Origin of the sequence: Methanolobus chelungpuianus (assembly GCF_024500045.1) — an archaeon.
Taxonomy (GTDB): domain Archaea; phylum Halobacteriota; class Methanosarcinia; order Methanosarcinales; family Methanosarcinaceae; genus Methanolobus; species Methanolobus chelungpuianus.
The window spans coordinates 1-57,086 of sequence record NZ_JTEO01000004.1; the positions used below are offsets into that span (position 1 = coordinate 1).

Consider the following 57,086-nt stretch of genomic DNA (forward strand, 5'->3'; position numbering starts at 1 on the left):
CACTTACACTTAATACTTCTTTTTTCTTGAATGACCAATGCGCCAGCACCGGAGGGTGTGTGGGGCTGATGAGATTGTTCTTTGTTCTGAATGTGTAGCGCGTGCTGTACATGACTTTTTGCGTGTATACCATTCATGTTTCTAGGCGACCGCTTCTTGATAATAGTTTCACTAATTTAGCTTCACGCTTCTATTGATTTAATTGTATATTTTTATGCGTATATTCAAAAGCATCTTTATACGATCACTCCCTCTATTCACATGCTTCTCTCTCGTTCGAAAGTAAAGGGGTCTACAGGCCCTTTTTACTTTTTTGGCATCTTTCTCTTTTCCGCTTGCTTTACTGTAGTCTAATAAGAACTCTATCCTGCATAAGGAACTAATAAATGCTTGAACAGATAAAAACAAACATACAACTTGTTCGCTTGTGGGGTACCCAAATGAAAGAATACGATCTCATTATCATCGGCACAGGCTCAGGAACCAACTATCTTTATCCTATGCTGGACGCTGACCCTGATATGAGGATTGCCGTCATTGATAAAGATGAACCTGGCGGCATCTGCCTTACCAGAGGCTGTATTCCCTCCAAGCTGCTCCTTTATCCGGCAGAGCTTGTAAGGGATATCGGGACTGCCGCAAACTTCGGCATCAGTGCACATATCGAAAACATAGACTTCGGGGCCGTAATGCACAGGATGAGGAGCATCATATCCCAGGATATTGACAATGTACGGCACAGTCTTACCCATAACAAAAGAATAGATTACTATAACGCGACAGCCAGCTTTGTTTCACCCTACACCCTGGAGGTCGGCTATGAGGTCATAAAGTCAGAAATGATTTTCCTGAGCACAGGCTCAAAACCTTCGATACCTCCGGTCAAAGGTCTTGAGGAAACGGGCTACCTTACCAGCGACACAGTTCTCTCAATGGAAGAACTTCCCGCAAGCCTCGCAATAATAGGAGGTGGCTACATCGCCGCCGAATACGGCCACTTTTTTTCGGCCATGGGTGCAAAGGTCACGATAATAGGAAGGAACCCTTACTTCATTCCTGACGAGGAACCCGAGATATCAGTTCTTGCAAAGCGCATGATGTCTGAGCATATGGAGATACTCACAAATCATGAAGTGCTTGAAGTCTCTGCCTCTCCCGAGGGTAAAAAGGTCCTTGCCAGGGATCGCAGGACAGGTGAGGAGAAGACCATCGTAGCCGCCGAGATTCTGGTAGCCACAGGCCGCTCTCCCAATAACGCTCTCCTGAAACCCGGTCTCGGGGGAATAGAGACAGATGCCCTTGGCTGGATAAAGGTCAATGAGAACCTGGGAAGTTCACAGAAGAACGTGTGGGCCTTTGGGGATGCCACCGGAAAGTATCTCTTCAAGCATGTCGCAAACCATGAGTCCACAGTAGTCTACTACAATGCGATCCTGGGCAGGCAAGCCAAAGCTGATTATCACGCTGTTCCCCATGCAGTCTTCAGTTATCCTGAAATAGCCGGTGTGGGAATGAGCGAACTTGCAGCCGCAGAAATGTACGGGAAGGATAACATCGTCATCGGCTTCTACCGTTTTGAGGACACGGGCAAAGGAAAGGCAATGGACCTGAAGGATGAGTTCGTGAAGGTCATCCTTGAAGCGCCAACTCAAAAGATCCTGGGTGCCCACATAATAGGCCCTCACGCCTCCGTGCTCATTCATGAGATAATTCCTCTCATGTACACCTCGAAGCAGGATGCAGCCCCGCTAATGTATGCAATGGACATCCACCCCTCTCTCAGCGAGGTTATCAAGAGAGCCTTTTACTCAAGGATGCCGGTGGATGAATATCATATGGTCATGCAGGCACTGGGGCTGGAATAGATCCGTCAGATTTTACCTTAAGCTGCATGGAGGTACTCTGAATCCTATTCCCCGTCATACACAAAGGCCATTCTATTGCTTCTTTTTTGCATAGCTTGCACGGGCCTTGCATTTCTCCTTTTTCCTTGCTCTCATGATTCACTGTCAGCTCCATACTTTCTCTAGCAGGAGACCAATTTCTATGAAGCCTCTCAAATAAAAACTAATTTTCCATAGTATTTTTCTTTTTGTATCCGTTTTCTCCTTTTCTTGAAATGATATCGAAAGTCAGAATGTCCTCATCATTATCATCATACTCACTTACTAAAATATATCAGAATGATTAAATAGATAGAATTGCATGTATTGTATGGGGTTATTAGTTAAGAAACATTACTAATAAGTTTTCTTCCCGTACTACCCAGAAATGCGGAATGTGCGTTTTTGGTTGCCTGGTATTAACTTTGTCGTTGCTTAGCTGAAAGCAACTTCTAGTGGTCAAGGAGAGGTAATTTATGATCAAATTAAAAAAAGAATATTTTATCACAATACTGATAGCTGCCGCTGTAGTATTTTCCATGGCTCCTGCTGCAGTAGCCGCCACCGAATATTCGCATTCGGTGAATTGGACAGGCCATGGATCAGATTCTCAGCGCTGCGGAACACCGGATGAAGACGATCCACGCTATGAAATTTACACTGAAACCGGTGGTTGGATGCACTGGGTATTTGCTAACAAAGGTGAATCAACAAATGCAACACTGGTTGTAAATGGTGTAGTGTATTATGCAGGAGAGCCATTGAATGCTAATGTATGGCATTTCTACACTCCATTCTATAACCTGACCGGACTCACGGCCACCATCTATCTGAACGGAGAGCCAGAAAAGCCAGCCAGGCTTGTTATTTCCGACTATTGTCCGGGCGATGGTAATGGTAACATCTCGGAAATATTAACAGTCCTAAAAACCGTTAATACATCCTACAACCTTACTCACAGTTGGTCTATAAACAAGTCTGTTGATACAGATAATGGACATGAGCACAATGGCTTCCCCAAGATCTGGCTCTTTGCTGATGGCAGCGGCAATGAGAATGCCACCTGGACCGTGAATGTGAACTATACTGGCTCTGATGAAAGCGACCACATGATCTGGGGCGAAATTACAATTATAAATGGAGGTAATGTAGCTGCTAATATCACCAGTGTAGTGGATGAACTTGCCGGCACACCGATCTTTATAGACTGTAATGTGACTTTCCCCTACACCCTTCCCGCAGGTGAGAGCCTTACATGCACTTACAGCAACAGTACTTATGCAACGGGCTTCAATAATGCTACTGTAACGACTTTCAATGAGACAAGGGAAGTGCAGAATTTAACATATACCTCCTTGCCGGAGCCTATTACATGGGGCGATCCGGATAACGAGTTCTTTAAAACCATCAACGTCTCTGATCTAAGCGATCTCTTTGGTGAAGTGGCTTTGGGCAATGTTACTGCTCCGAACAACATGACATTCACCTACGACAAGGAGTTTGCTTGGGATGATTACGGCAAGGACAGCTGCGGTGACTTTGTTTATAACAACACAGCCACCATAGTCGAGACAGGCCAGTCTGCAGATGCCACGCTCAAGGTCAATGTCCAGCCTCTGATCACGGTTGAAAAGACAGTGGATACTTCATACAACCGTACGCACAACTGGTCTATTGACAAATCCGTTGACACGGAGAAGGGATATGAGCACGAGGGCTTCCCCAAGATCTGGCTCTTTGCTGATGGCAGCGGCGATGAGAATGCCACCTGGAACGTTAATGTGACCTACGAGGGCTACCAGGACAGCGGCCATAAAGTCTCAGGAACGATAACCATAATCAACGACAATAATGTCAGCGTAGAAATCACTAGTGCTGTGGACGAACTTAATAATAGCAGCCCAATCAACGTGAGTTGGGATATAGATGGCACCCCTGTCACTATCCCGTGTACCCTCCCCGCTTATAAGAACCTTACCGGAACTTACAGCGAAAACGGCTATGTAGAGGGCTACAATAATGTGACTGTCACAACCTTCTATGGATGGGATGAGTTCAACTCAACAGCTACCGATTCAGCAGAGATTGTATGGGGCGATCCGAACAATGAGTTCTTTGAAACCATCAATGTCTCTGATCTAAGCGAGCTTTTTGATGAAGTGGCTCTGGGCAACGTTACTGCTCCAGCGAACGCGACATTCACCTACGACAAGTTCTTTGCATGGGCTAACTATACTTGTGGTGATCACTCTTTTAATAATACCGCCACTATAGTTGAAACAAACCAGTCTGCAGATGCAACACTCAAGGTCAATGTCCAGTGCTATGATTACGAAACAGCTTTCGCTAAGCTCGATAATGAGAAAGCGATTTGCTTCCTTGATGAAGGCTTCGACAGATGGGGCTGGACCAACAACATAACGCCCGGCAATTACACGATGGAGCTGTGGGCCGCTGCAGGACAGTGCGATACCAGCAAAGGCACTCTGGTAGGTAATGTGACAGTGATTTACACTCCAGGTTCTGTGAACGTGACATATAATGTGACTCCGGGATATCTCCTGGAGGAAACTCACGTCTATGCAGGTACCAGTATGTTCCCGCAGGTTAAAGTAGGTAAGAAAACAGTTGATACAATTGCGCCAGGACAGTACTACATTAGTATTCCATCCGGTTATGACGGGGAACTCTATGTCATCGCACATGCTGTAGTGGGAATTCCTGACCCGACCTTTGGACCATAAGCATAGTCAACGGATACCTGGCACTCTTTCAGAGAGCTGAATTAGAAATGAAGGCCCGGGGTGCCTCCCGGGCGGCTTTTTTTATTCATTATTCCCTATGGAGATATAAGGGTCTGAATGATACAGAAAAATTATAGTGATTCTCTATTTGATGTTGAATAATGAAAAATTGCGCTTGCAATGCGAACTTCTGTCCTCTGCTTATCCTGGTGTTAGCTTATCTTAAGTAAGCTCAGGGGAGCAATCTTGGCTGTTGTTGGTGCAATGGCTTTAACTCCTGAATACATGGCATTATACAATATGCAAGGAGTGGAATTGGAAGTTGTGCGGCTGTGAAAATATCTAAAGGCCGATGGCCTTGCTTTTGAGCTGGCAATTCCTGCAAACAATGTTCAAATTCAGGCTTGAACCGCTGACCATAGAGCCCGTATCCCTGGAGATCATGTCTACAAGTTCAGGGATGATAGGGTCCATCCAGTCTGATACTTCTCCACACTGCAGGCAGATCAAATGAGCGTGCGGGTTCATGTTTGGATCGAATCTGTTCTGCTGCGGCATGTTCAGTTCATGCACAAGCCCTATCTCCTTGAGTATCTTGAGGGTCGTATAAACAGTCGCAAGGCTGACCGTCGGGTGGGTCTTTATGATCTCCCTGTAAATCCTGTCGGCCGTGGGGTGCTGGTCAGTGTTGAGCGCATATTTAGAGATAGCTATTCTTTGAGGCGTGGCCTTGTAGCCCCGTTCACGCAATGCCCGCGCAATATTCTTTTCGGCATTTTCAGATTGTATCATAATCTTATCACTTGATAAATGTTCTTATTTATAAAATCTTTCCATATTACATTGTTAGGAACAAAGAACACATATCTAACAAACACTGATCCTATATGGGCGTAAATATGTGTCCGGGAATCAGGGGTATGCTGATAACTATGGGTAGTTCCGGGAGAATGAAAAATATTGTGGAATGCGTTAGAGGACTTGCAAAGATTTACAATGCAGGAATCAGTGCGATCTATGTGGTCTCTCCGTCAGGTATTGCTCTTGCTATGCATGGTGAGATGTGGTCAAAAGTTCTGGACAGCCATCTGCGGGATGAAGGCAGAAAGGCTATTGAGTATGTGGTCGCTGCAGGCGAGAAAGAAGGAGTTGAAGTGGAACCCTTGATAGTTGAAGACAAAAACCCCATTGACGGGATAGTGGACTTTGCAAAGCAAAATGATGTCGATCTCATAGTGATGGGCACCCTGGGGAGGACCGGGCTTAGCCATCTCCTGCTGGGAAGTGTTGCAGAGGATATTGTCATGTATTCAAAGAGACAGGTGCTCAATATTCCGTGAGTTTCCTTCATTTCAGGAAGTTTGGCGCCGGAAGTGAGATCGCTTTGGGACAGGAGGATTATATCTCTGTGAACTCAAAGGGTAAGTGTGCCCCATGGGCAGCTTTACCAAAAAGATATCCCGGGAGAAGATGCATCCCGGGTTTCCTTCCTCACTTAATTCTAAGACAAAGTCAAAGATTCGTGAGTTATGCCTGAGGACCGAAGTCGGGGTCAGGAATGCCTACAACCGCGTGTGCGATAACATAGACCTCACTGCCGTCAAACGGACCATTATTGGTGTACTGGCCAGGTGCAACTGTCGGATTACCTCTGCGGTCTGTCGGGAACTGGTCGTAACCTGCATAGACGTGAGTTTCCTCCAGGATATAAGGCTCCTCCACATTGTAAGTTACGGACACTACACCGTTTGCATCATAAACCACAGTTACTGTACCTACCAGTGTACCTTTGCTGGTGTCGCACTGTCCTGCAGCTGCCCACAGATCCCACTCATAGGTACCGGGCTCGATTGGATTGGTCCACCCCCAGTTAGTGAATGTGGGAATGAAGCAGATAGCATCATCGCCCTTGGCATAGGCTGTCTCGTAATCATAGCACTGGACGTTAACTTTGAGCGTGGCATCTGCAGACTGTCCCGTTTCAACTATAGTGGCAGTGTTGTTGTAAACGAAGTCACCGCAGTTATCTGCACCATAGTCCGTCCAGGCAAACTCCTTGTCGTAGGTGAATGTCGCGTTGTCAGGAGCTGTAACTGTGCCGAGCTCTACTTCACCAAAGAGGTCGCTTAAATCAGTGACTGTGACTACGTCATTTATCTCATTGGTTGGATCACCCCAGACAATATCAGCCTGCGCGGGGAACTCAAATCCATTCGCAGTCGTCACTATGACTTCATTTATCCCCTCTACATAGCCATCTTCACTGTAGGTACATGTCAACGTCTCTCCTGCAGGAAGGGTGTAGGGGAAGGTCACATTACAGTCTATGGAGATAGGAGTGCCACTTAATTCATCATTGATACTTTCAATCTCAACGTCCTGCGCACCGGTGTTGGTGATTGTGATAACACCCGAAACACTATAGTTGCTGTCTTCGTAGCCCTCATAGTTTACATCCACGGTCCAGGTAGCGTTCTCATCACCGCTGCCATTGGTGTAGAGCCAGATCTTATCGTATCCATCTTCGGTATATCCATTTTCAGTATCAACGGACTTGTTAATTGACCAGTTGTGGATGCGATCGTAGGATGTAACGGCTGTCTTATTAACTTCTAGTGTCTCTTCTATTTGACCATTACCATCATCACTGTAGCAGAACTCAATGTGACTAATGTTATATGGCTGCCCATTGGCAGGGTTAGTCGGAGTAACAAGTCCGGTATCGCCCATGACACCACCGAAATCTTCATAGCAATAGACATTGGCATTAGGGCCACCCTTTACAATAACTGCGCATACTGGGTAGTTTGAGCTCCAGTCAAAGTAAGATCCACTCTTGTTACTGATTGTAATATTACCATTATCGTAAGAACCCTCATCAGGGTCACTATCTATTTTAAAGCTTGTAATATTAGTTCCATTACAACATTCAATATCTCCGCAATCCGGATTGCCAGCAATTAGAACTGGGTCCACACTTGCTGCTGTTGCTGTGCCCAATGTGCAGGCGAAGGCCACAACCAGAACAATTAAAACCCATCTGCTTTGTTTCAGTTTAATCATTAATCCACTCTCCTTGAATTGGGGTAAATCCCTTTAATTGTCTCCTACCTTTACATGTGCCATTCTCAAATGTCAATATCATTAACTGAAGTCCAAGTATACCCTACTTTGCTAATGATGTCAGGAAGAAACATTAGCGGTTACCCACCGATAATTCCCAGTGGATACTAAAACTTATTATTATATGCTATTAGTGAAACTATCGTACTGATAATGAGGCGAGGGCTTCATATTTTACTGCGAGTGCCAATATATTTTACATAAAAATGGTTCTTACTTACGAGGTCACTGGAGGCGGCTGACATCTGGCGCAGAATCGAATTTTTTGATGGGACTGCCTGAAGTACCCAATATCAGCCTGAATTAAGTGGTTTGTTTATATGGGCAACCGGGCGACCTGCATAAAACACAGTCTAAGTGCAACTACTCTCAAGAAAAATGAACATTTTGTCAGATCCGGGGTGACTATGTGCTGAAGATTAATTTGTTTTGAAAAGTGAGAACAGCCTTTTCTCATCTCACGCTTTCCTGATATTGCTGTAATACATGCACTCATCCCTGCTGAACAGGGGCATTTCCATATCAGTATCTACTACCCGCGCAGGCGAGCCTCTTATCAGTACTGCGGGCACGCTCTCTCCTGCCTCTCCCATGAGCAGCTGGGCGGCGGAGACAAGGTTGTCTGCAACGGCCTTGCGTGTGATCTTGAGCTCCTTGCCGAAAAGGTCAAATGTGCCCCTGGCATCTTCCACGGGTACGATGCCTGAGGTACCGATGGCGATACCCACGCAGCCGAGCCTGAGAGGCTGGGTGCGGCTGTCGCCTATGATAACTCCGATCTTGCAATTGCACCTGTCCTGTATGTACCTGCGTATCCCCGCGGCGCTCTCCTGTGGATTCTTTGGGAGCAGCACCACGTAACCATCAGGGGCGTTGGAGCTGTCTATTCCTGCGTTAGGTGCGAGCGTTCCTCTTGTGATGGTCAGTGCAGCGCCGGGCACGCCGCCGAATATCTCATCGCACTCCTGCAGGATGAGCTCCATCTCCCGGGGATCGAGCTGGTACTTTTCGGCAAGATGAACAGCTTTCTCTGAAGGTCTCACATCATCAAGCAGGACCAGCCTGTGCTCAGAAGTGGCAACGGGGGATTCGGCGATAACAAGGACATCATTGTCCTGTAACTGGAGGCCCTGCTTCTCGAGGGAGTTTGCTATGATTTCTGCAATATTGTCTCCCGGCTTTATAAGTGGGGTTTTTATGCCAAACATCTGCAAGAATGGGTGATCAGTCTTCATTTAGCTCGTCCCCGAAAGGTAATCTTTCATGATCTTGATCGCGCAGTAATCTCCGCACATGGAGCAGGGTCCTTCCTGCGGGCACATCTGGCCGGGGCGGTCGGGATCCAGGGCAAGCTCGGCCTGGCCTTTCCAGTCAAAATCCGCTCTCTTCCTGGCAAGCATCAGATCCCGGTCATCCAGTCCGTACTTCATGGAATCGCCAATATGGGCCGCGATCCTGAATGCAATGAGGCCCTCCTTTACCTGTTCAGGGTTTGGGAGTGAAAGGTGCTCCGCAGGTGTGATGTAGCAGAGATAATCCGCCCCTGCACCGCTTGCAAGGCTTGCTCCCACAGCTCCTGCTATGTGGTCGTAGCCCACGGCAATATCCGTCGGAAGCGGTCCTGCAACGAAGAGGGGAAAATCTCCCATCTCCTTGTAGAACCTGACACTTGCAGGGATACCTGAGGCTGGTATGTGCCCCCCCATGCCGTTGACGATTACCTGCAGGCCTCTTTCGTTCGCCATTCTGGCAATATCAGCGTTCCTTCTGGCTTCCATCACCTGCGCTTCATCCTGCAGGTCATGAATGCAGCCGCTTCTCATTGTGTTTCCCAGGGAAAGGACAACGTCGTTCCTTCTCAGGATATCGGCGATTTCATCAAAATGCTCGATGAAGGGGTTTTCGCAATTGTTGAGCAGCATGAAAGTGCTTGTAAAGGATCCTCCTTTTGATACCATGCCCATGACCCTGCCGGAACCCCTGAGCCTTTCAAGCATGCCCCTGTCAACGCAATGAAGCAGCACGGAGCTGACGCCTTCCTGCACATGCTTCCTGAGATAAGAGAGTATATCATCAGTTGTTGTGTCTTCCATCCTGCATTCCACGATTGTCTGGTAGATGGGTACCGTAGTCACGGGGAGTCGGGTGTTCTCGAACACCATTCTTCTGATTGCTGAGATGTCCCCTCCCATGGAGAGGTCTGTAATGGTGTCTGCCCCATATTTACCGGCAACCACTACCTTTTCAAGCTCTGAGGCCGGGTCGATCGAGGCGGAGGAAGTTCCCAGGTTCACATTTATCTTTGTACGTGCACCCTTGCCAATGGCAACAGGAGGGCACCCCTTCCTGGTCATTATCACAAGGCTGCCGCTGGCAACCCTTTCAAGCACAAGTCGCTCGTCAAGGCATTCAGCCTGTGCGACATGCAGCATCTCGGGGGTCAGGACACTGTCCTTCGCGTGCTCTACCTGCGTCTTTAGCATCAATATCCCTTCCTGATACCTGCGATTCTTAGCAATTTTGGTGTCCTGTCGTGCGTTCCTATAGGCATTACATGAACACCCCTGCAGAGCTTCTTGATCTCAATAATAGTCTGCGCGCATATGGAAATTCCTTCGTCAGCCGGATTCTCGGCTTTCTCCATGCGCTCGATCATCTCCGGCGGCACCCTGATTCCCGGTATGTTCCCGTTCATGAACCTTGCCATCTTTGCAGACTTTAATGGTATCACTCCCGCAATGACAGGAACGTCCAGATCGCCTATCTGCTCCATGAATACCTCGAACTGTCCTGCATCGTATACTGCCTGGGTCTGAATAAACTCAGCTCCCATCTTAATCTTTTTCCTCAGTTTCAGCATCTGCATAGGCTGGCCTGGATCGGCATTGGACACCGCTCCCACTGTCAGTCCTTCCAGATGGCCGATGGCATTTCCAGACAGGTCGAAGCCTTCCTTCATTTTCCTGATAGCTCCCAGCAGCTGCACGGAATCAATATCAAACACCGGCCTTGCCTTAGGATGATCCCCTCTGGTGGTATGGTCTCCTGACATCACGCAGATGTTCCTCACACCCAGTGAATAGGCTGCCAGCACATCTGACTGGAGCGCCAGACGATTGCGGTCCCTGCAGGTCAGCTGCATGATGACCTCATGGCCCTTGTCCAGCAGCGCCTTGCTGACCGCAAGAGGGCTCATTCTCATGACCGCCCGCTGGTTGTCTGTGACATTGAGAGCATCCGCCAGCCCCCTGAGCTTCTCTGCATCTGCAAGAGCTTCGCTCAGGTCTGTTCCTTTTGGAGGAGTGATCTCCGCTGTAACAAGAAAATCATCAGACAGGAGTTTTTCTTTAAAGGTTCCGGGCATCGTGGGACTATATGCGGGTCTGGCTTTTAAAATCATCGCAATACAAGAATATCCAGTCTCTCTTTTAAAAGCCTGTATTCCTCCTCATTTTTGGGATAAAGCGTAATCTTCCTGTCAGTTGTATCTATTTTTATAGTCGTGTGATAGCGTGATGTTTGGTATGCTCTGTAAAGCAGGAATATAAGAATCAATATTGTAAAGGACGGCAGTCCGATATTTGTCGCATTTTGCAGGCCATAGGTATTGACTGCCCTGTATCCGCCATGGATCTGCATTAAGGCAACTGTCAGGATCAGCAAACAAAGCATTCCGTTATACGGGACCCTGTATTTGTACATGCTGTTACTGGCTGCGGTTACTTTAGTGATATTATCCTTTGGGAATTCCTCATCAATAAAAAGAGAGTCCTGTATCCGTATATTCTCGTGGTTGACAGATATTCTGTAGCTACCCATTAAAAAGAACACTACCGGTATTGCAGTGGCCAGTAGTGCAACACCAAAGTAAGTCCATGTGGTTTTGCAGAGGTGATCGATCAACGATAGTATCATCAGTAAGGAAAACAGTCCTAAGATCACTGCCGGTGTACGCAGTTCCACCATTCGCAGAGCTATGCGCATCCTGTTTATGGTTTGAGTACTGGTTCCGGTAGTGCTGGCGTCGCTGTGGGAATCCAGGGCTTGCTTTTCTTTTTGCAGACTCAGGTCAATCAGTCCCCATTTTACTGTCAGTGATTATTCTTTCGAATTCATCAGGTCTGTCTAGATAAAAAATGAACTTACTCGCATTCGTTTCCACTCGAAGGGAAAACGGGAGACTCAATCGTGTTCTGATATTAAAAAATAACACCAGGAACAGGAATAATATCAAAAAAGCTGAAAATGTATGATTTATTATTACTTCTGCTGGGATTGTCCGCATCTGATATTGGATGAGAATGTCATAAAAAGCATCATAGGCAAGATATCCCAAAGAAAGCAACATCAGAAGATACATAAATCTTCGATATGCATACAGTTTGTTCTTCCTGATAAAGGTCCTGATTATGTCCTTCCGGTTAAGAACCACAGGGCCTAAAAAGTGTCTGTGCACTATGATTATACCATGAGTGAATTCTACTTCTGTACGGTCCTGCAGGAAAAGCGCCAGTATGCCCGCATACCACACTACGGTGATCAGTATTTCACAGGCCGGGCAGTGGAAGCTTAAAACAAGAAGGATCAAGTTTGCTGCTAGTACAGGGACGATGATTGCCAGCATGCTGATGTCAAAGGCAATATCCACAGGGATTCTTGTTTTAGCATAGTTCTGATCATTCATTCAACATCCCTGGTTTGGTTAATTCCTTTGTGCTATCCAATTGCCAATGAGTCAGTAATTTAAACAAGTAAATCTGGAGGTGCATAAAAAAATCTATATGCTTAGTATAGAATTTCAAGCAAAATATTAAAAGATTGTGGCTTTATCTTCCAACTATAAAATCATTCATGACAGAATAGCAGCATAATAATGCCAGTTAATGGCAAAACAAAAAATTCTATTCCAGGCCTTTAGATAACTTGAACTCCTGCAGAATGGCCAGCAGGAAGAACAGGATCGCAAGTAGTGCTATGTGTGGATTGCCTGCGGAACAGTACGATGAAATCCCTGCCGCAGAAATGAAAAAGACAGGCATGAACCTGGAGGACCTTACATATTTGGGTCCAAGCATTCCGATTGATGCAAGCAGTGCTGCTGTACTCGTAAATAGAATTGCCAAGTCCAGGCGGACGAAGAAACTGTATAGTCCCATATATCGAGGGATCTGGCTATTAAAAGAGGCAAGATAAAGGGTATTTTCCGCCAGCCGTTCCCAGTCAACTGAGCAGAACATGCTGTGCCTCCACCTGAGGGGTGATACCCTCAAGACCGTCCTTGATGTGGTCAGGGAACCGGGTGTCACGGGACAGGATTATCCTCCAGGCTCGGATTGGATAAAAGCACAATACACTGGCACATCAGTGAACTCCTGGATGATGAGATTGTCAACATTGAAAAAGACGGGCGCTCACACAGGTATTATCCGCGGGGAGACCTGAAAATGCATTCCGGACACAAAAACCCGGCTTTTTCAGGCTAATTATTTTCCAGTCTCTTCCATGGTCCATATCCTTTCCAGCATATCGAGTCTTCCTATCCTTTCCAGCCGCTGGTAGATCAGCCTCCACACACAGTCCTTCTGCGGATCAACTTCACATTTCCCCTCCATGGACCCCCCACAGGGACCGTTGAGAAGCTGCTTGGGGCACTGGCCTTTGGGACATATCCCGCCGAAGTAATAGACTGTGCAGTTCCCGCACATGGCACAGAGTTCCGGCAGCACCTCTCCCTGTGAGCGTCCTCCCAGGGAATCCGTGTTGTTCGAAGGGTAGACCGGCAGGTCCGCAACCCTGGATATGGTGGAAACCCCGCTACCGCATGCCATGACAAGAATAGCTTTTGCTTCATTTATGGCGGGGTTCTTTTCAATGAGCGAATCAAAGGATACCACGCTGCAGGCAGCGCTTGGGACCAGATATCCCGCTACGCGCTTCCCCTGCTCTTCAAGGCGCTGTTGCATGATGATAACTTCAGGCTCGCCGCCAACGTGTATCTTTGCAGCGCAGGCATTGCAGCCGATGATAAAGATGTCATCCTCGTCCTTCAGGAGTTCCAGTATCTCTTCAAAAGGCTTTGCGGACGAGATTATCATAGCTCCCTCGAATAACGGTATTCTACTTCCATATCTTGCTCCAGGGCCTGTGCTATCATTTCTGCGATGAGTGGAAGCTTGCGTGCCTGGTATGAGAGCTTGCGGACAAGCTTCTGAAACTGCAGGAGCGTGCCTATGATGAGCACATCCGTCCTCTCGGTCTCATGGGACACTGCATCGCGCTCAAGGGCTGCATCCCCTCCCCTGGCCAGCATCTCCTGCTTGATTATCAGGGCTTCGGTGGTTGTGATATTGTTCACACGTATAAGCTTGCTCACGGTCTTGTTCTTCATGACCTTCGCACCGGTGCCGGTGACCCCTATCCCCTTCATCAGATATTCCGCATCGTCGGGATGGGTTACATCCAGGACGGATACCTCGAAATCCCCTGTTCTCACATGGGACTGCCTGCTCCTCATAGCTGCTGCGACCTCCACCACATCCCTGGTCTCACGGATGTCATGTGTCCTTATGATATGGGCTCCCTTGTGCACAACAATGGCCGTGGCCGCAAGGCTTCCATAGAGCCTTTCGCTTGCGGGCTTGTGCAGTACCGCATCAATGCAGGATTTCCTGGATATGGCGGCAAGCAATGGTTTCCCGAATACTTTCAGGCTCCCGAACTGGTCGATCGTCTCAAAATCGTATATCGGATCCTTCTCCGGTACCCACTTTCCAATGGCAGGGTCCAGTATGAGCCTGTCGGTATCTATTCCTTTTGAGCGGGCCCGGTCAATGATGGATGCGAGAGATCCCATAATGGCATCCATGCCAATAGGGTCGCCAGGCACTTTCTCCGATGCCATTACAATTGCAGGGCAGGCGTGGTCTGCCACGATATCTATCATGCGTTCGTCGGCAGTAAACCCGGAAACATCGTTAACAATATCCGCACCATGTTTCAGAGAACCCTCAGCTACGTCGGCATAGATGGTATCCACGGAAATAAGTGCATCCACGTTATCCCGGAGCATGTCCAGTGCAGGAAGCATGCGTTGCAGCTCTTCCTCCCTGCTGACGGGAGGTTTTGCAAGGGGCCATGTTGAGCGTGCTCCTATATCTATTATTGTTGCACCGTCATCAACCATCTTCCGGGCAACCTCAAGAACGGAGTCTGTACTTACCACGGAACCCTTATAGAAGGACTCCTTGCTCAGGTTGATAACACCCATGAGTCTCACGGGATGCCCGTCACCTATTTTCAAGCCGCATATATCGACATCAATAACCATAGTTCAACCCGGCATGACCAATTCAAGATCAGATAAAAGAACATTGCCTGTTAAAATATAAAAGCATGTGAGAGTGCTCATCATGCATTCTTTGCTGCCGTAAGCACGTGCTCCATGAGTATGGCTATTGTCATGGGGCCGACACCACCGGGAACCGGGGTGATGAGTGAGGCTTTCCTGACCACGTTGTCAAAATCAACATCCCCGTAGACCTTGCCATTCTCCTCGGTAATGCCCACATCGAAAATGACCGCGCCTTCCTTGACCATGTCCTCTCTGATGAGGTGTTTCACGCCTGTGCCCACAACAAGGATGTCGGCGTCCAGCGTGTATTTCTTCAGGTCGTCGGTGAAGACATGGCAGACCGAGACGGTAGCGTTGCGGTTTATCAGCATCGCAGCCATGGGCTTCCCCACGACGTTGCTGTGACCGACCACCACGGCATGCTTTCCCTGTACCTCTACATTGTACTCCTCCAGCGCCCTGATGACCCCCTTGGGTGTACAGGGCACGAGCCCCTCCTCGCCTATCAGGAGCTTTCCCATATTGTAAGGATGGAACCCGTCAGCATCCTTTGCGGGATCTATGGCCAGCATGGCAGCCTTTGAATCAAGGTGCTTTGGAAGGGGTAGCTGCAGCAGTATGCCATGGACATCGTTTCTTGAGTTAAGTTCCCTGATAACTCCCAGGAGCTCTTCCTGCGTGGTGGATTCCGGCAGGTTCCGGTCCTCCGCATGAATACCGACCCTTTCACATGCCTTGTGTTTCAGGCGGACGTACATCCTGGAGGCGGGGTCCTCTCCCACAAGTATCGTTGCAAGGCCCGGAGTCACATTCTTCTCGCCTTTAAGCTTCTCCACTCCCTGCCTGACCTGCGCTTCTATCTTGCCTGCCAGGCTTTTACCATCGATCCTTCTGGAATCATAGTTCTCCTGAGCCATAACTCACCTCGTTGATGTTTTCAGATCAAGTTCATTTGTATATGGGGAAATTGCTGCAGAGCTGCTCTACATCGGAATTGACGCTGTTGAGCACAGTCTCGTTGCCAAGGTTATCGATAACGGTCCTGATATAGCCGGCAATCTCTTTCATTTCCTTTTCCTTCATGCCCCTTGTGGTGGCTGCAGGAGTACCGATCCTGATGCCGCTTGTGATGAACGGGCTCCTTGTCTCGAAGGGAATGGTGTTCTTGTTCAGTATGATGCCTGCCTTGCTCATCCCGGCCTCTACTTCCTTTCCGGTCACATTGAACCCGTTAAGGTTCACTAGCATGACATGGTTGTCAGTGCCGCCTGAAACTATGTTGCAGCCGTTCTGCTTCAGCTCTTCGGAAAGCACCTTTGCGTTGGCGACGGTCTGGAACTGGTCCTTCTTGAACTGCTCGCCCATAGCCTCCTTGAATGCCACAGCCTTTGCTGCAATCACATGCATGAGCGGCCCGCCCTGAAGTCCGGGGAACACTGCCTTGGCGACATCCTTTGCGTATTCCTCCCTGCACATGACCATGCCGCCCCTGGGTCCCCTGAGGGTCTTGTGGGTGGTGGTTGTCACGAAATCACAGTGCTCGACAGGGCTTGGGTGTGCTCCTGCTGCCACAAGACCGGCAATGTGGGCAATATCCGCAAGCAGGTAAGCATCCACTTCATCAGCGATCTCCCTGAACCTCTTGAAATCAAGGGTCCTGGAATATGCGGATGCGCCGCAAACGATCATCTTTGGTCTGTTGGCCTTTGCCATGGCAAGGAGGGCATCGTAATCGAGGGCCTCGGTCTCCTTGTCAACCCCGTATGGAACTATCTTGTAGAGCTGTCCTGCGAAGTTCACGGGGCTCCCGTGTGATAGGTGACCGCCGTGTGATAGGTCCATGGACATGATGGTGTCGCCGACCTTCAGGACCGAGAAATAGACTGCCATATTGGCGCCGGAACCTGAATGAGGCTGGACGTTAATATACTCTGCACCGAAGATCTTCTTTGCTCTCTGGACTGCAAGGTCCTCGGCTATGTCAACATAGTCGCATCCGCCGTAATAGCGTTTGCCTGAGTAGCCCTCAGCGTACTTGTTAGTCATTACGGAGCCCTGCGCTTCCATGACTGCACGGCTTGCATAGTTCTCCGAGGCAATAAGGTTCAATTTGTAATCCTGGCGGTTCGCTTCAAGCCTGAGGGCTTCCGCGATCTCTGGGTCAACTTCCGAGATATATGACATTGTTATCAACCGTTAGATCCGTAATAGTGATAGATATGAATGTGACTTATGTGCGTATTACAATCCTGCCTTCCACTTTAAGTTTACCCTCAACGAAAAGCTTCACGGCCTCCGGGAATATCTGATGTTCCTGTTCCAGGATCCTTGCGGCAAGAGTATCTGCATTATCCCCTTCCAGGACAGGGACAGCCCTCTGCAGTATTATGGGGCCTGTATCCATGCCTTCGTCCACAAAATGGACGGTGCATCCTGATACTTTCACACCGTAATCAAAAGCCTGCTTCTGGGCATGCAGTCCCATAAAGGAAGGCAGCAGTGCGGGATGAATATTGATTATCCTGTTGCGATAGGCCTCGATGACCTCCCTGCCAACTATACGCATGTAGCCTGCAAGGAGTATCAGTCCTATATCGTATTGTCCGAGGACCCGGAGTAATTCCTGCTCGTATGCCTTTTTATCCACAAAAGTCCTGGGATCAATGAAAACGGCATCGATACCATGATTACGGGCACGCTCAAGTGCAAAGGCATTTTTTACATCGCTGATGACCACAGACACCCTGGCATCCGGGATGTTCCCGCTTTCGATGCTATCGATAATGGACTGCAGGTTAGAACCCCTTCCGGAAACAAGTACTGCGATGTTCGTAGTCATTGCTACTCTTAAAGGGATTTCTGTATATTAGGGTTTTGGAATATGCCTTTTCGTCCTTTCGTCTATCAGTTCCGAGAGCTCATCCCTTCCTGATAATTTATCCAGCTCTCTCTTTTCTATGAGGACGGTGTTCTCAACGTTCTGGGATTTTGTCTCCCCGTTGATAATGAACACCGATTTTGTCATGGTAACGCAGGAGATGCTGCTCATAAGGTCTGCACGCTTGATCATTGCGGTGCTGTAGCTGCTGATGCCAGTTAGGAGGGTATCGGAAGTATCCTTGGATATGGCCTTGAAAGGTGCCTGGGAGGTGGACATCACCTGGTATCCCAGGGCATGCAGCATATCCAGTATCCCGTCATCAGGAGTATGCTTCTCAACCTTCGGCTCTGCTTCTGCAGGTATCTCTATCATTCCCTTATGTTTCTCGAAGCACTGGAGCAGGTCGATGGACCTGGCAAGGGCAACATCCAGCAGTTCCTCAAGCTGGAGGACTATATCTATAGATGCATCCATTCCTCCATCCTCATACTTGCTTATGGTCCTGCGTGAGACGCCAAGCTGGGAGGCCAGGGATCCAAGGGACATTGCTGTGCGCTGCCGGGCTTCCTTCAGCACATCTCCGTCTATCGAAACATAGAGCCCTCCCGGCGATGCTGATACGAGCGGCGGCACGTTCTCAACAAAATAATCATAAAGTGTCTGGACATTCACCGCGGGTATGTCGTAGCGCATGTAAACCACACTGTCCTCCAGAAGCTGGTCCCTGGTCTTTGCTCCCACGAGCAGTGCAGACCCTCCCAGGCACCTGGCAAGATCCCTCATCTCCTTTGCTGTTTCCTCATTGAGGCCGTCAATATTATACAGTACCTTGCAGAAAAGGAGGGTTTCGCCCTTCCTGGCGGCGAGATCAAAACTTCGCGGCCTGATGTTGCAGCGCTTTGAGACTACAAAACCTGCCTGCTTCAATACATCGACTATCTGATGTATTAAAATCTCTTTTGTCATTACGGGTTAGCCTTTGTTTGCAGGTCTATATATATGTATCTCTTATCCGTGGCCTGCTCCGTGTGCGGACCATGCGGAACAGTTTAATTACAGGTATGAGTATGGGTTACCGATCCAATGAACTCAGACCGTAAAAGGATCATCATCGGAATTGATGATACCGATTCAAGGGAAGGGATGTGCACTACGTATCTGGGAGCCCTGCTCATGGAAGAGCTATGTGCTTTTGGCAGCCCCCTTGGCGAGCCCCTGCTGATCCGCCTCAATCCCACAATTCCCTATAAGACCAGAGGAAATGCTGCAGTGGCCTTGTGCTTTGAGTCAGACGAGCCTGAAAAGATTATCGGGCATGTGGTCTCCAGGGTATCTTCAATGTCAAGGATGGAATGCGAGAACACCAACCCGGGTGTCGTCTTTATCAGGGAAGTTGATTTTAAGGAAGCAAAGCCCCAGCTATCTGAGTTTTTCATTCGGGCTGTAAAGGATGTCATATCCATAGACGAAGCGAGAGCACTTGCAGAAAGCCTGGGCCTGGCCTTCAGGGCCTTCAAGAACGGACGCGGACTGATCGGAGCGCTTGCTGCCTGTGGTGCAATGCTTAATCAGGATTGGGAACACACTTATGAGTTCCTCACTTACAGGAAGGATGAGGCGTGCGGAACGAAACGCCTTGTGGACAATGAATCCCTCTTTGGGGCTGATTCGGAAACATATCCTGAAACATGGGATTCCGTGGACCGGTTCAACGAACTGGTCGTCTGTGTGCCCAGGTCTCCCGACCCGGTGCTATACGGCATCAGGGGAGATACCAGGGAGGCAGTTGAGAAAGCCGTGGCAATGGTCCGCTCTGAGGAGATCGAACGCTCTTGCATTTACAGAACAAACCAGGGAACGGACATGCACCTTATTCGTGCAGGTGGTGTGGACGATATCCTGGAAATGCACTCCTATATGCTGGAGGGAACAGTCGTGTCCCCTGCAGTCACGATAAGGGGTGGCCATTCCATATTCATACTTGAGGATGATGCTGGCAGGACTATTGACTGCGCGGCCTTTGAGCCCACCAAGAACTTCAGGGAGGTGGTCCGCAGGCTCGTCCCCGGCGACCGGGTAGTCGTGTACGGCAGTGTCACCGAGGACACGCTGAATATAGAGAAGATATGTATCCTCTCTCTTGCAGATGTTTCTGAGGAGAGGAATCCCGCCTGTCCTTCCTGCGGTAAGAGAATGAAGTCAGCAGGATCGGGTCAGGGATACAGGTGTCGGAGATGCGCCACCTCAGCCGCCGAGACCGAGCTGGTGCCGCTTGAAAGGGACCTGGGGCCGGGATTCTACGAGGTCCCGCCATGTGCCAGGAGGCATCTCGCAAAGCCACTTGTAAGGTTCAGATGCCCGGAGTTCCCTGTTTTCCCCGGCAGATGATCAGACAGTAATATACGAGACCCTCAGCTCATCCAGCTCCGGCATTGGAGGGGCTTTCCTTTTATGGAGGTTCCCATGGATGCGCGCAAGTACGGAATCTCTCTGCTGCGGCGTCATGCCAAGTGTGTTCTGCGCCACCTGCGGTCTCTCTCCCTCCAGCAGCATTTCCAGGAACCTGTCCACAGTCTCGTATGTGATCCCAAGATCGGCCTCATCTGTCTGTCCTGCCCAGAGTCCGGCTGAAGGTGCTTTTTCAATGATTCCCTGCGGAACTCCGATAACGCGTGACATCTCCCTGACCTCGGTCTTGTACAGATCCCCGATGGGCTCAAGATCCACCCCGCCATCACCATATTTTGTGAAATATCCCAGCAGCAGTTCGGTCTTATTGCCTGTACCCACCACCAGTCTCTGCATCGTATTGGCATAATAGTACAGTATCGACATGCGTACCCTGGCTTTCAGGTTGCCGTTCGCATGACGGAAGTCCTGTCCGCTTTCCGGGACAGCCTCCATGAAAGCTCTCAGAGGACCGGATATGTCTATTGTCCTGAACTCGATCCCAAGACGCTCAGCCACCTCCGTGGCATCCAGGACATCTTCTGCAGGAGTGAGGTTGATCTCCGGAAGATGGACCCCCAGCACATTCTCCTTCCCGAGCGCCTCCACGCAGAGATATGCTGTCAGCGCAGAATCAATGCCTCCGCTGATCCCTACGACAGCCCCTTTGCATCCTGCCTCCTTCACGCTTTCCCTGATGAACTTCACGATAGTCTCTTTAGCTTTGCCAATATCCATATTATCATGACCGGATCTTTTTAAGGGACTATCAGCGGTCAGGTTTATCTTTTTTGCCCTGGCATCCAAAGAATTAATCTGCTCAGGCCCTCTATACTGAGCGATGATCTACATCGCTGATTCGGCAGTCTTTATAATGGGAAAGGATATCGACCCTTCCACGCTGGTAACTGTAAGCTCGGTGGCGGGAGAGCTCAGGAGCCATGAGGCTTCCATGAGGTTCGAGCTCGCTCTTGAGGGTGGGGCACGCGTGGAGGCTGTTGACCCCGTCCTGAGGCAACAGGTGGTCTGTGCTGCTGGCAGCACAAAGGACTCTGAGGAGCTGTCCTCAACTGACATCGATGTGCTCGCAAAGGCACTTGAATATGGGGAGAGCGCTGTCCTCCTGACAGACGATTATGCCGTGCAGAACACAGCAAGCGTGCTTGGCATCAGATTCCTGCCCGTGGTGCAGAAGAAGATAAAGGACGTGCTGGTGTGGGAAAAGGAGTGTTTTGGGTGTCGCAGGCGTTTCCCGTCAGGCGATGTCTGTCCGGTGTGCGGTTCGGAGCTGAGAAAGAAGCGTAAAAGAAAAATATAACATGTCTGACATACATAAGGAAGAAATGAATCATCCAGAATAGCGGGGTTCACATGAAGAATATTGATAAATTGATCCAGAAGGCTGTGGAGTTGCAGGCAAACGGGCTCGTTACAAGGCAGATAGCAGACGAACTTAATGTTTCCAGGGACACGGTGACCTGGCTGTTAACACGTTCCAAGAAGGAGGAAACTTCCCCTGCTCCCAAGGATATCTCCGTGAACTGGAGCGGAATAGGCAAGAGTGCTTTCAGACTACGCCACATAGGTATCGCCCTCTGCGACATGGTCATCGAGACGCTGGAACATGCAGACACCGAGGCAGATGTGATAGTGGGTATAGGACTGAGTGGTGTTCCTCTCGCAAGCCTCATGGCCGACGAGCTGGAGCTCGAACTTTCCGTATATCACTCGTACAATGAACAGAGCGATCAGTCCCAGGTCAGGGGTGCCTTCAGCAGGAACTTTGCAAGCATCAAGGACAAGAGATGCATCATCGTTGACGATGTCATCACAAGCGGAAGCACTGTGAGCGATGTAGTGGCTCACCTGCGCAGCGCCGGTGCAAAGCCCATAGCCATCGCAGTGCTCGTGGACAAGAGCGGCTCTGAAACGATATCTGAAGTACCTGTAAGCTCTCTTGTGCGTATTGTCCGCGTGGACTGACCCTCTAAGCGGAACGGTCCGGGGACTTAAAATAAGCGAGATTTAAACTAAAAGGGCGTAGAAGTATCATTCCACTTCTACCGCACCTATCTTTTCAGCGAGTTTCGAGAGCACTTCGGTGCGCATCCCTTCTACGAATTTGATGCTGCCTACAACAAGGTGCCCTCCTCCGTTAACGCCCCCGCCCCTTACCTCTTCGTGGAGTTCCCTGACCATGCGCGGGATGTTCATCTTGACACCCCTTGACCTTATTACGGCAAAGTCCGGCCCGTAACCCAGTGTAATGACAGGCTTTCCTTCATACTTACGGCACAGCTGGTCGTGCACTTCCCCGGATGTCTTTCCGGGAGGCGGGAAGGTAAACGTGTGGGCATAGTTCTCCACATCAAGGACATTGAGCAGCGCTCCGTTGGGAAGTGTCTGTGTTTTGACATGTGACATGCATACATCTATCTGCTCGTCTATCATCTCGTTGGCCTGCTCGCAAAGCACCTTTACAAGCTTCCTGTGTATCTTTTCGTCTCCAAAATTGAGGATATCGTCAATTATGCCTTTTCCGTTGTTGAACTTTAACCAGTAAGCTTCAAAGTCCAGTGCAAGGGCCATGTCCTTCAGGTCCTGCAGGCTGTACTTATCGGACACCATCCGGATGTACTCTTTCGCTTCAGGCGCTTCCGAACGGTCGCCCACGGCAGCCACAGCTGGCAGGTGCCTGATGTCTTTCTCCACATCCATGTTGATCATGCGTGCCAGTTCGGTACAGAGCATCCCGGCCGTTATGCCAAAGTCCCCGCCCACATGCGCCGGGTTGACGTGTGCTACCAGGAACTCGTCAACCTCGTCATCCGGGTGGTGGTGATCCACAACTATCATCCTGATGCCATAAACGCCGGCCTGTCTCATTGCAGGTATGTTCTCTATCGAAGAGCCGTTGTCGACACTGACCACAAGCGGCATCTTCTGTCCGTGGCGCATCGTATCCTCAAGCGCGAAGCTGATATCACGCACAACATCGGCCATCTCATAGAAAGGCGCCTTTGAGGGAGCCCTCTTGTAGAAGTAATACTCGCCGTCCTGTCCGTTCACCTCCTTGATCAGGGGAACTACGGCTTTTTCAATCGCCATGGCTGCTGTCATGCCGTCAGCATCTGCATGGTGGCGGAGCAATATAGGTACGGAAGTGATTATTGCCTTACGGATCTCCTTTGCAACCCTGCGCATGGCCGGCCTTAGCCTCTCAAGCACCTCACTCTCGACCATATACTGGATATCATGCGGCTCCGCCCTTCTGTCAAGGGCTGCCTCGATGCGCCTGCGTATATCTCCCTCTTTAGGGCCGCTGAGTTTCTTGAGGCTCTTGATCTCCAGCTGCACGCTGTCCCCGCGGGCTGTGATCTCTCCTGTGGCGGAGACTATCATATCTGAGTTGATGTGCGGGTATGCCCTCTCGCCGGCGCTCTCAAAAGCAGCTGCGGATATCTGGCCCGTTTCGTCTGCGATGGTGAATATGGTAGGACCTGCTGTCTGCTTGACCTGTATGACCTCGCCTTCCACCCTCACGCTAGTCCCGACGAGCTTCTGGACCTCCGAGGCAAGCTTTACGGGCAGGTCCTTTTCAAGCTCCACGGTCTGGTACTCCTTGAGCTTACGTGGCACAAGGTCCATCTTCCCTTTGGGCTTGATCTCCTTGACAGAAACTATGACATCTTCGCCAACTTTAAGCTCTTCTTTCATATTGCTTGAGTGAATGAGTCCTCTGAGGTTGGAATTAAGATCCACGAAGACCCCGAAATCTGCAATGTTCCTCACAACGGCATGGTAGAGCTTTCCAACTTCCAGCTCTTCAATATTACATGAATCGTCCAGCTTGTACACGATCTGTTTTTTCGCACATGAGGGACAGACCTCTTCCCCGTTGTACAGGCCCTCGGTAGCCACTCCGCAGATCCTGCACTTGTAAAAAGCACCCTTTCCGGAACAGACAGTGCACTGCTCTGTCAACTCTATCTCGCCTGCACCACTGCACTTACTGCAGTTGGAGCCGTTCCTGAGAAAACTTCCCATATCTTTTTCCGAAAGCTTCATCAGGTCGACTGACTTGGACTTCCCTGCTCCCTTGCAATCAGGGCATTTCTTTGAGCCGACGACCTTGTATCCTTTTCCGCCGCACTCCTTACATTTTTCGCTCATTGTATCAAATCCTAAAAGGCATATATCTGATTTATGTCTTTGCTTCAGATAAGGGTCATTTATATATCTTTCATTACTATCCAAGTTATCTGATGTCGTTTTTTCACGCAACTGTTTGAAATTGTTAACGGCAAAATCAATCACATTAATAAGCCATAAGTTAGATTATTGTTATCGGGTCTGAACTTTATTGTCAAAATAACAATTCGTATCATGCTTTCGTGTACATCCCCTCAAACAAGGTTCAGGCCCATCTCCTATCAGATCCTTCAAAGCTGCCGTAAAAGGTAAGCGATGTCTTTTTAATACCCTGGCTCGTTTTAGTTATTGTGCTAGCAAGCTTTTTCTAATCTCCACAGGAGCATCGATAAAATGGTATTGGAACAAATCACAATCATTACAGCAGTCTTTATTATCTTTATCCTTTCAAAGGCAATACAGATTGTCAAGGAATACGAACGTGTAGTTATTTTCCGTCTTGGAAGACTAAGCGGAGTGAAAGGTCCCGGCCTGTTCTTCATTATCCCTATTATAGATACTGTGGTAAAAGTGGATCTGCGTGTGGTCACCATTGATGTTCCCAAGCAGGCTGTCATCACCAGGGATAACGTTACAGTTGCCGTTGATGCAGTCGTGTACTATAAGGTTATCGATCCCTCAAGGGCTGTAAACGAAGTTGAGAATTACAAGTATGCAACATCCACCCTCTCACAGACGACACTGCGTGACGTTATAGGCCAGATCGACCTTGACGATGTCCTGTCCAAGAGAGACGAGATCAACCTGAGCATTCAGGAATCGCTGGATATCTCCACGGACCCATGGGGTATCAAGGTAACAGGTGTGACCCTCAGGGATGTCAGCATTGACGATACGATGCTGCGTGCTATTGCAAAGCAGGCAGAGGCAGAGCGTGAGAAGCGTGCCCGTATCATCCTTGCAGACGGTGAGTTCATCGCAGCCGAGAAGATGAGGCAGGCTGCCAGCCTATACGAGGAAGTGCCTGTCACTATCAAGCTCAGGGAACTCCAGACACTGGCAGAGATAGCAAGGGAGCGCAACATGATAGTTGTGGCGAACTCCATCGAGATGGGGGAGATCGCAGCCATGTCCAAGGCTCTCCAGAACAAGCCCAAATAAGACCGCATGAAATAAGGGAAGACCATGAATTTCCAAAACAGGCTTCCTGTAAGCCTTCTTTTTCTTTTTATCCTGAGTGCGGTCCTTATCTCCCCGGCAATGTCCCAGGAAAGCGGGAGCGTGCTGGTGCTTGAGATATCGGGAGCCATAACCCCGGTCACGGATGACATAGTCGCTGACGCTATATCGATAGCAGAGGCTGAAGGCCACCAGGCGCTTATCATCACCCTCAACACGCCGGGCGGGGGACTGGATGAAACGCTCAGGATAACCGAGATGATACCGCAGACAAGCGTGCCTGTGATAGGATATGTATACCCTGAAGGTACACAGGCCTGGTCGGCAGGAACCCTCATACTTATAAGCACTGATGTCGCCGCAATGGCCCCTTTTACAGTAATAGGCTCGGCCCAGCCTGTAAGCATGACTCCCAGCGGCTCGGAACCTGTCACTGATACCAAGATAGTCAACGCTCTTGTGGAAAGGGCGACCGAGAATGCCAGGATGCACGGCAGGAACGAGACCGCAGCCAGGGAGTTCATCACCGAGAACCTCAACCTCAATGCCCAAACAGCTCTTGATTATGAGGTGATAGAGTACGTTGCACCATCCATGGAGGACCTGCTTGTGCAGGTGAACGGACTGGATGTGAAGGGCAGTACTCTCCAGACCGCCGGTTCTGATATTGTTTACTACGAGGCCCCTATCAGGCTCGCTTTTATGAACATCATATCAAATCCCGTTGTATCTTCCCTGCTGCTGCTGCTCGGAGTCTATGCTGTTATCTTCGGGATATCAAACCCCGGCTTCGGTGCAGAGATATTCGGGGTCGTTGCCATTGTAATGGCACTGATAGGCACAGGCTTTGACGTGAACATAGGCGCAGTCTTCCTGATACTGGTAGGCGTGGCTCTCCTTGCCCTGGAACTGCAGTCGCCGGGCATAGGGGTCTTTGGCATAGCAGGAATGGTATGCATAGTGGCAGGGAGCATACTGCTTGCTCCGACCGAATTCCCGCGTAACTATTCACCTGCGGAGTTCCAGAGGACAGTTGTTGTCACGGTGGTGGTCCCCACAATACTCGTGGGCCTGTTCCTGCTGTTCGCAATGTACAAGGTACTTGAGGTAAGGAAGCGCAAGCCGCAGTTCGGCGGGCTGCTGGGGGAGACCGCAGTCGTCCATAAGCCTATATCCCCGGAACAGGCGGGCTACGTTATCCACAGGGGAGAATACTGGAAGGCGCGCTCCCCGGAGGCGCTGGAAAAAGGTGAAAAGGTCGTCATCCTGGAAAAGGATGGCGTGATGCTGACGGTGGAAAGACTGAGAAGTGAGGCCGGGCAAGCCGGAAAGGAGTAGCTTAGCTGCCCCTTACCTTCTCTACTATTCTTTTTTTCTTTGAGACGGCCTCGCTTGCAGCCCTGTCAACCGCCTTCTGCATTTCCTCAAAGTTGCGTGGCTGCTCTTCTCCAATCATCTTCTTGATAGGCGTGTATGCGGACTCCCTGAAGCGCGGGGTGAAATCCCTCATCTCGCCGTCGATCATTATCATGGCACCGCCGCCCTGCTCGACCCTGCCGATGATCCCGATCTGCACTCCTGCAGACCTTACGGTCTCCATGATATCCTCAGCCACCTCATGCGGGGCAATGATAAGCAGGGCGTCCAGTGACACTCCGAGATAGTCTATCTGCAGGGACTCCAGCATCCTGAGCACGACCGGATTCACGAGTTTCCTCATCTCTTTTTCTTCAAAGACAAGCCTGACCCCGGCAGTTCTTGATATCTCCTTTGCGTCCCCGCGTATGCCGCCGTTTGTCACGTCCGTCATGGCGTGTATATGCTTCACCAGGCCCGAGTCAAGCAGCTTCTCACAGGCTTCGAGGAACTTGATATTGATGGTCTCGTCCACGACCTCATGCATGCCGTAATATAGCGCGGCTGTGGATATTGTGCCGCCACCTGCTCCTTCTGTCATGAGTATGACGTCCCCCACCTGTGTCTGCTGCCTTGCTGTCAGGTCGGATGAGACTCCCACCGCGCCGACGCCGCCTGTCATGCGCTCCCCGATGACCATGTCGCCACCGATCCTCAGGGTGCTGCCTGTAATAAGGGGTATGCCCGAGAGTTCGGCAACAGCGGTTATGCCTGCAATGTGGTCGAATATCTTCGCAACGTCGCCGTCATCAGCCACATGGATATCCGAGAGCATTGCCACAGGCCGGGCTCCCATGACATAGACGTCCCTCAGGGCTGCGCGGGCTACATGGAAGCCTGCAAGGAAGGGAAAATCGCTGAGCCTTGAGTGTATGCCGTCGATGGTGACTATGACATACTCGCCGGCATCCTTCGCCCTGACAACGCCCGAATCATCCAGATGGGTGGTGTCCACCACCGCACCGGTCTTGCCGATGACCTCGGCTATCTTCTCGTGGGTGTAGAAATCGCCGATACCCCTTGAGCCGACACCGAACTCTCCCATCGTCACGCCTGAGATGGTGGGCTCCAGTGCATCCCCTTTTACATGAAGGGTAGCCTTTGCCTCGACAATGGCGGCTTTCGCCAGTTTGCGGGCGTGCTCAGAGTTTGTTCTTTTCACTTCCAGTATCCTGGACGTGAGCTTGTCCTCCAGGTCGGGATCACTGTTCATGAGCCCTCTTTTTGCGTAGCCTTCGATATCCATGTAAGCCTCAGATCAGCACATATTGACAAAATTCCTGAGCATTCTCAGTCCCATATCCCCGCTCTTCTCGGGATGGAACTGCGTGCCTATGACGTTGCCTGCGTCATTGATAACAGACGCGGCGAACTTAGTACCATACTCACTGGACGCAAGCGTGTTGCCGGCGGCAGTGTCCACATAGTAGGAGTGCACGAAATACACATAGGTGTTGTCCGGTATGCCCTCAAAGAAGGGGTGCTTCCGGCTTATCCCGATGGAGTTCCAGCCCATGTGGGGCACTTTCAGTTCCGTGTGGGGAAAGCGCAGGACGCTGCCTTTTATGAGGTCAAGTCCCTGCGTGTGCCCCCCTTCCTCGGACTCGCTCATGAGTATCTGCTGTCCCAGGCAGATGCCAAGCATGGGCTTCCCGGAAGATACATAGCTGCTGATCGTGTCAAGTAAAGCCTGGATGTTCCTCATGGCATCCCTGAAGGCTCCGACCCCCGGCAGGATCACACCGTCAGCGTCCAGTATCGCCGCAGGATCGCTGGATATGATGACATCGGCGCCGGCATGCTCCAGTCCCTTGCGGACGCTCCTGAGGTTGCCGAGCCCGTAATCGATGATAACTATCTTTTTCATGTGTGATTTAAAGCAGGGTTTTGGTACATGAATGTGACGATTATTTATTATCCGGAGCTCCTTATAAAAATCAGGGACAAATCAATGAATCTATGAGAGGCTGTCCTTCTTTCCACCAGGAACAGGTTTTTGTTACGATTCCTTGATCACTCAGATAATTGGAGGGTAATATTCTCATTAGTGACATTGTGGACGTAGAACTTCTGCCTGTCGATCATGATGTATGTGGCCTTCCCGGGGAAGAACAGGTTGAGGCCGTGCCCCTGATATCCTTTTGACAGGAGAAGTCCGATGGAGAATGTGTTCTCCCCGGATATCCCGCAGTAGATGATGTCCACGGTGCCATTCCAAAAGCTGCTCTTGATCGTTTTCCTTTCTCCTGTGTTGATGGTGAACCTTTCGGCCATGCTCATGCCTCCGTGAGATGTGTGAGTACGCTTCCCGCCTTTCCCTTCTCACCAGCAGATGCCTTCGTAATCGATCCTTGCGGTGAGTTTCTCCGGCTTCAGGAGATGGCGGCCGTCGATGACTATCTTTTCTTTCATGCCCTCGAACTCACGGTCCAGTTTACCGAACTCTTCCCACTCTGTCATTACCAGGCATCCGTCGGCCCCTGACAGGGCCTCGGATGAGGTGCTGCAATAAGTGATATTGCCGAAGATCCTCTTCATGTTCCCGGCGGCCATGGGGTCGTAGGCTGTAACAATGGCTTCGAGGCGCAGGAGTTCGGCTATCACGGGGATGGAGCGTGACTCCCGGATGTCGTCGGTGTCGTTCTTGAAGGCCAGCCCCAGGACGGCTATCCTTTTGCCGTTGATGTGCCCGAGCTTGCGCTGGAGCAGCTCCACCATCCTGAGGGGCTGGCGCTCGTTCACGGCTACCACGGAGTCAAGGAGCTGAGGCTCGTAGCCCATCCCCTTTGCCTTGCCGATGAGCGCCCGCACATCCTTGGGGAAGCAGGACCCCCCGAAGCCGGCGCCGCAGTTGAGGAACCTGCGCTCGATCCTGAAGTCTGTGCCCACGGCGTCCATGACCTCGTAGGTGTCGATGCCAAGCTGCTTGCAGATGTTGCCCACCTCGTTTGCAAAGGAGATCTTGGTGGCAAGGAAGGAGTTGTTGACGTACTTGATCATCTCCGCTGTCCTCGGGTTGGTGCGCGTGACCGTACAGTCCAGTCCCCTGTAAAGCTCCGCCACGGCAAAGCCCGACCTCTCGTCGATGGCTCCCACCACTATCTTGTCCGGGTGCATGAAATCGTACACTGCCTTGCCTTCTCTCAAAAACTCCGGGTTCATGGCCACGCCGAAGTCCCTGCCGGCCTTCTTCCCGGAGAACTCCTCGACTATCGGCAGCACCACCTTCTCGGTGGTCTCCGGCACCACGGTGCTCTTGACCACGACCACATGATACCCTTCCTTCTTTCCGATTGCCGCTCCCAGGCTGGCGCTGGCCGCCTTAACTATGGAAAGGTCGATGCCCCCGTCCTCTCCCGACGGCGTCCCCACACATATGAAGGACAGGTCCGAGTTCGCCACTGCATATTCATAGTCCGATGTGGCGATGAGAGTCTTCTGCGAGTGCTTCTGCAGCAGCCCGTCCAGCCCCTCCTCCCAAATGGGCGCCTTGCCTGCATTTATCATTTTCACTTTCTCTTCATCCACATCTATACAGATGACTTCGTGGCCGAGCTCTGCAAAGCAGGCGGCAGAGACCGAGCCAACGTAACCGGAACCTATTATTGAGACTTTCATGTGTGGGATTCTCCTGTGTGAGGATTGTTGTTCTATATTAGGATGGCTAGTTTAAATCAGTTTTAGTTCTCAAGACATACTATTTGTTCTTCCTTCACTGGAGTTTGTTCTACAAATTCATTCCATATGTCTCTCATTTCCTGATCAGCATCAAGTAACTCAGCTAAGTTCTTTGGTGGTTCCACTGGCTTAACTGACCATTTATCTCTATTTTGGGGGTGCGTAACTTTAGAAGGAATCCACAAGTCAGGCAAAAATTTTGCAGCTCTTCCAAAACTCACTAGTTTCAATCTGTTATAATGCTCTTTTGTAAAGTGCTTTTTATGTTCCAGCAATTTGCTATGAAACGCTAAGTTCTGCCTACTGCAAATGTTCTGTCGTCTGACATTCTGCCTGAACTGTTTTATTTCGGCATCTGTCCAGTTTGGATTGATATAGTAATCATTGCCATGATTCTGATCTTTTAGAGGCTTATAATGATCATGCAACTGCTCTAAAGGTCTATTTCTGCAGTCTGAAATCTGCACCTTCCATTCCCAACACTTGATTCTTTTCTGTTCCATCTCTTCAAAATCTAATTTCCAGTTGTAGATCATGAATACCGTAATGTTTTTCGGATTATACCCAGAATCGACCAAAATTCTGATTTGTTTTTCTATTTCTGGCCACTGATCGTATCCCCAATCCCATGCAATTCTTGGATATCTAAACCCCGCTTTCTTAAGCAATGGAACTAAGTGTGGCTTTTGCAAGAGTACTCTTCCATCAAAGCCGCTTTGCGATTCACACCAGCCTATTTTCCTTTCTTTTCTGAGGATGGCTAACTCTTTCAATATGCTTTCTATAAAAGGATTATAAAATAGATTGTTATCGTAGAATACTAAGTTTTTAAGCCCCATCTGAAGCCCAGACTCAATTGTAGACGTGATTTCTTTTTTACCTTTAAACTCAGGTTCAATTTTCCAAGTCCCACAAAATGAACATTTTCGGAAGCATCCACGCGATGAATGGATAATTTGGTAATCTACATGATTATCGCTATTTTTCACAATGTCATACGCTGGGAAAAAGTTTTCTACCTCTTCCTGAACACCTTTTACAGGGGTTACATGATATTTTTTACACTTATATCTGAAATCTTGGTTCTCAAAGTGAAGACTTGCATATATACCACCAACTCTAATTTCAGTTACATCAGGGTCAGGAAAGTGTTCTCTATAGAATTTTACGGCATCCCATACATAATCTGACCAATAAGTAAAAAGGCTTGTAATTTCTATCAAAGAAGGAGTTATAAATTTATCTGATAACTTTTTCCCTCTAATTAAGTCTACTTCAAAATTTTGATTTCTATAATAAGAAGCAAGTTTCAATAGACCTATAGGTAGAAAATTTTTATGATTCTTGCTTTTAGTAGGTATGGGAAAATCGGGCTCTACTAGGAGTATGTTTTTCTGATACATGTTGGGTGTGTTTTTGTAGTAAATACGATTTTACATTTTAGTATCTATCAAAAATCTAATTCTATATTTCGACATAGATTCTTCAGGTGCTTTGCCAAGTTTTTGATTTTATGTTTTTTGTGATTATCTTCCTCTACTTCTAACCTGATTTGCTCTGGGCTTGCATCCCTTAATAAATTGGCAACTTCATCAATTTTCCTGTAAAATGTATCGTCAATTGAAGGATTTCTTGATTTTGCTATTCCTAAAGCAATGTCAAAATCCTCACCGCTTTTTTCAAATTTGGCCCTTGCTTTTTTGTCACTATATATTATGTGTACTTTTCTCATGGCTTGCGCATCAGGAATTCTATCTTCTTGGATCATTAGAGAAATTTTCTTCTTTATATCAGGTTCACTTTTCTTAATGCTGCTTAAGTTTTGATTTTTTTCCAATTCCAAGTAATAACTGAATTTCTTAATGTCAGGTACTCCTTCGGATTTCATAAACTCATATGCACTGATATGCTTTTTAACATCATTTTTGCTTATGTTTGTTAGTTCTGCAATCTCTTCAAATGAATATCCATCTTTTTCTTTCATTCGAAACATATAGGCAGCTTTCTCAAATGGATCCCAATTTTTCTTCCCTTTTATATGTTGTTGGCACAAAAGAGTATTGATCTCTTTATCATTCAAATCTGATTTAATTACTTTGCAACGTATTTTCTGCCATTTTGTAACTTCTGGTTCATTTTTGCTCAAGTAACGATATGCACATAGTCTACAATTTCCTTCCAATACCTGTTGATTATAAACTATTATCTCTTCTTGTAGACCTCCATTTTTCTTAATATCTTGATACAGATCGTGCGTTATATATTCTAAATTTTCCCACATTGCTTTTTGTATTTCCTCTTGTGAAGCATTTCCATACTGCTCTAATAATGAATTAATCCTTGGATTTTGAGGATAATATTCAAGATCTGAAATTTTAACTGATTCGATCTCAAAAACAATGTTTCTTCCGGCTACTGTCAAATAACTGTCTTCAACCACCGTTATTCACCTCTTTTTTCGCAGCTCCTAAAATATATAATAGTTCTGTTTTAGTAAAGTATTCTTTCCCATTAGATAAGTCTTTTGTGTCTCCCTGAAGAAATTGGGCAATCTTTTGTTTTTTATACAGAATTTCATCTATATATTCATCGATTGTATCTTTGGCAAGAAGCTTTATTATCTTGCAAGCTTTTACCTGTGATATCCTATGAATCCTATCCTGAGATTGCAAATAATCAACTAAGTTAAAATTTCTATCTAAATAAATAGCATTATTTGCAGCCGTAAGCGTTAATCCTTCTTTAGCTGCAGCTGGATTCGCTACAAGCACACGGTATTGGAAGTTATTCTGAAACAATGATACAATTCGGCTTCTTTCATCAAGAGGTACTTCTCCATAAATCATTAAAGATCCATATTTTCGATATCTATCCCTCAAACTGTTGATGTTGCCGTTAAAACTGCTCCAGATGATAACTTTTTCATCAGAAGCAATAATTTTCTCTACCATTTTATCAATATGGGTAAACTTTGAAGGTGTGCCAGAAAATGTTGGTACAACAAGTTTCGGATTGCTTGATATTTGCGTCAAACGCAATAGTTTCTTAAGTATGTTTGAAGACTCATCGATTAATGTGTCCCCATTTAAGCTAGATATTTCAAGTATTAACTCATCTCTTAGTTTGATATATACTTGTGATTCTTCAGCACTTAAATTTACATATACATTTTCATATATTTTTTCAGGCAACTCTAGTACTTTTGATTTCAATCTTCTTATCGAAACATGTTCAATTATATCTGACAAATGTTTTAACTGATCTCTGACTGTTTCTAAACTACCGCTATCATTTAATTTCACTTCATATTTTCTTTTAAAGGTGATGTAGTCATCTTGCAATAAGTTCGGATTGAGGAAATAAAACTGTGGCCAAATGTCCATAGGTTTGTTTGCAATTGGAGTTCCAGATATGATAATTCTTTTTTTTGCATAGTCTTTGAGGTCAAGAACTGCATCTGTTATTTTTGCGTCAGGGTTTTTTATTTTTTGCGATTCATCCAAGATCATTGCCAATCGCCGGATTTTCATAAAATCCTTCAGTCTCTGCTTTTCTGAAAAAAGAGCCTCATAGTTTATTATATAAAAATGAGAATACGTCATAAACTTAAACCCTAAATCCTTAGAGGTTCCCTTCAAAATAATAGGTTTTAAGTAAGTATGTTTTAAAATTTCATCTTCCCACATGGGGATTAAATATTTTTTGCATACAATTATTGCTCCGTCTATAAATTCATTATTAATGTCCTCTAACAGCGAATCAATCACTATCTTAGTTTTTCCAAGTCCTTGTTCGTCAAACAAAGGTACATACTCTTTTCCAATCATAAATTGGATAGCTTCTAATTGGTGAGGAAATGGCTTTGTTTTAGGAGACAAGTTAAATACAAATTTAGACATTTGACAATAGAGCCTCCGGAACAAACAAATATTGTATGTTTTTATTTGAGCTCAAGTTCAAGTTTTCAATAACTTTGAACAATACTTTTTTTGAAGACAGAGGAGCACCTATGATCAAGTTGACTTCTTTATATACATGATCTCCTATCAAGGCAAAATCTATAAACTCTTCTTTTGTACGCGTTGAACGTAGGTCACTGCTTGTTTTTGCTTCCCCGATACATAACTTAGACATATCCCGCGTAATCCCAATTACATCTGGCCGATGTCTTAATACCTTAAAGGGTATGTTCACAGGTATTTTTTCAAGAGTGGTATAATCACCATCAAAAGCCACAATTTCATACCCCTCATGTATCATTTTTTTTACAATCAATGATAATATGCGTTGATGGGTATGTGATGCCATTATGTATTTTCCTCCATTAGATAGCGATCTACAAACCTGTTCACTTCGTCTCTCAGTTTCAGAATTAGTTCCTTTTTAGATTGTTGTTGTCCCTCTCTCATCTCACTAATTTGGTAACTCGGTATATTTTTTATATCTTCTATTACATTCTCTATATTTTGGTATAAGGGATCTACTAAGCAAGGCTTTATAGTGCCTAGTATTTCTTTTGCTTCTTCAAATCCCTCTTTAATGAATATTTCTCTCACTTGATCGCTTTCTAATAAGTGATATATTTCACGAACATCTTGTGCCTTGCTGATTTTATTGTTTCCTACCCAATCGCAAAAATCCGAAGTTACTAATCCGATTTTATTCATTTGATCTTTGAGTTTGTTATTCTTTTCATACTCTACAAAGTAACTGAACTTTAAAACTTCACTTGGATCGTTCCCATATTTTGGTAAGTATTGATCTTCCATATCTCTAAATGCCTGGATAGATTGAACGATTTCTTTTTCAGTTAATTTTGTTTGATTTGCTAATTGGCTATATGTATAACCTTCTTTATTCCATAAAAAGAACAAATATCTAGCTTTTTCATATGCATCCCATGGAGTTGTTCCCCTTAAATGTGCCTCTAATCTAATAAAATTCCTTTGTTCTTCAGTTATTTTCGCAGGCAGTATTCTACATGGGATTGTTTTAAAAAAATCTTTATAAGGGTATTTTTCACGTAAATCTCTATAAATAAGTAATCTAGTGTTTCCTTCTATTACTCGATATATCTCGTGGTCTATTGGTTCAATCCATATGGGATTTACAATTCCCTCATTGACTTCTATATTTTCCTTCAGTTTCGCATAAGCATCTCTATTTTTGTTGGATAAGGCAAAAATTATTTGGTTTTGACTCAAATTTGTAAATGGTTGGGTATCTTTATGAAAGCCGATTCTTGGGTTTCCTTCATCAAAAATAATTTGATCAATCTCAATCTCACCCATTTTTATTTCAGTTGAGATCCCACCAATTTTCACTAAAATTGAATCTGAAGCCATTATTTCTAGTTCCTAAATATTATATAAGATGTTCTATCTCATCTCTCATATATAAAAGTCTTCAGGCATAATAAAATGTCTTTAATTCATTTCTTAAAATGAAAATATATCTTATAATGTATCCTTCCTTACAGGATTTTATACATAACCCTTGATAAAGATATGGTCATAAGCATTTTCAACTGATAACCAGACCCACAACCTAGTAGCAAGCACAATTTATCCCCAGACCATCACATTTCTTCTAGTAATGTATTTACTATAATGCCCCCAAAAAGAGAATTTGACAGTGTCCTCCGAAAACACCCGCGTATTCCCCGTAGAAAAATCCGGCAAGCTTGACAGCAGGTTTCGCAGATGGCTGCATAACCCGCAGAAGATACTCCGCCCCTATGTAAAGGAAGGGATGAGCGTTCTTGAAGTCGGGTGCGGGCCGGGCTTCTTTACTCTCGACATTGCACGGATGGCCGGGAAGAGCGGGCGGGTGGTGGCCGTTGATCTGCAGGAAGGCATGCTTGAGATAGTGCGGGAGAAGATCAGGGGGTCGGGGCTTGAGGGCAACATAGTGCTGCACAAATGCGAGGTGGACCGGCTGGGCGTGTCCGGGAGCTTTGACCTGGTGTTCCTGTTCTACGTGGTCCACGAGGTGCCGGACAGGAGGGCGCTCTTCAGGGAGCTGGTGGCGCTGCTCAGGGACGGCGGGCTTGTGTATGTTGAAGAGCCGCCCTTTGAAGTGTCAAAGAAGGCTTTTGAGGAAACGCTGAGAATCGCCGGCAGTGCGGGACTTGTGGTTACGGAGAGGCCGAAGCGCTTTCCTGATAAGGTGGCGGTATTGAAAAAGCCGTAGGATAAGTATCTATCTGTTTTAGATGGGTGACCATATCCTGAATCCATTGGTGTGGTCACCTTTCTGTCAAAAACTCTTCAAGTGATACATTTGCTTGCTTGAGGACATTATTCAATGTACCCTTTTTCAGAGGGTCATGCAAAGGTACGGTCACGGTGTCGTGTCCGCGTTGAAGGAGCACGTGGCTGCCCTTCTGTCTTACGACTACAAAACCAAGTTTCACCAGAATCTTGATAATCTTCTGGCCGGAGAGATTACTGGCAGTTCAGGCACTTGCGACATCAACCTTTGCAATCTCACCAAGTACCCTGGCCTGTTCCTGAGTGACCTCAAGCACGAGTTCAATAGCTTCCTTGATGTTTTCAAGCGCTTCTTCTCTGGTATCTCCTTCACTTATCGCTGCCGGAAGTTCAAGGCAACGTGCTGTGTATCCGCCCTCTTCTGCTATTTCAAGAACGATTGTGTATTCCATGCTCATTCATCAGTGGTCCTGGTATAAATTTATTTGTTGAGCAAAGCTCCTCTTAGAGTGATAGCAATTTTGAATATTCTCAAGCCGGATATTCCGATAAGCAGCCGGAGGACAGTTTATTTCTGCGGCGTCTGTTGTATCTGTATCAGGTTGCCGCAGCTATCGTCCAGGACTGCTATGATCACATGGGGCATCACTTCTGTCGGCTCCATCGTGAACTTCACGCCCCGCTCTTTCAGCTTTTCATACTCTGCGCGGACATCCTTAACACCAAAGGATGCAGCAGGGATGCCCTGCTCGAATATCCCTTTCTGATAGGCCTGAGCTACCGGATTGTTGCCGGGCTCAAGCAAAAGCTCGGTCCCGTTCTGGTCTTCAGGGGAAACGACGGTAAGCCACCTGTAATCTCCGGCAGCAACATCGTTCTTTTTCACGAAGCCAAGCTTTTCGGTGTAGAATTTCAGGGCCCTGTTCTGATCGTTTACGAATACTGAGGTTAGTATGATTCTCATAGTTATCAGTTTAGGGTTAGGTGCTTATAAATGGTCGTTTTATGAGGTGAAAAGCTGGAACCACTCTAATATATCCTCAAATAGAGATTGGCTCTGTAAAAATCCTGCAATTGCAACTCTGAGTTTTGCCGGTTGCCTTGTTTAATTAATCTTACCGAAGTCATGTATCACTTGAACAATCCCGAAGGGCCCGGCGCAGCCGGCGTTCTCCGATAAGACAAACAAAACAGATCAGAAGGCCGCCTTTAAAAATACTTATTCTGCACGACTTCGGTCTATATCGCTCTGTGGGGCTGCAGTTTGACTACGTGGGTCCATTCAATAGTTTTCAGTACGACAGCGAGGGAACGTGCCACCTTCGGCGGATTTTCCTCTTCTCTCACCTCAACCCTTTCCTGTACTGCTCCACCAGGAACTCCAGCGTATCCTCGAGCTTGTCCTCGCTGGAGTACCTCTGCAGGCAATGGTAGTACCTGCCCCTGTCCGTGAACAGTATGTTGATTGGCGGGTAGCCGTGGCGGAGCAGCACGTAGTTCAGCAGCAGCCGTCCCACCCTGCCGTTGCCGTCCTCGAAGGGGTGGATGAACTCGAACTGGTTGTGGACCAGGGCGGCCAGCACCAGGGGCTTCAGTCCCTCTGCATTGTCATTGTACCAGTGTGCAAGTTCCTCAAGTTCGTTCACGATTTCCTCCTTCGGGATACCCCGGTGCACCACCTCGCCGTAGGCGTTGCGTATCACTACCTCAACATTCCTGAAGTTGCCGGCAAATTTCTTGGAGCCTTCAAAGCACAGCCTGTGCAGCTTCCTGATAAGCTCCGGTGACAGTTTCTCGTCAGTGTTCTTTACGAACTCCACGGCCTTTGCCACGTTGAGCGCCTCGAGCTCATCAGAACTGGTGGCTTCCTCGTCATGACGGAGCAGGCCGTGAACCTCCTCCGGTGTCACCTGTGAACCCTCGATGGCGTTGGTGTTGAACACGAACTTCTCGGTGAAGACCTTCCAGTCATCCGCATCAAGGTGGACTATCTCTATCTCCCTGTCGTACTCGTTGAGCTTCTCGATCTCTTTTCTCGTGAGCGAGAACTTCAGCAGGTCGGTCCTGGCCTGTATCTGCTCCCCGATCTCCTTCTCAGCTTCGGCCCTGCGCTCCCCGATCTCCTGATCGGTCAGGTTGAGGCCCAGGTAATGCCGTATCTTCCTGGTCTTTTTTCCGACGCGGTAGGAATGGGACAGGTAATACTTGGTGTTATTTCCCTGTTTCCTTTTTTCAATATGCATATATAAATGGGTGACCACATTCTATATAGCATTTTTGTGGTCACCTGCAGATCTCAAGGCATGTGACTCTGGGCAATGGCAGCATGAATATTTAAACAAGGATGACAGGTTCTATCACAAGAGAATATGGAGATCAGATACCCTGAGATTGGAATATGCGGCCTTTCCTGCAGGCTTTGCCCGAACTATCACATGACCACGGGAAGCCGGTGCTCAGGCTGTAAAAGCGAAGGCAGGATGGCAGTAGGCTGTCCTTTCATCACCTGTGCATTAAAGAAGAAGGGAATTGAGTTCTGCTGGGATTGCGTGGAGAGCGAAACCTGTGAAAAGTGGAAAAAGCACAGGGATGCAGGGAAAAAGAACGATTCCTTCAAGTGCTATCAGAAACTTGAAGACGATATCGCCTTCATCCAAGCAAATGGTGTCGTCGAATTTGAAAAGTCTCAAATGGTAAGGGAAAGATTACTGAAGGGAATGCTGCAGCAGTTCAACGAGGGGCGTTCGAAAAGCTATTACTGTATCGCAGCCACGGTCATGGAGGTGGGGGAATTGAGCGAGGCGTTGGATAAAGCAGCGAAGGGGTCCGAAGGATTGGCCCTTAAGGAAAGGTCCAGATTGCTCCATTCCATATTGGATGATATCGCCGCCAGGAAACATTACTGTCTGAAATTGAGGAAATGACCGGCAAGGTGACCACATCCTGAATGAGATTTTGTGGTCACCTCTGGGAATCGTCCGGTCCTGGCCTGTTCCGCTCCTTCAGACTATCTTGACCCACACTGCTTCGCCTGTCTCCACGGCATCCATGACGCTGTCGGCAACATCGGAGTCCGTCCTTACCTTGATATCGCCGTGCCTGCCCACAGTTGCCGAGAACAGGAATGTCTCTCCCGCGTATACCTCCACGTCCTGGGCTGCGAGTTCCGGGACGTTCAGGATAACGTGCCTGCTGGTGTGCTCTATGATGGGGCGGTGGGGCCTGGTATCCTTTGCGACTGCCTTCTTCTCCTCCTTGCCGGAATCGAACTTGCGCACATCTATATGAATACCAAGCAGCTTCTCGATATCGTCGATGGTGCTGCCACCCTTGCCTATGATGCGGGGTACGTCCTTCTCCCTGACCTTCACAAGCGCACGGCTATCTGAGACCATCTCCACGCTCACCGGGCCGCTGGCATAGTCCTGCAGCACGGACTGCACTTCACCCTCGGCCAGCGCCCAGGCAGGCTTCCTGCCCTCCTCGCCTCCGATGGGCATCACCACGACCTGCTCGCCGTAGGTATATATCTCGAACTCGTTCTTACCGCTCTCGAAATCGGATATGAGTATGACCGGCCTTGCAAGGTCTTCCTCGGTCATGCCTGAGGGCACCTTCACAGTGAACTGCAGGGTCTGTACCTTGGCGACCTCTCCCTTGTCAATGAAAATGACCGTGTCCACGACCTGCGGGATCACACCCAGCTCCACCCTGCCGATGAGCCTCTGGATAGCATCCACGGCACGGTTTGCGTGCACCACGCCGATCATGCCCACGCCTGCCAGCCTCATGTCCGCGAAGATCTCGAAATCCCTGGTCTTGCGCACCTCATCATAGATGGTATAGTCCGGACGGACCAGCAGCAGCACATCAGCTGTGTTCTCCATGCTGCCGTCAAGGGGTGCATACTGGGTGATCTCTGGCGGCACCTGCAGGTCGCGCGGTGATTCCATGGTCTTTACCACGAAGCCCTTGTCCTTCAGGAAAGTGGCGACCCCCGCTGCAAAAGTGGATTTGCCTGCCCCGGGCGGGCCTGATATGAGTATTCCTCTCTGGGCGCGTATCCTCTCCTTGAGCATATCGCTCATGCGGTACTGGTCAAGCGACACAGATGCCACCGGGCGCACGATTGTGATCTCCACATCGTCAGAGAAAGGCGGGTTGGCGATGGCTATCCTCATATTACCGATCTGCAGCACCGAGGCTCCTGTAAAGGAGAGTTCGAAGAAGGAGTTCGGGTCCGAGCGCGCCCTGTCCATGAGCTCCCTTGATATCTCCTTGAGCTCATGGTAGGTGCAGGGCTCATCCCTTATCCGGGTATATATCACCTGTCCGATGGAGCCTTTCTTAGCCATGGGCGGCACCTTATGTTTCAGGTGCACGGACATGGTATCGGATGTGAAGAACTTATCAACAATGAGTGGTCCCAGTTCCCTGTACTCGGGTTTGACGAAACTCACATCCAACCCCTTGGCCTTTGCGACCATGGACTGGATGCGGTCCCCTGTAATGAACCTGCCTCCTATATCGCTGGCAGTGTCCCTTATAAGGGCATCTATCTCTCCGCCTCCGGCCAGCTTCACCTGGTCCAGCTTGGGCCTCTTCCCGCAGAAGAAAAGCCTGATGCTGCCCTCGGCGGCCATCTCCTGCAGCTTCTGCAGCTCCTCAAGCCCCTTGAAGCCTATCTCCAGCCCCCTGTTGGCCTGGGCCTCCAGCTCTGCCACAACTGCCTCCGGTATGCAGATATCATGATCCCTGTAATCGCCCCTCTCCACACCGGCTGAAACAATCCCGTCTATCACGGAACTTGTATCAGGCACTATCCTCTGTGCACTCTTCTTATCTTCTTTCATATAGAAGGATTATGAATTGGATTATATAACATGATTGCGACCGAATATATCCGGGAAGTCTGTCCCATGATCTTCCCGGCCTGAAAAAGAGCGCTCAGTAAACGTCCTCCGGGTCAAAGACCTTCCTGCCGGTCACTTCCCCTTCCATGTTACGATAGAAACATGACCTGTATCCCGTGTGGCATGCTCCTCCTTCCTGCTCCACCATGATAAGGACTGCGTCCATGTCACAGTCTATGAATATCTCCTTTACCTGCTGCATATGGCCTGAGCTCTCTCCTTTTTTCCAGAGCTTGCCCCTGCTCCTGCTCCAGTAGTGCACGATCCCCGTCTCCAGCGTCTTCCGGAGTGCTTCCTTGTTCATGAAAGCGCACATGAGCACTTCCTTGGTGATATGATCCTGTGCGATTGCCTGAATGAGCCTGTTCTCGTATTTTAGGTCGTCTATGTTTATCATATAGGTCACTTATATCCTGGAATAATGCAATAGTAGGAATCACTAATTGATATATACTATAAAAGCCTATTATTCCTCGTTGTAAATATAATTTCCAGAAGAAAATACAGATCACTGCTGTTTATTACTGATTAATAATACGTATTTTAAAAGGGTGAAAAAATGGATTTCAGTTTTGAAGGCAATGGTGGCTATCGTGTCCCTACAGGCATAGGGGGCCTGGACATTCAGCTGGGAGGAGGTGTGCCTACCGGGACGACAATCCTTGTGCTTGCCGAGCCGGGAGCCAATGCCGATCTCTTTGCCAGGCAGTTCGTCCAGGGAGGGCTCTTCAATGACGAAGATGTTTATTATTTCTCATCGGAACACCCGGTACAGGAGATAATTTCCGATATGCAGGACATGAAACTGGACGTCCGGAAGTACATCGACAGCGGCTCACTGGAATTGATTGATGCCTACGGTCCCCGCTTCTACAATGTCCTTCCAAAGGAGTTCACAAGTACGATCTCGGCAAAGGATTTCTTAAAAAAGGGCACGGACTCCATGAACATGCTCAAGGGCACTGTGGTGCAGAAAAGAGCCAATAAGTACCGCGGAGTGATCGACTCCATATCCTACTTCCTGCGCTCGTATCCGCTGAACAACGTAGTTGAAGCCATAGAGGTGATGTCATCAGTGGGAAAGGCAACGGGAGCCATCCAGCTGATACTGATGACCAGCGGCATGCACGATCCTATCACTGAGAACAACCTGAGGCATATATGCGACGGTGTCATAGAACTCCGGCTGAGGGAGCATGGCAGCGAGATCGAGCGTACGATCATGATAAGGAAGATGCGTGGCATGCTGGTTCCCAACAGGACAATTCCTTATGTGGTTACAGCAAGAGGAATTGAGCTTGAAACTACCACAAGAGTACTTTGAGCGAGCGCCTCCCGGACTTCCATATTTGTGATGCGCAATTGCTTATCTTTTTATTTAATGAATCCTATTTTAGTTTTTAACAACGGACGCTGATTTTCATGAAACAGGACCTAGTGAGGATTTTAAAGGACATATTCACATCGGCGGGCTATTCTGCTGTCGATTCCTACCAGCATGACCTGGTCGCCGAAAAGAACGGACAGAAGACCTATATCAAGTTCGCCAACCATTCTGATATTGCTGAAGTGAACAGCTTCATCAATATGCTTACCGACGGTGAGGGCCTGTACGTCATTACGGGCAGGGCTGATAGGGACCTTCTCCAGCACGCCCAGAACGCAGGCCTGAGGGTATGGGGCCGGGACGATGTGGCACTGCAGATAGGAAAGGCAGTACTGGCCGATATTGAAGGAAGTGCTGGTGAACTTGACCTGCTGGGCGATCCGGTGAAAAAGACCGTATCCAAGGTCGATGAGGTTGCCCAGATGGCTATAAATGCGATATTCGGAGGCGGCTCTGTAAAGGAAGAGTTCCTTGAGCCGGAAAGCTCTCTGATGGCCCGCATGTCACAGCGCAGTGAAAGGACCATGGAAAGGGCTCCTGAGAGAATGCCCGAAAGGGAGCCTGAAAGGGAACCTGAATGGATGCAGGAAAGGTTCATGCAGAGAGCACCTGAAAGAGTGAATGGGAGATATGCTGAAAGGGTGCCTGAGAGAGTCCCTGTCGAATCCCCTGCAGTCATGCAGGAGCCTCCTGCTCCGGCCCTGTCTCCTGACAGCATTGTGCTCAATCTGAGGGGAACCCCCCTTAAAGTAAGCAAGGATCACGCTATCTCTATTGCAAAGCCGCACATCCTTACCTACCAGGATGCTATCCTGAAACTCGTTCCTTTCTGGCAGTATGATTACCAGTTAAAGAGCGAGCAGAGGTACAGGTCAAAGATAGTGGACATAAGCGGTGAAGGTTCAGGCTGCCTGAACGCCCTTAACGGGCATGGTGAGGATCTTGTGCTCCATGATGTGCGAGACAGTATAGCTATTCCTGACGTGCCCTACGAGCTGAGGCAGTCCATGAGCACGAAGGATGAAGCCAGGAAGAACATGCTTGCCAGGATAATCGACGAGCACACAAAGGACCTGCGTTTTGACAATACCCAGGGTGATGCGATAATCTCCGAGCACAAGCGCTTCAAACCCTCGCTCTCTGATATCCATCTGAACATCGACCTTGTCTATGTACCGATCTGGGAGGTAAAGGGACCGCGCAATTCCGTCGAGATTAACGGCTACACTGCTGAGATCCTGCGTAATCCCGTTGATGATGATGCCGAGTTTGTGTGAGGGTGCGAAGGAAATATCCGTAAAATTGTTCGCACAGGCACGAATATTTTATATAGCAATAACCCATATATGTGATTACCCAGTAAATCACCTTGTAGTCAGTTAAACAAAGAGGACTTAATATGGTAGAAGTAAGCGAGAAGGCAGCATCAGAATTGAAATCCCTGCTTCAGGAGCAGGACAAACAGGATTATTCTTTGAGGATATTCATCGCAGGCATGAGCTGTTGCGGTGTCCAGTACGGAATGTCACTGGACAATGATATCAGCGAGGATGAAGACATTGTGGAAGAGAAGAACGGGCTGAAGATCGTTATTAACAAGAACGATGTAGAGGGCCTTTCCGCAGCAACCATTGACTACGTTGAAGGACCCCAGGGTAAAGGTTTTATCATTGATAATGCCTCTTCAGCAGGTTCATGTGGTCCGTGCGGCGGTGGCTGCCACTAAAGTCAGGAACATTGGTAAGAATATTTAAATAGATACAATCGGGTATTGCTATAAGGTGATTTAATGCTTCCGGGAATTGGCGGCAGGGGAATGAACCCTGCAAAAGTCAAACAGATGATGAAACAGATGGGTATAAACGTTAATGAGATCAACGATGTACAGCAAGTGATAATCAGGACTCCTGATAAGGATATCGTGTTCAATGATGCAAGCGTTTCTGTGATGACCGCCCAGGGTGTTGACACCTACCAGATAGTGGGCACCCCGGAAGAGATCGCCAGAGAAGTTGAGATTCCCGAAGATGATGTGAGGCTGGTGGCGGAGCAGACCGGAGTTCCGGCTGAGAAGGCAAGGCAGGCACTTAAGGATGCCAATGGCGATCTTGCAGAAGCTATACTGGCTCTCTCATCTTAACCATTCTTTTTTTCAGGCTCTTTTAGTTTCTTTCCAGCATTTTGATCACTACATTATACGGTAATGTCTGTTGTTTGTCCCGGCGGATTATAATTTGTCCTTAACGCTGTCAATTTTATCAGACCACAATAGACTTATAGTTTATCATGATTATTCATGCTATAAGGTAAAACCTTCTCTTAGATTGGGTTCCACGATCCGCCGGTCGCTGATCCGTAGTTTCGCCTAGTTTGTCCGGCTTGCATATCAGATATTCCCTGGCGCAGGTTTGTCTCCGGCTGGTATGAAACCCATGTCAGTTCAAGGAGATATACAGTCTTTAATATTGCATTCGGGGTGAACATGTCTGAAAATTTTGATGTAAAGCTGGACGGCAAGAGTTACCTTCCGGACCCTTCCGTAAAAGAGAGCTCATGGATACAGGATTATGAGACCGCTTATAACGATTTCCTGAAAGATCCTGAAGGACACTGGGCAAATATCGCTGAGGAACTTGACTGGTTCAGGAAATGGGACCGCGTGAAGGAGTGGGAGCACCCTTACGCTAAATGGTTCACCAATGCAAAAACAAATATCACCTACAATTGCCTCGACCGACATATCTTCAATGGCAAGAGGAACAAGGTAGCGATAATATGGGTCGGTGATGACGGCAAGGAAGAAGTGATCACATATCGCCAGCTTTACCGCGAAGTTATGAGATTTGCCAACGGCCTCAAGTCACTTGGTGTCGTTAAAGGTGACAGGGTATGCATCTACATGCCCCTTGTACCCGAGCAGATAATTGCCATGCTTGCATGCGCCCGTATTGGTGCTGTCCACAGCGTCGTATTCGGGGGCTTCGGATCCAATGCCCTGCATTCCAGGATCAAGGATGCCCAGGCAAAGATAGTGGTTACTGCGGATGCAGCCATCAGGCGCGGCAAGCGGCTCGACCTGAAGACCCTTGTTGACAAGGCTGTCGTAAATGCTTCATGTGTCGAGAAGATAGTTGTGCTCAGGAGGATGTCCCCTCCCATGGAACTTTTCTCTGAGATCGAGGTGGATTTCAACGAGATCCTGGACAAGGAGGATAAGGAGTGCGAGCCCGAGGTAATGGACTCGGAGGACCCGCTCTTCATCCTTTACACCAGCGGCACGACGGGGCCTGCCAAAGGTATTGTCCATACCTGCGGCGGCTATATGGTAGGGACCTACTACACCTCCAAGTACATGCTGGACTTAAAGGAGAGCGATGTCATGTGGTGCACGGCGGACCCCGGATGGATAACCGGACACAGCTACATCGTTTATGGCCCGCTCTCGGTGGGCGCTACCATACTGATAACGGAGGCAACCCCGGATTATCCGAACCCCGGCATCTGGTGGAGCATGATCGAGGAGTTCGATGTGACCGTGTTCTACACCGCTCCCACTGCCATCCGCATGTTCATGAGGCAGGGGGAGGAATGGCCGCAGAAGTATAATCTGGACTGTCTCAGGATACTGGGTTCGGTGGGCGAGCCCCTGAACCCCGAGGCTTTCGAATGGTACTACCGCGTCATAGGTAAGGGCAAGTGCCCCATCCTGGATACCTGGTGGCAGACGGAGACAGGCATGCATATGATAACCACCGCTGTGGGCGAGCCCATGAAGCCCGGGTTTGCAGGCCGCCCTGTCCCGGGCATTATTGCCGATGTGGTGGATGAGAACGGCCAGCCCGTGCCTCCCGGTACAGGCGGCCTCCTTGTTATCAAGGAACCCTGGCCTTCAATGATGAGGACGGTCTACGGCAACGACGAGCGATACAGGCAGTACTGGAGCACCATCGGTAACTACTACACGGCAGGCGACCTTGCAGTAAAGGACGAGGACGGCTATATCATGATACTTGGCCGCTCCGACGATGTGCTCATAGTTGCAGGCCACAATATAGGCAGTGCTGAAGTGGAAAGCGCCCTTGTGTCCCATGAGGCCGTGGCCGAGGCTGCGGTGATCGGCAAGCCCGACCCTCTCAAGGGAGATTCCATAAAAGCCTTCATCATACTGCGCGTTGGCTACAAGGCCAGCGATAAGCTCAAACTGGACCTTGTGTACCACGTCAGGATGAACCTGGGGCCTATTGCCATTCCCTCTGAGATCGAGTTCGTGGAATCCCTGCCCAAGACACGCAGCGGAAAGATCATGAGGAGGGTGCTCAAGGCCAGGGAGCTCGGGAAGGACCCGGGAGACCTCTCCACCTTGGAGGAGTGAGCCTCCCATTTACTTTTCTCCACAGGGGCATGAGCCCCTGTCCTCCGTAAAAGATTGTCATGACCTGGGATCCTTATCTTCCTCTCGTCTTCCTGCTGGCTATCTCGATATCGGTCTTAACTTTCCGGATTGCAAGGTCAACAGCAAGTCCCCGGAGCATCCATCTTAAGGCGGAGGCCTGGTGCCGCCCATCCTCCCTGAACTCTTTCACGGCAAGAGCACTTGCATCTTTACCTGCCTGCTCTCTAAGCTCGTCCAGTCCCGTCCTGGAAAAGCGGTCAAATCCTCCCACTTTCAATCCTGCGAAGGACTTGAATCCGGGAGAAGGGTGTGCATTCAGTTCCCGTATCTGTGTCTCCAGGGGTGACGTACCGGATTTCTCCGGGCATGCTATGAATTGCCTTTCGGCTGCTCTGGCTTGCACTCCTGCCGGCATTGCCAGCCTGTCGGCTATGCTGTTCTGCTCCCTTGGAACCCACCTGAATGTTACCTTAAGCCCGCAGCTTTGAATTAAGGAATCTGTCTGCTCTTTGATGAGCGCAAGGTTCCGGTTGTTCACTTTCCATTTGCCCGACATCTGGCTGATGACAAGCTTGCTGTCCCCGCAGACCCGGAGAGGGCCCTTACCGCCCAGCTCAAGATAATGTGCTATCCCCTCCCTGAGTGCAGTGTACTCGGCTACATTGTTAGTGTTTGAGGGAGAGCCCTGCTTCTCTTTTCTTCCTTCGGTGGGTTTCCTCTCTCCCTCCCAGCTGATCACCCATCCAAATCCCATCCTTCCTCCTGGATTCGGGTCGCAGGAGCCATCAAAGTTCAGTTGGTCCATGGAACATCTGAACCGGCTCTTTATTCTTTTAATTATCTGTCGTCCCCGGGCTGGTCACCTCAGTTCCCCGTTTGCCATACTGACGGGGTCGCAGCGGCACATGCTCAGAGTGTAGCAACAGTTATGAAGTATGTAAACCAAGTTAGTGTAATTGGTGATAGCATGGTTGACTTTTTTGATCTCTATTTATCGGAGGATTGTCCATACGGCGACGAGACAACAGAGCTCCTGGGCATAAGCGGCAAGGGGAGGCTGCGTATCATGTCGCGGGAGCATGGTGTGGCTGCCTGCATGGACGATCTTGGCGATGTATACCGGAGGAACGGGCTGGAAATCGTCAGCAGCCTCAGCAATGGTGCCGAGTTCAATGCACACGATGTCATATTCGAGGCCCAGGGCGACCTGCCTGCGCTTTTCAGGTTATGGAGGGTCTCACAGACATTCCTTTCACTGGTCTGCGCCATTGCTTCAAGCACCCGCTTCAGTGTCGAGCTGGCACATAAGGTCAATCCGGACCTGATAATAGCAACCAGCAGGAAAACTCATCCGGGTTTTCGTAAGTACGAGCTCAAGGCCGTAAAGACGGGAGGCGGCCAGCATCACCGCAACTCCCTGAGCGATTCAGTCCTTATCAGCCCGAACCATCTCAACATAGTGGAGGATATCGGCAGGCTGAGGTCCACCAGGAAGATAGAGATAGAACCGCGCACCAGGGAGGAGGCGTTCAGGTACGCACAGCTTGCGGATGTGCTGCTGCTTGACCATTTCGGCCCGGAGGAGCTGGGATCCCTTGTGCCTGAACTGCGCAGCCTCAATCCGGGGCTGGAGGTAGCTGCAGGCGGCATCGATCTTAAGCTGGTTGCGGAATATGCAAAGTATGTGGATATTATTGTGACAAGCGAGCTGTATTACTCAAAACCCCTGGATATTACCGCGAAGATAAAGAAATTATGATCCTGTTTTTCCCGAAGTAGTCCGGAAATTATATATGCTATTATCGCAGAGGTTGTGTGTATACTTCACATGACCATTGTATATTGGCTTTATGGATTGGCTGACGGACTGATATGTTCCTCCGGTCCGGAAGCCGTCGGTAAAGCAGTTATATCAACAGGTCATTCTTGATTTAGCAGTTCTTAATCAAAGCAAGGTGTTAACATGAGCAAACCTGAACTATTGGATTTTAGTGCAACATGGTGCGGACCCTGTAAGATGCAGAAGCCCTTCCTTGAAAAAGTGAAGGAGGAGCTGGGGGATAAGGTTGATGTCAAAGTCATCGATGTGGATCAGAACCAGGCACTTGCGTCAAAGTATGGGATCCAGGCAGTTCCCACCCTTATCATTCTCAAGGACGGCAATCCTGTGAAGCGCTTCACTGGCGTTACCACTGCAGGTGTCCTTATCGAAGAACTGAAGAAAGTGCTTTAAGCACTTCCATTCATTGTTCACCACTTTTTTACATCCCCTTCACTTTATTTCTTACTAGAGTATCCGTTCTCGAAAAAGCGTAAATACTATGAGTTTAATCCCTGTTTCGAGGAATACGGACCGTGCAGGAAATTGTGGATCTAGGGGTAATGGTCTTCAGGCAGAAGAACACGAAAGGTACCTTGAAACCCCATCTTTCCGTAAAGTTCAGGTCCGATGAGGGAAAACTTGTCACTTTTTCCATAGACACCACCAGGACACCTGCAAAGTACCCGCAGCCGGATGCCTATCTTATTACCCATGCCCATTCTGACCACCATGGAATGTCTGCCATGCTCTCGGACCGCGCCGTATGTTCCGACAAGACCGCCCGCGCTCTGGAGATAAGGCACGACAGGATATATAAGGGCAGGACCATGAAGGTCGGCGGCTCCATTGACATTAACGGCGTCAGGGTCACAGCCTATCCTAATTTCCATACGGTGGGCTCCACATCCTTTTACTGGGAGAACGAGGTCGGTACGCGCATCCTGGTCACGGGGGATGTGAAAGACGCTTCCATGCTGCCGGAATGCGACGTGCTCATCACCGAGGCCAACTACGGGGACCCCGGAGATGCCACGTGCTATTTCGATGACGACCTGATGGGTTTCAGGAATGTCCTGCAGGACAATCCCTGTGTCGCTTTCGGGGCCTATGCTTTCGGTAAGGCCCAGAGGACCGTGGAATTGCTGAGGGGTCTCGGATATAACGGCGCCATAGCAATGGAAGAGAAGTCCCTTGCCCTGACCCGCTACCTGCTCGAGGACGCAGGCGACGTCATAGGACTGGAAGAGTCATGCGGCGATGCTGTATGTGTTGTGCCTCCATGGGATCTCGACAAGCTTCCCGTGGGAATGTCCAAGTACGTCATGACTGGCAGGTGCGACTACCGTTACCCGACCATACAGATAAGCGACCATCTGGATGCAAGGGGTCTCACCGGCATGGTGCAGGCCATGGACCCGGAGTTCACCCTGGTCTACCATCCTTCAGGGCACAGGCCGGGGAGGTTTGCAGCCCACCTGCGGGGACTTGGTTTTAATGCCCTCTCGCTTGACAAGGTCAGTAATGTGTTGAGCAATGAGTTTATCTAGGTTTGTTATGTTAGCCTGTGCAGGATAAAAGTTTATATAACTATCAGCTTTCTATAGTATCCACATTATCCAAGTTGTTCCAGGAGATTGTCAATTGCCAAAAGCGTCCAAGAGAAAACAAGCGCGTGCTCCCTCTGCTCCCTCAGGGGAGGCGGTCACAGTAAAGGAAGCGGGGCAGGCAGATGTAACCGTTGCTGCTTCGAAGCCTGCATATAAGGTGAAGACTCCGGAAGAGAGGAAACAGGCACACATAGAGGGTATAATAAAGACAGCAGTTGCATCTGTGATCGGTGTCATAGCCGGTATACTTTCCTACAGCCAGTTCGGTGTCGGTGATGAGGTAAGATGGTATGCTGTGGTCGTTATCGTTGTTGCGCTTGCATACTACGCATTAAGGCTGATCTTCCCGCTTATCAGGATCGACACGAAGGAATTTGGTTTCAAGGACTGGTTCTATGTTGAGTTCCTGGTCGTGGACTTCTGTCTTGTGACATGGACTCTGCTCTTGAATTGACCTTCTCTTTTTTGAACATGCATCTTATTTCAGTCAGGGATCTCACATGCGAATAGCCATATTGAACAAGGACAGGTGCCAGCCAAGGCGCTGCAGCCATGAATGTGAAAAATATTGTCCCAGGGTGAGGACAGGGGACGAGACCATAGTTTTCCCGGAGGGTGGCGGAAAGCCCCTCATCTCCGAAGAGCTCTGCGTGGGATGCGGTATCTGCATCAACAGGTGCCCTTTTGACGCTATAATGATCATAGGCCTGCCGGAAGAACTCACTGCGCCCACACACAGGTACGGGCCTAACGCCTTTGCACTCTATGGACTCCCGGTTCCGCAGGCCGGCAGGGTGACAGGTATCCTGGGACCCAACGGTATAGGAAAAAGTACTGCAGTGCAGATACTCTCCGGAACCCTTGTGCCCAATTTCGGCGAAGGAACCGGGAACTGGGAAAAAGTGCTGCAGCATTATTCAGGCACAGCCCTGTATGATTATTTCAGTGAGGTCATCGACGGTAATATCAAGGTGTCGCAGAAGCCGCAATACGTGGACATGATACCCAAGGCCTTCAAAGGCAAGACCAGCGAGCTGCTTGACAAGACCGACGAGCGTGGCGTGCTCAGCGAGCTTATTGAGAGGCTTGGTCTCACTCCTGTTATCGACAGGAACATCACCGAGCTCAGTGGCGGCGAGCTCCAGAGGGTCGCGATCGCGGCCTGTGCTGCAAGGGATGCAGATTTCTATTTCTTTGACGAGATAAGTCCCTACCTTGACATCTACCAGCGCATCAATTCGGCCCAGCTCATCCAGGAGATATCCAAAGACAAAGCAGTGCTCGTGGTGGAGCATGACCTGGCCATCCTTGATATGCTGGCGGATGTGGTGCATGTGGCATACGGCCAGCCCGGGGCCTACGGTGTAATCACCTACCCCAAGGGTGTGCGTATCGGGATAAACCAGTATCTTAAGGGTTATCTCCCGGAGGAGAATGTGCGTATCAGGCCCGAGGCCATTAAGTTCGAGGTACATCCCCCTCGTGTGGAGACTGACATCGAGACACTTGTGGATTACGAAGGCTTTTCCAAGAAATACGGTAATGGCTTCGCCCTTGAAAGTGAAAATGGTTCCCTTAAGCAGGGCGAAGTGCTCGGGATCGTCGGACCCAACGGTATCGGTAAATCCACCTTCGTGAAGATCCTGGCCGGGGAGATCAATCCTGACGAGGGCAAGCTTGACCTGACCATCACCATCTCCTACAAGCCGCAGTACATTAAGCCTGATGTCACGATGCCTGTGCAGTATTTCCTGCGGGGCATATCCCGCAAGTTCGATACAAGCTACTTCCAGTCAGAGGTCGCCAAGCCGCTGAACCTTGAGCCATTATATGAGCGCAACCTCACGGACCTCAGTGGAGGAGAGCTCCAGAGGGTTGCCATAGCAGCCTGCCTGTGCAGGGACGCGGATATGTACATCCTTGACGAGCCCAGCGCCCACCTGGACGTGGAGCAGCGTTCCATGACCACCAAGGTCATCAAGAGATTTGCCGAGAACAGCGGCAAGACCGCCATGGTGGTGGACCACGACATCTACATGATAGACATGCTGAGCGAGCGCCTCATTGTCTTTGAAGGTGAGCCTGCGGTCTATGGTAAGGCACACCAGCCCTCCAGCATGCAGGATGGTATGAACAGGTTCCTGGCCAATCTCCATATCACGTTCAGGCGTGACGAGGATACCTCCCGTCCCAGGGTCAACAAGCCCGACTCAAGGCTTGACAGGGAGCAGAAGGCCAGCGGGGAGTACTACTACCACAACATAGAGTAGTGCCCCTTCTCTTCCTTTCTCTTTTTATGTCCGTACTCTTTTCTCCACGAAATTTATAAGTACATGCGGGTCCCATCAAATATGGGGATTATAACAGTGGTCCGGATATCTCTCAAAGAGCAGCCGCTGTAGATCATAGTTAACTGTAGATTCCATTAAAAGTTAAGGGAGTATGCATATGTTGTCAAAGATACCTGTGGATTTGTCCAGAGTCGATAAGAAGGACCTGGACCTGGAAATACTGAGAGCGGCCATCATTGCTGAATTCGATGCCATCAGCCTCTATGAGCAGATGGCAGGCCTTACTGACAATGAGGAGGTCAAAAGGGTACTTATGGACGTGGCTCATGAAGAGAAGACCCATGTGGGAGAGTTCCAGACCCTGCTGTTGAGGGCTGATGAGGAGCAGAAGCAGGAGCTCAAGGCCGGGGAGAAGGAAGTTGACGAGGAACTGTCAAAAAAGGACTGAGGTGAGAAGATGCTATCGGAGATACCGGTGAACCTGCAGGCAGTGAAGAAAAAGGACCTGGATAAGGAGATAATGAGGGCTGCCATGATAGCCGAGCTGGATGCCGTCAACCTGTACGAGTCAATGGCCGCACTTACCGACAACGAAGATCTTGCCGCCATCCTGCACGACGTAGCCAGGGAAGAGAAGGTCCATGTTGCCATGTTCCAGACAGTGCTCATGGAAGTTGACAGGGAATACATGAAGGTCATGGCAGATTACGCTCTCGGGAAAGGGAGGGTCTGACCTCCTTTCCCTTCAGTGTTCTGAATTTATTTTTCCCGCCGCATCCTTCCTGGGCATAAACCCGTGCGGCTGCCAGGCTGGCAGCTCATGGGAGTCTTTTTGCACGGGAGTAAGCATCGTATATGTTATAGAGCCAGAAGAGCGCAAGTATGATAAGAGTGACTCCCAGGTGCCCTGACAATATCAGGATGAACGCAATGGCAAAGAACAGCATTCCCCTGCTAGTATCCCCGTTGTTCAGCTGGCCAAGGCCAGGGAATACAAGTGAGTAGATGGCCGACCTCGCAGGATTTGGTTTCTTGCGCTGCACGGTTGTTTCAGTATCATTTCTAAGATTCCGCTCTTCTTCCAGATAAATTCCCCCAGCTGGATTTTATCTCCCATACTATTTTATCATTTGCCTGATGGACCGCGTTTCAGCAGTGCGTCCTTTATCCTGAGACTGATATTGTCAGGGCTCTTAGGAAACTCTGCAGGCCTGCCCGGCTCCTGGCCCTGCGCTTTCCTTCTCTTTCCTGCGGTAAGGTACCAGGTGAGGAATTCCGTGTAGAGGATGATAGCTATCAGTGTGGACCACAGTGTAAGCAGTATATGGAAATTGTTGACCGGTACCAGTCCTTCGGCAAAGCGGAAATGTTCGTATGAAAGAAAAGCCACTGATGCCCCGGGCATTAAGATCACTGCAAGCAGGGGCACTGCTGCCAGGACAAGCATTGCCAGCCTGGAGGATATCCTTATAAGTACGAAAAGCACTGTCAGCGCAAAAGTCACAAACAGCATCATGCAACCGATGAAAGCCAGGATCTCCATTCAGATCCTCCGTTGGGTAGGTCTCATTTAAATCCTCCTCTTATGACCAGGTACACAAGACCCGGTATGATCGCAAGCAGTGATAACATGGTGATGAAAGCGGACAGCAGGAATCCGGCGGCTTTGGTGCGCGTCAGTCCGGAATTCCCCTGATCAGGAATACGGCCTGTGTTCCCATCTGTATGTTCCGTACCTGCGGTGCTGCCTGCCTGTGCGCTGGCAGTGGTAAGTCCGTCATCGACATAGATCAGCAAGGCCTCTGAAGCAGAACTGTACTTATTCCCCTGTTCATCTTTACACTCTGCCACTGCAGCAGGCAGTCTGATGCTTCCCGCCTCTTCCGCCTTTACAACATAGCTTATCTCCCTGGATGCACCTGCCTCGAGGTCCCCTTCCCAGCCGAGCTGGCCTGACAGGAGGGAAACACCCTCGGGGATACTGTCACTAAGGCTCACATGGGTCCTGCTGTCTCCGTCATTGATGAGAGTGACAGATATCCCGGACATCTCTCCGGTAAAAAGGTAAGCTGGATCTATTCTCTTCTCCACTACGACCTTCGAGCCTCTGATCCTGAAGATCTCGCTGACAGGATCGGATTCCACACTGTAGGTCTCTCCTGAGTCGTTCCACTGGACGACTGCCGGGCCGAAGCTAAAACTGCCCGGTTCAGTTGGCTGTGCATTATATATTATCTCTTTTGTAGCACCCGCATCAAGCACTACGGCCCATTCAGTTCTTTCCATATCCCCGGGGATCATCGATGGCGGCAGCTCATCCAGTACATTCACTGCCACCCTCGACCCTGCGGTGTTCCTGAGCTTCAGCGTTATTATGAAATGGCCATCAGTCCCCATCGATTTATCCTCTGGGGATTTCCTGACAGCCTCCACTTTCTTCTCAATGGATATGTAAGGCCTGACCTGCACTTCAACAGAGGCCTCCCCGGAATAGGCATTACCTTTGTAATCGTATCCTGTCACCTGTGACCGTATCAGCATGTTCCTGGTGACCGGGGTCACAGGTGCCTTAACGGGGAAGGTGAACCTTTTCATCTTCAGTGCATCAAGGGAAGCATGCTGGAGCTGTGGCTCCTTCACCAAACCTGCAGAGGAGCTCGTGCTGAGGATGATACCGTGCAAGGGAATGGTGCCGCTGTTGGTAAGGGTAAGCATGTACGATATGTTCTCGTTCGAGTCGTAGGCCAGCTTATCGGTCAGTGCATCAATGGTCAATGCCGGCGCCCCCGGCCTGAAGGTCTCGATAAAAACCTCCCGGGTGTTAGGGTTGATGTAGATGGCACGGATCATGAACTCTTCCGAGAATTTCCTGTAGTCTCCCGACCGGTAGCTTTCCTCAAAGACACCGCTATTTCCCTCCACACTGAAAAGGGCACCGCTCTCCCCGACTTCTTTGACCCTGATACGGTAACCGCCGTCTTCCAGTATGTCGCCTGCTTTCATGGATTTCCTGGGCACGCTTGTGATCCACACCCTTTCATACTTCTGCTTGTAAGTCTCAAGTGAGACTGCTCCTGAATCTATCCCCGATATCCTGATCTTCAGTTCATCGTCATATACCTGCTCGCTGTTTGCAGACGCATCAACTAAAAAAGATTCCTTGAAGTCCCTGTTGCGGTAGATGAGGACTATGGCAGAAGGTTCGAACTCACTCATATCCACAGAATATATCTTCACCGTGAATCCTTCAAGTTCCGCCCTCTCTCCGGCAGCAAGCGTGTAGGCGCCCTGGAATATCCAGATGTCCTCGTCCTGTATATCGTAGGCACTGGCCGGATATGCTAAAGCGGTCAGGATCAGGATCGCAAGTGTCGTGAAGATGTGCGTTCTCACAGCCATTGTGTGCATATATGTATTTTTATCTTTTAATTGTTATCGTATTTCCTTTTCACGGTGGCCGCTGTCAGGATACCCAATGCGAGAGCCACGAGTGTATAGATACCCATCCACAGGGTGGACTCCGCTGTCCCTATACTGCCTATTGACAGCCGTGTCACAAGGTTGAGCGGTGAGTTCGTGAACAAGTAGGAGGCCATGAAAAGAAAG

General features: G+C 49.0%; 59 protein-coding genes (1 of these 59 running past the window's edge). 23 read left to right on the top strand and 36 right to left on the bottom strand.

The genetic code is table 11. The features are described from left to right. Positions 1-440: 440 nt before the first annotated feature. The gene (locus PV02_RS04370; RefSeq protein WP_256622173.1) at positions 441-1,865 is read left to right on the top strand and encodes a dihydrolipoyl dehydrogenase; all 1,425 of its coding nucleotides are present in this window, start codon (positions 441-443) and stop codon (positions 1,863-1,865) included. Between the two features lie 695 nt (positions 1,866-2,560). Beyond that, positions 2,561-4,627, top strand: coding sequence for a hypothetical protein (locus PV02_RS04375; protein ID WP_256622174.1), 2,067 nt, complete (start codon positions 2,561-2,563; stop codon positions 4,625-4,627). 342 nt (positions 4,628-4,969) lie between these two features. On the opposite strand, the gene PV02_RS04380 is transcribed toward PV02_RS04375, so the two are convergent. Next, positions 4,970-5,419: a Fur family transcriptional regulator gene (locus PV02_RS04380; protein ID WP_256622175.1), complete on the bottom strand. Its 450-nt coding sequence runs from the start codon at positions 5,417-5,419 to the stop codon at positions 4,970-4,972. Between the two features lie 95 nt (positions 5,420-5,514). Here PV02_RS04380 and PV02_RS04385 point away from each other — a divergent pair, with 95 nt between their 5' ends. After that, on the top strand, positions 5,515-5,967 hold the full coding sequence (locus PV02_RS04385) for a universal stress protein (RefSeq protein WP_256622176.1): 453 nt from the start codon (positions 5,515-5,517) through the stop codon (positions 5,965-5,967). 187 nt (positions 5,968-6,154) lie between these two features. On the opposite strand, the gene PV02_RS04390 is transcribed toward PV02_RS04385, so the two are convergent. From PV02_RS04390 to PV02_RS04420, 7 genes are all read right to left on the bottom strand, one after another. Next, complete coding sequence (locus PV02_RS04390; protein ID WP_256622177.1) at positions 6,155-7,357, bottom strand: hypothetical protein; 1,203 nt, start codon at positions 7,355-7,357, stop codon at positions 6,155-6,157. Positions 7,358-8,208: 851 nt separating this feature from the next. Next, the gene (cofE, locus tag PV02_RS04395) at positions 8,209-8,985 is read right to left on the bottom strand and encodes a coenzyme F420-0:L-glutamate ligase (protein WP_256622178.1); all 777 of its coding nucleotides are present in this window, start codon (positions 8,983-8,985) and stop codon (positions 8,209-8,211) included. Beyond that, positions 8,986-10,233, bottom strand: coding sequence for a phosphomethylpyrimidine synthase ThiC (thiC, locus tag PV02_RS04400; RefSeq protein WP_256622179.1), 1,248 nt, complete (start codon positions 10,231-10,233; stop codon positions 8,986-8,988). Further along, a complete protein-coding gene (locus PV02_RS04405; RefSeq protein WP_425438345.1) occupies positions 10,233-11,150 on the bottom strand; it encodes a methylenetetrahydrofolate reductase in 918 nt (305 codons plus the stop codon). Before PV02_RS04405 ends, thiC begins: the two co-directional genes overlap by 1 nt. After that, the gene (locus tag PV02_RS04410) at positions 11,147-11,653 is read right to left on the bottom strand and encodes a hypothetical protein (protein WP_256622180.1); all 507 of its coding nucleotides are present in this window, start codon (positions 11,651-11,653) and stop codon (positions 11,147-11,149) included. Before PV02_RS04410 ends, PV02_RS04405 begins: the two co-directional genes overlap by 4 nt. A gap of 166 nt (positions 11,654-11,819) precedes the next feature. Then, complete coding sequence (locus PV02_RS04415) at positions 11,820-12,434, bottom strand: hypothetical protein (protein ID WP_256622181.1); 615 nt, start codon at positions 12,432-12,434, stop codon at positions 11,820-11,822. A 217-nt stretch (positions 12,435-12,651) separates the two neighbouring features. Further along, positions 12,652-12,987 (bottom strand): hypothetical protein, encoded by a 336-nt coding sequence (locus PV02_RS04420; RefSeq protein WP_256622182.1) that lies wholly within the window; start codon positions 12,985-12,987, stop codon positions 12,652-12,654. Here PV02_RS04420 and PV02_RS04425 point away from each other — a divergent pair. Beyond that, positions 12,986-13,192 (top strand): hypothetical protein, encoded by a 207-nt coding sequence (locus tag PV02_RS04425; protein ID WP_256622183.1) that lies wholly within the window; start codon positions 12,986-12,988, stop codon positions 13,190-13,192. The genes PV02_RS04420 and PV02_RS04425 overlap by 2 nt on opposite strands. Positions 13,193-13,233: 41 nt before the next feature. Here PV02_RS04425 and PV02_RS04430 read toward each other — a convergent pair whose 3' ends face one another. From PV02_RS04430 to PV02_RS04455, 6 genes are all read right to left on the bottom strand, one after another. Beyond that, positions 13,234-13,845 carry a methylenetetrahydrofolate reductase C-terminal domain-containing protein gene (locus PV02_RS04430; RefSeq protein WP_256622184.1) on the bottom strand — a complete coding sequence of 204 codons (612 nt, stop codon included), beginning with the start codon at positions 13,843-13,845 and terminating at the stop codon, positions 13,234-13,236. Further along, entirely contained in the window at positions 13,842-15,077 is a 1,236-nt protein-coding gene (gene folP, locus PV02_RS04435) for a dihydropteroate synthase (protein WP_256622185.1), read from the bottom strand. The genes PV02_RS04430 and folP overlap by 4 nt, the downstream gene beginning before the upstream one ends. An 80-nt stretch (positions 15,078-15,157) precedes the next feature. Then, on the bottom strand, positions 15,158-16,018 hold the full coding sequence (gene folD, locus PV02_RS04440; RefSeq protein ID WP_256622186.1) for a bifunctional methylenetetrahydrofolate dehydrogenase/methenyltetrahydrofolate cyclohydrolase FolD: 861 nt from the start codon (positions 16,016-16,018) through the stop codon (positions 15,158-15,160). A gap of 31 nt (positions 16,019-16,049) precedes the next feature. Then, positions 16,050-17,285, bottom strand: a complete 1,236-nt coding sequence (gene glyA, locus PV02_RS04445) for a serine hydroxymethyltransferase (RefSeq protein WP_256622187.1) — start codon at positions 17,283-17,285, stop codon at positions 16,050-16,052. A 46-nt stretch (positions 17,286-17,331) separates the two neighbouring features. Continuing rightward, on the bottom strand, positions 17,332-17,940 hold the full coding sequence (gene purN, locus PV02_RS04450; protein ID WP_256622188.1) for a phosphoribosylglycinamide formyltransferase: 609 nt from the start codon (positions 17,938-17,940) through the stop codon (positions 17,332-17,334). A 27-nt stretch (positions 17,941-17,967) separates the two neighbouring features. Beyond that, the gene (locus PV02_RS04455; protein WP_256622189.1) at positions 17,968-18,948 is read right to left on the bottom strand and encodes a transcriptional regulator; all 981 of its coding nucleotides are present in this window, start codon (positions 18,946-18,948) and stop codon (positions 17,968-17,970) included. Positions 18,949-19,065: 117 nt separating this feature from the next. Between PV02_RS04455 and PV02_RS04460 the strand changes: the two genes are divergently transcribed. Further along, a complete protein-coding gene (locus tag PV02_RS04460) occupies positions 19,066-20,370 on the top strand; it encodes a tRNA(Ile)(2)-agmatinylcytidine synthase (RefSeq protein WP_256622190.1) in 1,305 nt (434 codons plus the stop codon). On the opposite strand, the gene PV02_RS04465 is transcribed toward PV02_RS04460, so the two are convergent. Beyond that, positions 20,371-21,168, bottom strand: coding sequence for an NAD+ synthase (locus PV02_RS04465; RefSeq protein WP_256622191.1), 798 nt, complete (start codon positions 21,166-21,168; stop codon positions 20,371-20,373). Positions 21,169-21,271: 103 nt separating this feature from the next. Between PV02_RS04465 and PV02_RS04470 the strand changes: the two genes are divergently transcribed. Together PV02_RS04470 and PV02_RS04475 are read left to right on the top strand one after the other, a co-directional pair. Continuing rightward, entirely contained in the window at positions 21,272-21,748 is a 477-nt protein-coding gene (locus tag PV02_RS04470) for an NOB1 family endonuclease (RefSeq protein ID WP_256622192.1), read from the top strand. Between the two features lie 53 nt (positions 21,749-21,801). Continuing rightward, positions 21,802-22,413 (top strand): orotate phosphoribosyltransferase-like protein, encoded by a 612-nt coding sequence (locus PV02_RS04475; RefSeq protein ID WP_256622193.1) that lies wholly within the window; start codon positions 21,802-21,804, stop codon positions 22,411-22,413. Between the two features lie 66 nt (positions 22,414-22,479). Here PV02_RS04475 and PV02_RS04480 read toward each other — a convergent pair whose 3' ends face one another. Next, positions 22,480-24,603: a DHH family phosphoesterase gene (locus tag PV02_RS04480; RefSeq protein WP_256622194.1), complete on the bottom strand. Its 2,124-nt coding sequence runs from the start codon at positions 24,601-24,603 to the stop codon at positions 22,480-22,482. 372 nt (positions 24,604-24,975) lie between these two features. Here PV02_RS04480 and PV02_RS04485 point away from each other — a divergent pair, with 372 nt between their 5' ends. Together PV02_RS04485 and PV02_RS04490 are read left to right on the top strand one after the other, a co-directional pair. After that, a complete protein-coding gene (locus tag PV02_RS04485) occupies positions 24,976-25,743 on the top strand; it encodes a slipin family protein (RefSeq protein ID WP_256622195.1) in 768 nt (255 codons plus the stop codon). A gap of 24 nt (positions 25,744-25,767) precedes the next feature. Further along, positions 25,768-27,099: an NfeD family protein gene (locus tag PV02_RS04490; protein ID WP_256622196.1), complete on the top strand. Its 1,332-nt coding sequence runs from the start codon at positions 25,768-25,770 to the stop codon at positions 27,097-27,099. A 1-nt stretch (position 27,100) separates the two neighbouring features. Here PV02_RS04490 and PV02_RS04495 read toward each other — a convergent pair whose 3' ends face one another. The 9 genes from PV02_RS04495 to PV02_RS04535 form a co-directional block, all read right to left on the bottom strand. Continuing rightward, entirely contained in the window at positions 27,101-28,423 is a 1,323-nt protein-coding gene (locus tag PV02_RS04495) for an AIR synthase-related protein (protein WP_256622197.1), read from the bottom strand. A gap of 12 nt (positions 28,424-28,435) precedes the next feature. Continuing rightward, the gene (gene hisH, locus PV02_RS04500) at positions 28,436-29,044 is read right to left on the bottom strand and encodes an imidazole glycerol phosphate synthase subunit HisH (RefSeq protein WP_256622198.1); all 609 of its coding nucleotides are present in this window, start codon (positions 29,042-29,044) and stop codon (positions 28,436-28,438) included. 146 nt (positions 29,045-29,190) lie between these two features. Continuing rightward, complete coding sequence (locus tag PV02_RS04505) at positions 29,191-29,451, bottom strand: hypothetical protein (protein WP_256622199.1); 261 nt, start codon at positions 29,449-29,451, stop codon at positions 29,191-29,193. Between the two features lie 48 nt (positions 29,452-29,499). Beyond that, positions 29,500-30,795: a UDP-glucose dehydrogenase family protein gene (locus PV02_RS04510; RefSeq protein ID WP_256622200.1), complete on the bottom strand. Its 1,296-nt coding sequence runs from the start codon at positions 30,793-30,795 to the stop codon at positions 29,500-29,502. A gap of 62 nt (positions 30,796-30,857) precedes the next feature. Continuing rightward, entirely contained in the window at positions 30,858-32,258 is a 1,401-nt protein-coding gene (locus PV02_RS04515; protein WP_256622201.1) for a radical SAM protein, read from the bottom strand. Positions 32,259-32,305: 47 nt separating this feature from the next. After that, complete coding sequence (locus PV02_RS04520) at positions 32,306-33,295, bottom strand: sigma-70 region 4 domain-containing protein (protein WP_256622202.1); 990 nt, start codon at positions 33,293-33,295, stop codon at positions 32,306-32,308. Further along, complete coding sequence (locus tag PV02_RS04525) at positions 33,288-34,754, bottom strand: DEAD/DEAH box helicase (protein WP_256622203.1); 1,467 nt, start codon at positions 34,752-34,754, stop codon at positions 33,288-33,290. Before PV02_RS04525 ends, PV02_RS04520 begins: the two co-directional genes overlap by 8 nt. Further along, positions 34,747-35,163, bottom strand: a complete 417-nt coding sequence (locus PV02_RS04530) for a hypothetical protein (RefSeq protein WP_256622204.1) — start codon at positions 35,161-35,163, stop codon at positions 34,747-34,749. The genes PV02_RS04525 and PV02_RS04530 overlap by 8 nt, the downstream gene beginning before the upstream one ends. After that, on the bottom strand, positions 35,163-36,200 hold the full coding sequence (locus tag PV02_RS04535) for a ParB/Srx family N-terminal domain-containing protein (protein WP_256622205.1): 1,038 nt from the start codon (positions 36,198-36,200) through the stop codon (positions 35,163-35,165). Before PV02_RS04535 ends, PV02_RS04530 begins: the two co-directional genes overlap by 1 nt. Positions 36,201-36,489: 289 nt before the next feature. Here PV02_RS04535 and PV02_RS04540 point away from each other — a divergent pair, with 289 nt between their 5' ends. Beyond that, positions 36,490-37,047: a class I SAM-dependent methyltransferase gene (locus PV02_RS04540; RefSeq protein WP_256622206.1), complete on the top strand. Its 558-nt coding sequence runs from the start codon at positions 36,490-36,492 to the stop codon at positions 37,045-37,047. Positions 37,048-37,102: 55 nt separating this feature from the next. Here PV02_RS04540 and PV02_RS13265 read toward each other — a convergent pair whose 3' ends face one another. The 4 genes from PV02_RS13265 to PV02_RS04555 all read right to left on the bottom strand — a co-directional run bounded on the left by PV02_RS13265 (position 37,103) and on the right by PV02_RS04555 (position 39,310). Further along, positions 37,103-37,270: a type II toxin-antitoxin system HicA family toxin gene (locus PV02_RS13265; protein ID WP_342765626.1), complete on the bottom strand. Its 168-nt coding sequence runs from the start codon at positions 37,268-37,270 to the stop codon at positions 37,103-37,105. 42 nt (positions 37,271-37,312) lie between these two features. Further along, positions 37,313-37,519: a type II toxin-antitoxin system HicB family antitoxin gene (locus PV02_RS04545; protein ID WP_256622207.1), complete on the bottom strand. Its 207-nt coding sequence runs from the start codon at positions 37,517-37,519 to the stop codon at positions 37,313-37,315. Positions 37,520-37,635: 116 nt separating this feature from the next. Beyond that, positions 37,636-38,031 carry a VOC family protein gene (locus tag PV02_RS04550; RefSeq protein ID WP_256622208.1) on the bottom strand — a complete coding sequence of 132 codons (396 nt, stop codon included), beginning with the start codon at positions 38,029-38,031 and terminating at the stop codon, positions 37,636-37,638. 379 nt (positions 38,032-38,410) lie between these two features. Next, complete coding sequence (locus PV02_RS04555; RefSeq protein ID WP_256622209.1) at positions 38,411-39,310, bottom strand: Fic family protein; 900 nt, start codon at positions 39,308-39,310, stop codon at positions 38,411-38,413. Between the two features lie 126 nt (positions 39,311-39,436). Between PV02_RS04555 and PV02_RS04560 the strand changes: the two genes are divergently transcribed. Continuing rightward, complete coding sequence (locus tag PV02_RS04560) at positions 39,437-39,991, top strand: DUF3795 domain-containing protein (protein WP_256622210.1); 555 nt, start codon at positions 39,437-39,439, stop codon at positions 39,989-39,991. Between the two features lie 78 nt (positions 39,992-40,069). Here PV02_RS04560 and PV02_RS04565 read toward each other — a convergent pair whose 3' ends face one another. Then, positions 40,070-41,920, bottom strand: coding sequence for a PINc/VapC family ATPase (locus tag PV02_RS04565; RefSeq protein ID WP_256622211.1), 1,851 nt, complete (start codon positions 41,918-41,920; stop codon positions 40,070-40,072). A 94-nt stretch (positions 41,921-42,014) separates the two neighbouring features. Beyond that, positions 42,015-42,377, bottom strand: coding sequence for a phosphoribosyl-AMP cyclohydrolase (gene hisI / locus PV02_RS04570; protein WP_256622212.1), 363 nt, complete (start codon positions 42,375-42,377; stop codon positions 42,015-42,017). Positions 42,378-42,539: 162 nt separating this feature from the next. On the opposite strand from hisI, the gene PV02_RS04575 reads away from it, so the two are divergent. From PV02_RS04575 to acs, 5 genes are all read left to right on the top strand, one after another. Beyond that, positions 42,540-43,304, top strand: coding sequence for an RAD55 family ATPase (locus tag PV02_RS04575; RefSeq protein WP_256622213.1), 765 nt, complete (start codon positions 42,540-42,542; stop codon positions 43,302-43,304). A gap of 98 nt (positions 43,305-43,402) precedes the next feature. Next, positions 43,403-44,644, top strand: a complete 1,242-nt coding sequence (locus PV02_RS04580; RefSeq protein WP_256622214.1) for a hypothetical protein — start codon at positions 43,403-43,405, stop codon at positions 44,642-44,644. A gap of 122 nt (positions 44,645-44,766) precedes the next feature. Further along, complete coding sequence (locus tag PV02_RS04585; protein WP_256622215.1) at positions 44,767-45,093, top strand: HesB/IscA family protein; 327 nt, start codon at positions 44,767-44,769, stop codon at positions 45,091-45,093. Between the two features lie 63 nt (positions 45,094-45,156). Continuing rightward, a complete protein-coding gene (locus PV02_RS04590; protein ID WP_256622216.1) occupies positions 45,157-45,507 on the top strand; it encodes a nascent polypeptide-associated complex protein in 351 nt (116 codons plus the stop codon). Positions 45,508-45,849: 342 nt separating this feature from the next. Beyond that, a complete protein-coding gene (gene acs / locus PV02_RS04595) occupies positions 45,850-47,739 on the top strand; it encodes an acetate--CoA ligase (RefSeq protein ID WP_256622217.1) in 1,890 nt (629 codons plus the stop codon). A 73-nt stretch (positions 47,740-47,812) separates the two neighbouring features. On the opposite strand, the gene PV02_RS04600 is transcribed toward acs, so the two are convergent. Continuing rightward, the gene (locus PV02_RS04600) at positions 47,813-48,565 is read right to left on the bottom strand and encodes a ribonuclease HI family protein (RefSeq protein ID WP_256622218.1); all 753 of its coding nucleotides are present in this window, start codon (positions 48,563-48,565) and stop codon (positions 47,813-47,815) included. 162 nt (positions 48,566-48,727) lie between these two features. Here PV02_RS04600 and PV02_RS04605 point away from each other — a divergent pair, with 162 nt between their 5' ends. The 7 genes from PV02_RS04605 to PV02_RS04635 all read left to right on the top strand — a co-directional run bounded on the left by PV02_RS04605 (position 48,728) and on the right by PV02_RS04635 (position 54,213). Continuing rightward, positions 48,728-49,519 carry a beta/alpha barrel domain-containing protein gene (locus PV02_RS04605; protein WP_256622219.1) on the top strand — a complete coding sequence of 264 codons (792 nt, stop codon included), beginning with the start codon at positions 48,728-48,730 and terminating at the stop codon, positions 49,517-49,519. Positions 49,520-49,723: 204 nt separating this feature from the next. Then, the gene (locus tag PV02_RS04610) at positions 49,724-49,993 is read left to right on the top strand and encodes a thioredoxin family protein (protein WP_256622220.1); all 270 of its coding nucleotides are present in this window, start codon (positions 49,724-49,726) and stop codon (positions 49,991-49,993) included. 149 nt (positions 49,994-50,142) lie between these two features. Next, on the top strand, positions 50,143-51,129 hold the full coding sequence (locus PV02_RS04615; RefSeq protein WP_256623050.1) for an MBL fold metallo-hydrolase: 987 nt from the start codon (positions 50,143-50,145) through the stop codon (positions 51,127-51,129). A gap of 94 nt (positions 51,130-51,223) precedes the next feature. Continuing rightward, complete coding sequence (locus PV02_RS04620; RefSeq protein ID WP_256622221.1) at positions 51,224-51,643, top strand: EMC6-like membrane protein; 420 nt, start codon at positions 51,224-51,226, stop codon at positions 51,641-51,643. Between the two features lie 46 nt (positions 51,644-51,689). Then, positions 51,690-53,459 (top strand): ribosome biogenesis/translation initiation ATPase RLI, encoded by a 1,770-nt coding sequence (locus PV02_RS04625; protein WP_256622222.1) that lies wholly within the window; start codon positions 51,690-51,692, stop codon positions 53,457-53,459. 178 nt (positions 53,460-53,637) lie between these two features. Beyond that, complete coding sequence (locus tag PV02_RS04630) at positions 53,638-53,928, top strand: ferritin family protein (RefSeq protein WP_256622223.1); 291 nt, start codon at positions 53,638-53,640, stop codon at positions 53,926-53,928. 9 nt (positions 53,929-53,937) lie between these two features. Next, positions 53,938-54,213, top strand: coding sequence for a demethoxyubiquinone hydroxylase family protein (locus tag PV02_RS04635; protein WP_256622224.1), 276 nt, complete (start codon positions 53,938-53,940; stop codon positions 54,211-54,213). 85 nt (positions 54,214-54,298) lie between these two features. On the opposite strand, the gene PV02_RS04640 is transcribed toward PV02_RS04635, so the two are convergent. The 4 genes from PV02_RS04640 to PV02_RS04655 form a co-directional block, all read right to left on the bottom strand. Further along, entirely contained in the window at positions 54,299-54,523 is a 225-nt protein-coding gene (locus tag PV02_RS04640) for a hypothetical protein (RefSeq protein ID WP_256622225.1), read from the bottom strand. A gap of 83 nt (positions 54,524-54,606) precedes the next feature. Further along, positions 54,607-55,023, bottom strand: coding sequence for a hypothetical protein (locus PV02_RS04645; RefSeq protein ID WP_256622226.1), 417 nt, complete (start codon positions 55,021-55,023; stop codon positions 54,607-54,609). A 23-nt stretch (positions 55,024-55,046) separates the two neighbouring features. Next, entirely contained in the window at positions 55,047-56,879 is a 1,833-nt protein-coding gene (locus PV02_RS04650; protein WP_256622227.1) for a DUF11 domain-containing protein, read from the bottom strand. A gap of 26 nt (positions 56,880-56,905) precedes the next feature. Beyond that, on the bottom strand, positions 56,906-57,086 hold the 3' portion of the coding sequence (locus PV02_RS04655; protein WP_256622228.1) for an ABC transporter permease. Its footprint extends 920 nt past the window's final position; only the last 181 of its 1,101 coding nucleotides appear in the window; its start codon lies beyond the right edge, outside the window; it ends in the stop codon at positions 56,906-56,908.

What these genes read in the sequence shown, in the direction of transcription:
- folP (WP_256622185.1), bottom strand. Translation starts at nt 15,077, where the DNA reads ATGGTTATTGATGTCGATATATGCGGCTTGAAAATAGGTGACGGGCAT.
- PV02_RS04625 (WP_256622222.1), top strand. Translation starts at nt 51,690, where the DNA reads ATGCGAATAGCCATATTGAACAAGGACAGGTGCCAGCCAAGGCGCTGC.
- thiC (WP_256622179.1), bottom strand. Translation starts at nt 10,233, where the DNA reads ATGCTAAAGACGCAGGTAGAGCACGCGAAGGACAGTGTCCTGACCCCC.
- PV02_RS04525 (WP_256622203.1), bottom strand. Translation starts at nt 34,754, where the DNA reads ATGTCTAAATTTGTATTTAACTTGTCTCCTAAAACAAAGCCATTTCCT.
- glyA (WP_256622187.1), bottom strand. Translation starts at nt 17,285, where the DNA reads ATGTCATATATCTCGGAAGTTGACCCAGAGATCGCGGAAGCCCTCAGG.
- PV02_RS04475 (WP_256622193.1), top strand. Translation starts at nt 21,802, where the DNA reads ATGAAGAATATTGATAAATTGATCCAGAAGGCTGTGGAGTTGCAGGCA.
- PV02_RS04380 (WP_256622175.1), bottom strand. Translation starts at nt 5,419, where the DNA reads ATGATACAATCTGAAAATGCCGAAAAGAATATTGCGCGGGCATTGCGT.
- PV02_RS04585 (WP_256622215.1), top strand. Translation starts at nt 44,767, where the DNA reads ATGGTAGAAGTAAGCGAGAAGGCAGCATCAGAATTGAAATCCCTGCTT.
- PV02_RS04455 (WP_256622189.1), bottom strand. Translation starts at nt 18,948, where the DNA reads ATGACAAAAGAGATTTTAATACATCAGATAGTCGATGTATTGAAGCAG.
- PV02_RS04635 (WP_256622224.1), top strand. Translation starts at nt 53,938, where the DNA reads ATGCTATCGGAGATACCGGTGAACCTGCAGGCAGTGAAGAAAAAGGAC.
- PV02_RS04465 (WP_256622191.1), bottom strand. Translation starts at nt 21,168, where the DNA reads ATGGATATTGGCAAAGCTAAAGAGACTATCGTGAAGTTCATCAGGGAA.
- hisH (WP_256622198.1), bottom strand. Translation starts at nt 29,044, where the DNA reads ATGAAAAAGATAGTTATCATCGATTACGGGCTCGGCAACCTCAGGAGC.
- PV02_RS04560 (WP_256622210.1), top strand. Translation starts at nt 39,437, where the DNA reads ATGGAGATCAGATACCCTGAGATTGGAATATGCGGCCTTTCCTGCAGG.
- PV02_RS04385 (WP_256622176.1), top strand. Translation starts at nt 5,515, where the DNA reads ATGGGCGTAAATATGTGTCCGGGAATCAGGGGTATGCTGATAACTATG.
- PV02_RS04390 (WP_256622177.1), bottom strand. Translation starts at nt 7,357, where the DNA reads ATGGGCGATACCGGACTTGTTACTCCGACTAACCCTGCCAATGGGCAG.
- hisI (WP_256622212.1), bottom strand. Translation starts at nt 42,377, where the DNA reads ATGATAAACATAGACGACCTAAAATACGAGAACAGGCTCATTCAGGCA.
- PV02_RS04555 (WP_256622209.1), bottom strand. Translation starts at nt 39,310, where the DNA reads ATGCATATTGAAAAAAGGAAACAGGGAAATAACACCAAGTATTACCTG.
- PV02_RS04600 (WP_256622218.1), bottom strand. Translation starts at nt 48,565, where the DNA reads ATGGACCAACTGAACTTTGATGGCTCCTGCGACCCGAATCCAGGAGGA.
- PV02_RS04505 (WP_256622199.1), bottom strand. Translation starts at nt 29,451, where the DNA reads ATGGCCGAAAGGTTCACCATCAACACAGGAGAAAGGAAAACGATCAAG.
- PV02_RS04470 (WP_256622192.1), top strand. Translation starts at nt 21,272, where the DNA reads ATGATCTACATCGCTGATTCGGCAGTCTTTATAATGGGAAAGGATATC.
- PV02_RS04405 (WP_425438345.1), bottom strand. Translation starts at nt 11,150, where the DNA reads ATGATTTTAAAAGCCAGACCCGCATATAGTCCCACGATGCCCGGAACC.
- acs (WP_256622217.1), top strand. Translation starts at nt 45,850, where the DNA reads ATGTCTGAAAATTTTGATGTAAAGCTGGACGGCAAGAGTTACCTTCCG.
- PV02_RS04485 (WP_256622195.1), top strand. Translation starts at nt 24,976, where the DNA reads ATGGTATTGGAACAAATCACAATCATTACAGCAGTCTTTATTATCTTT.
- purN (WP_256622188.1), bottom strand. Translation starts at nt 17,940, where the DNA reads ATGACTACGAACATCGCAGTACTTGTTTCCGGAAGGGGTTCTAACCTG.
- PV02_RS04550 (WP_256622208.1), bottom strand. Translation starts at nt 38,031, where the DNA reads ATGAGAATCATACTAACCTCAGTATTCGTAAACGATCAGAACAGGGCC.
- PV02_RS04650 (WP_256622227.1), bottom strand. Translation starts at nt 56,879, where the DNA reads ATGGCTGTGAGAACGCACATCTTCACGACACTTGCGATCCTGATCCTG.
- PV02_RS04460 (WP_256622190.1), top strand. Translation starts at nt 19,066, where the DNA reads ATGAACTCAGACCGTAAAAGGATCATCATCGGAATTGATGATACCGAT.
- PV02_RS04580 (WP_256622214.1), top strand. Translation starts at nt 43,403, where the DNA reads ATGAAACAGGACCTAGTGAGGATTTTAAAGGACATATTCACATCGGCG.
- PV02_RS04645 (WP_256622226.1), bottom strand. Translation starts at nt 55,023, where the DNA reads ATGGAGATCCTGGCTTTCATCGGTTGCATGATGCTGTTTGTGACTTTT.
- PV02_RS04510 (WP_256622200.1), bottom strand. Translation starts at nt 30,795, where the DNA reads ATGAAAGTCTCAATAATAGGTTCCGGTTACGTTGGCTCGGTCTCTGCC.
- PV02_RS04480 (WP_256622194.1), bottom strand. Translation starts at nt 24,603, where the DNA reads ATGAGCGAAAAATGTAAGGAGTGCGGCGGAAAAGGATACAAGGTCGTC.
- cofE (WP_256622178.1), bottom strand. Translation starts at nt 8,985, where the DNA reads ATGAAGACTGATCACCCATTCTTGCAGATGTTTGGCATAAAAACCCCA.
- PV02_RS04590 (WP_256622216.1), top strand. Translation starts at nt 45,157, where the DNA reads ATGCTTCCGGGAATTGGCGGCAGGGGAATGAACCCTGCAAAAGTCAAA.
- PV02_RS04535 (WP_256622205.1), bottom strand. Translation starts at nt 36,200, where the DNA reads ATGGCTTCAGATTCAATTTTAGTGAAAATTGGTGGGATCTCAACTGAA.
- PV02_RS04495 (WP_256622197.1), bottom strand. Translation starts at nt 28,423, where the DNA reads ATGGATATCGAAGGCTACGCAAAAAGAGGGCTCATGAACAGTGATCCC.
- PV02_RS04515 (WP_256622201.1), bottom strand. Translation starts at nt 32,258, where the DNA reads ATGTATCAGAAAAACATACTCCTAGTAGAGCCCGATTTTCCCATACCT.
- PV02_RS04630 (WP_256622223.1), top strand. Translation starts at nt 53,638, where the DNA reads ATGTTGTCAAAGATACCTGTGGATTTGTCCAGAGTCGATAAGAAGGAC.
- PV02_RS04545 (WP_256622207.1), bottom strand. Translation starts at nt 37,519, where the DNA reads ATGGAATACACAATCGTTCTTGAAATAGCAGAAGAGGGCGGATACACA.
- PV02_RS04420 (WP_256622182.1), bottom strand. Translation starts at nt 12,987, where the DNA reads ATGTTCTGCTCAGTTGACTGGGAACGGCTGGCGGAAAATACCCTTTAT.
- PV02_RS04530 (WP_256622204.1), bottom strand. Translation starts at nt 35,163, where the DNA reads ATGGCATCACATACCCATCAACGCATATTATCATTGATTGTAAAAAAA.
- PV02_RS04615 (WP_256623050.1), top strand. Translation starts at nt 50,143, where the DNA reads ATGGTCTTCAGGCAGAAGAACACGAAAGGTACCTTGAAACCCCATCTT.
- PV02_RS04430 (WP_256622184.1), bottom strand. Translation starts at nt 13,845, where the DNA reads ATGATAATCTCGTCCGCAAAGCCTTTTGAAGAGATACTGGAACTCCTG.
- PV02_RS04610 (WP_256622220.1), top strand. Translation starts at nt 49,724, where the DNA reads ATGAGCAAACCTGAACTATTGGATTTTAGTGCAACATGGTGCGGACCC.
- PV02_RS04415 (WP_256622181.1), bottom strand. Translation starts at nt 12,434, where the DNA reads ATGAATGATCAGAACTATGCTAAAACAAGAATCCCTGTGGATATTGCC.
- PV02_RS04575 (WP_256622213.1), top strand. Translation starts at nt 42,540, where the DNA reads ATGGATTTCAGTTTTGAAGGCAATGGTGGCTATCGTGTCCCTACAGGC.
- PV02_RS04565 (WP_256622211.1), bottom strand. Translation starts at nt 41,920, where the DNA reads ATGAAAGAAGATAAGAAGAGTGCACAGAGGATAGTGCCTGATACAAGT.
- PV02_RS04370 (WP_256622173.1), top strand. Translation starts at nt 441, where the DNA reads ATGAAAGAATACGATCTCATTATCATCGGCACAGGCTCAGGAACCAAC.
- PV02_RS04490 (WP_256622196.1), top strand. Translation starts at nt 25,768, where the DNA reads ATGAATTTCCAAAACAGGCTTCCTGTAAGCCTTCTTTTTCTTTTTATC.
- PV02_RS04605 (WP_256622219.1), top strand. Translation starts at nt 48,728, where the DNA reads ATGGTTGACTTTTTTGATCTCTATTTATCGGAGGATTGTCCATACGGC.
- folD (WP_256622186.1), bottom strand. Translation starts at nt 16,018, where the DNA reads ATGGCTCAGGAGAACTATGATTCCAGAAGGATCGATGGTAAAAGCCTG.
- PV02_RS04425 (WP_256622183.1), top strand. Translation starts at nt 12,986, where the DNA reads ATGCTGTGCCTCCACCTGAGGGGTGATACCCTCAAGACCGTCCTTGAT.
- PV02_RS04375 (WP_256622174.1), top strand. Translation starts at nt 2,561, where the DNA reads ATGCACTGGGTATTTGCTAACAAAGGTGAATCAACAAATGCAACACTG.